64 protein-coding genes and 3 pseudogenes (1 of these 67 only partly in view) are annotated in these 57,009 nt (G+C 40.3%); 38 read left to right on the top strand and 29 right to left on the bottom strand.

What is annotated here, in order from left to right:
* Both SD31_RS01420 and SD31_RS14635 read right to left on the bottom strand, forming a co-directional pair.
* Window positions 1-662 carry the 5' portion of an MbnP family protein gene (locus SD31_RS01420; RefSeq protein WP_039052833.1) on the bottom strand. 142 nt of this gene lie to the left of the window's left edge, so only the first 662 of its 804 coding nucleotides appear in the window; it begins with the start codon at window positions 660-662; its stop codon lies off the left edge, out of view.
* A 110-nt stretch (window positions 663-772) separates the two neighbouring features.
* On the bottom strand, window positions 773-1,144 hold the full coding sequence (locus SD31_RS14635) for a hypothetical protein (protein ID WP_052258524.1): 372 nt from the start codon (window positions 1,142-1,144) through the stop codon (window positions 773-775).
* A 118-nt stretch (window positions 1,145-1,262) separates the two neighbouring features.
* Between SD31_RS14635 and SD31_RS01410 the strand changes: the two genes are divergently transcribed.
* The 10 genes and pseudogenes from SD31_RS01410 (at window position 1,263) to SD31_RS21080 (ending at window position 11,098) form a co-directional block, all read left to right on the top strand.
* Window positions 1,263-1,559, top strand: coding sequence for a DUF6686 family protein (locus tag SD31_RS01410; RefSeq protein ID WP_231561034.1), 297 nt, complete (start codon window positions 1,263-1,265; stop codon window positions 1,557-1,559).
* Window positions 1,560-1,808: 249 nt separating this feature from the next.
* Entirely contained in the window at window positions 1,809-2,336 is a 528-nt protein-coding gene (locus tag SD31_RS01405; protein WP_039052843.1) for a ferritin, read from the top strand.
* 204 nt (window positions 2,337-2,540) lie between these two features.
* On the top strand, window positions 2,541-3,035 hold the full coding sequence (locus tag SD31_RS01400) for a carboxypeptidase-like regulatory domain-containing protein (RefSeq protein WP_039052832.1): 495 nt from the start codon (window positions 2,541-2,543) through the stop codon (window positions 3,033-3,035).
* 54 nt (window positions 3,036-3,089) lie between these two features.
* Entirely contained in the window at window positions 3,090-3,647 is a 558-nt protein-coding gene (locus SD31_RS01395) for a hypothetical protein (RefSeq protein WP_039052831.1), read from the top strand.
* Entirely contained in the window at window positions 3,637-5,220 is a 1,584-nt protein-coding gene (locus tag SD31_RS01390; RefSeq protein ID WP_039052830.1) for an outer membrane beta-barrel protein, read from the top strand. The genes SD31_RS01395 and SD31_RS01390 overlap by 11 nt, the downstream gene beginning before the upstream one ends.
* On the top strand, window positions 5,221-6,192 hold the full coding sequence (locus tag SD31_RS01385) for an NAD(P)H-quinone oxidoreductase (RefSeq protein WP_316929715.1): 972 nt from the start codon (window positions 5,221-5,223) through the stop codon (window positions 6,190-6,192).
* 73 nt (window positions 6,193-6,265) lie between these two features.
* Window positions 6,266-8,557 (top strand): GH92 family glycosyl hydrolase, encoded by a 2,292-nt coding sequence (locus SD31_RS01380; RefSeq protein ID WP_039052829.1) that lies wholly within the window; start codon window positions 6,266-6,268, stop codon window positions 8,555-8,557.
* A 279-nt stretch (window positions 8,558-8,836) separates the two neighbouring features.
* The gene (locus tag SD31_RS16350) at window positions 8,837-10,174 is read left to right on the top strand and encodes a glycosyl hydrolase family 95 catalytic domain-containing protein (protein ID WP_197053464.1); all 1,338 of its coding nucleotides are present in this window, start codon (window positions 8,837-8,839) and stop codon (window positions 10,172-10,174) included.
* Window positions 10,071-10,792 (top strand): annotated as a pseudogene (locus SD31_RS21085) (glycosyl hydrolase family 95 catalytic domain-containing protein); the annotation flags it as partial. The gene SD31_RS16350 and the pseudogene SD31_RS21085, both read left to right, overlap by 104 nt.
* Before the next feature lie 54 nt (window positions 10,793-10,846).
* Window positions 10,847-11,098, top strand: a complete 252-nt coding sequence (locus tag SD31_RS21080) for a glycoside hydrolase family 95-like protein (protein WP_410528222.1) — start codon at window positions 10,847-10,849, stop codon at window positions 11,096-11,098.
* Between the two features lie 60 nt (window positions 11,099-11,158).
* On the opposite strand, the gene SD31_RS16335 is transcribed toward SD31_RS21080, so the two are convergent.
* Window positions 11,159-11,308, bottom strand: coding sequence for a hypothetical protein (locus SD31_RS16335; RefSeq protein WP_156138137.1), 150 nt, complete (start codon window positions 11,306-11,308; stop codon window positions 11,159-11,161).
* Window positions 11,283-12,998 carry a hybrid sensor histidine kinase/response regulator gene (locus SD31_RS01370; RefSeq protein WP_052258523.1) on the bottom strand — a complete coding sequence of 572 codons (1,716 nt, stop codon included), beginning with the start codon at window positions 12,996-12,998 and terminating at the stop codon, window positions 11,283-11,285. Before SD31_RS01370 ends, SD31_RS16335 begins: the two co-directional genes overlap by 26 nt.
* 541 nt (window positions 12,999-13,539) lie before the next feature.
* On the opposite strand from SD31_RS01370, the gene SD31_RS01365 reads away from it, so the two are divergent.
* From SD31_RS01365 to pdeM, 6 genes are read left to right on the top strand one after another with little or no spacing between them, the layout of a single operon-like run.
* Window positions 13,540-14,427 carry a ligase-associated DNA damage response exonuclease gene (locus SD31_RS01365; RefSeq protein ID WP_231561033.1) on the top strand — a complete coding sequence of 296 codons (888 nt, stop codon included), beginning with the start codon at window positions 13,540-13,542 and terminating at the stop codon, window positions 14,425-14,427.
* Window positions 14,424-16,004 (top strand): ATP-dependent DNA ligase, encoded by a 1,581-nt coding sequence (locus SD31_RS01360; RefSeq protein WP_039052828.1) that lies wholly within the window; start codon window positions 14,424-14,426, stop codon window positions 16,002-16,004. Before SD31_RS01365 ends, SD31_RS01360 begins: the two co-directional genes overlap by 4 nt.
* 21 nt (window positions 16,005-16,025) lie before the next feature.
* Window positions 16,026-16,238: a hypothetical protein gene (locus tag SD31_RS17965; RefSeq protein WP_231561032.1), complete on the top strand. Its 213-nt coding sequence runs from the start codon at window positions 16,026-16,028 to the stop codon at window positions 16,236-16,238.
* On the top strand, window positions 16,216-16,905 hold the full coding sequence (locus tag SD31_RS17960) for a DEAD/DEAH box helicase (protein WP_231561031.1): 690 nt from the start codon (window positions 16,216-16,218) through the stop codon (window positions 16,903-16,905). Before SD31_RS17965 ends, SD31_RS17960 begins: the two co-directional genes overlap by 23 nt.
* Entirely contained in the window at window positions 16,862-18,487 is a 1,626-nt protein-coding gene (locus tag SD31_RS01355; RefSeq protein WP_231561030.1) for a helicase-related protein, read from the top strand. The genes SD31_RS17960 and SD31_RS01355 overlap by 44 nt, the downstream gene beginning before the upstream one ends.
* A complete protein-coding gene (gene pdeM / locus SD31_RS01350; RefSeq protein ID WP_039052827.1) occupies window positions 18,484-19,131 on the top strand; it encodes a ligase-associated DNA damage response endonuclease PdeM in 648 nt (215 codons plus the stop codon). The genes SD31_RS01355 and pdeM overlap by 4 nt, the downstream gene beginning before the upstream one ends.
* A gap of 2 nt (window positions 19,132-19,133) precedes the next feature.
* On the opposite strand, the gene SD31_RS01345 is transcribed toward pdeM, so the two are convergent.
* Both SD31_RS01345 and SD31_RS01340 read right to left on the bottom strand, forming a co-directional pair.
* Window positions 19,134-19,982: a GNAT family N-acetyltransferase gene (locus tag SD31_RS01345; RefSeq protein ID WP_052258522.1), complete on the bottom strand. Its 849-nt coding sequence runs from the start codon at window positions 19,980-19,982 to the stop codon at window positions 19,134-19,136.
* A complete protein-coding gene (locus SD31_RS01340) occupies window positions 19,979-20,545 on the bottom strand; it encodes a GNAT family N-acetyltransferase (protein ID WP_039052826.1) in 567 nt (188 codons plus the stop codon). Before SD31_RS01340 ends, SD31_RS01345 begins: the two co-directional genes overlap by 4 nt.
* A gap of 194 nt (window positions 20,546-20,739) precedes the next feature.
* On the opposite strand from SD31_RS01340, the gene SD31_RS01335 reads away from it, so the two are divergent.
* The gene (locus SD31_RS01335) at window positions 20,740-21,276 is read left to right on the top strand and encodes a helix-turn-helix domain-containing protein (RefSeq protein WP_039052825.1); all 537 of its coding nucleotides are present in this window, start codon (window positions 20,740-20,742) and stop codon (window positions 21,274-21,276) included.
* A 6-nt stretch (window positions 21,277-21,282) separates the two neighbouring features.
* Here SD31_RS01335 and SD31_RS01330 read toward each other — a convergent pair whose 3' ends face one another.
* The 6 genes from SD31_RS01330 to SD31_RS01310 are packed head-to-tail and all read right to left on the bottom strand — an operon-like array spanning window position 21,283 to window position 25,318.
* Entirely contained in the window at window positions 21,283-21,462 is a 180-nt protein-coding gene (locus SD31_RS01330; RefSeq protein WP_039052824.1) for a hypothetical protein, read from the bottom strand.
* Between the two features lie 52 nt (window positions 21,463-21,514).
* Window positions 21,515-22,552: a TolC family protein gene (locus SD31_RS01325; RefSeq protein WP_039052823.1), complete on the bottom strand. Its 1,038-nt coding sequence runs from the start codon at window positions 22,550-22,552 to the stop codon at window positions 21,515-21,517.
* Window positions 22,553-22,554: 2 nt separating this feature from the next.
* Complete coding sequence (locus tag SD31_RS16840) at window positions 22,555-22,890, bottom strand: FtsX-like permease family protein (protein ID WP_052258520.1); 336 nt, start codon at window positions 22,888-22,890, stop codon at window positions 22,555-22,557.
* A complete protein-coding gene (locus tag SD31_RS01320) occupies window positions 22,887-23,687 on the bottom strand; it encodes an ABC transporter permease (protein ID WP_052258519.1) in 801 nt (266 codons plus the stop codon). Before SD31_RS01320 ends, SD31_RS16840 begins: the two co-directional genes overlap by 4 nt.
* A 1-nt stretch (window position 23,688) precedes the next feature.
* Window positions 23,689-24,636, bottom strand: coding sequence for an efflux RND transporter periplasmic adaptor subunit (locus SD31_RS01315; protein ID WP_039052822.1), 948 nt, complete (start codon window positions 24,634-24,636; stop codon window positions 23,689-23,691).
* Window positions 24,617-25,318 carry an ABC transporter ATP-binding protein gene (locus SD31_RS01310; protein WP_039052821.1) on the bottom strand — a complete coding sequence of 234 codons (702 nt, stop codon included), beginning with the start codon at window positions 25,316-25,318 and terminating at the stop codon, window positions 24,617-24,619. Before SD31_RS01310 ends, SD31_RS01315 begins: the two co-directional genes overlap by 20 nt.
* A 190-nt stretch (window positions 25,319-25,508) precedes the next feature.
* On the opposite strand from SD31_RS01310, the gene SD31_RS01305 reads away from it, so the two are divergent.
* Complete coding sequence (locus tag SD31_RS01305) at window positions 25,509-25,733, top strand: hypothetical protein (protein ID WP_039052840.1); 225 nt, start codon at window positions 25,509-25,511, stop codon at window positions 25,731-25,733.
* A 24-nt stretch (window positions 25,734-25,757) separates the two neighbouring features.
* Here the strand turns inward: SD31_RS01305 and SD31_RS01300 are convergent.
* The 3 genes and pseudogenes from SD31_RS01300 to SD31_RS19700 all read right to left on the bottom strand — a co-directional run bounded on the left by SD31_RS01300 (window position 25,758) and on the right by SD31_RS19700 (window position 28,506).
* Window positions 25,758-27,879, bottom strand: a pseudogene (locus tag SD31_RS01300) (catalase).
* Window positions 27,880-27,920: 41 nt separating this feature from the next.
* Window positions 27,921-28,274: a lipocalin family protein gene (locus SD31_RS19705; protein ID WP_262506485.1), complete on the bottom strand. Its 354-nt coding sequence runs from the start codon at window positions 28,272-28,274 to the stop codon at window positions 27,921-27,923.
* Complete coding sequence (locus tag SD31_RS19700) at window positions 28,156-28,506, bottom strand: lipocalin family protein (protein WP_262506487.1); 351 nt, start codon at window positions 28,504-28,506, stop codon at window positions 28,156-28,158. The genes SD31_RS19705 and SD31_RS19700 overlap by 119 nt, the downstream gene beginning before the upstream one ends.
* A gap of 178 nt (window positions 28,507-28,684) precedes the next feature.
* On the opposite strand from SD31_RS19700, the gene SD31_RS01290 reads away from it, so the two are divergent.
* The 5 genes from SD31_RS01290 (at window position 28,685) to SD31_RS01275 (ending at window position 33,996) form a co-directional block, all read left to right on the top strand.
* On the top strand, window positions 28,685-29,968 hold the full coding sequence (locus SD31_RS01290) for a Gfo/Idh/MocA family protein (protein WP_039052820.1): 1,284 nt from the start codon (window positions 28,685-28,687) through the stop codon (window positions 29,966-29,968).
* Window positions 29,969-29,996: 28 nt separating this feature from the next.
* Window positions 29,997-31,400, top strand: coding sequence for a DUF1080 domain-containing protein (locus SD31_RS01285; protein WP_039052819.1), 1,404 nt, complete (start codon window positions 29,997-29,999; stop codon window positions 31,398-31,400).
* Window positions 31,401-31,489: 89 nt separating this feature from the next.
* Window positions 31,490-32,386: a Gfo/Idh/MocA family protein gene (locus SD31_RS01280; protein ID WP_231561028.1), complete on the top strand. Its 897-nt coding sequence runs from the start codon at window positions 31,490-31,492 to the stop codon at window positions 32,384-32,386.
* Window positions 32,355-32,846 carry a hypothetical protein gene (locus tag SD31_RS17955; protein WP_231561027.1) on the top strand — a complete coding sequence of 164 codons (492 nt, stop codon included), beginning with the start codon at window positions 32,355-32,357 and terminating at the stop codon, window positions 32,844-32,846. The genes SD31_RS01280 and SD31_RS17955 overlap by 32 nt, the downstream gene beginning before the upstream one ends.
* A gap of 256 nt (window positions 32,847-33,102) precedes the next feature.
* Window positions 33,103-33,996 carry a cation diffusion facilitator family transporter gene (locus SD31_RS01275; protein WP_039052818.1) on the top strand — a complete coding sequence of 298 codons (894 nt, stop codon included), beginning with the start codon at window positions 33,103-33,105 and terminating at the stop codon, window positions 33,994-33,996.
* Here the strand turns inward: SD31_RS01275 and SD31_RS19695 are convergent.
* Complete coding sequence (locus SD31_RS19695) at window positions 33,993-34,484, bottom strand: 1-aminocyclopropane-1-carboxylate deaminase/D-cysteine desulfhydrase (protein WP_052258518.1); 492 nt, start codon at window positions 34,482-34,484, stop codon at window positions 33,993-33,995. The genes SD31_RS01275 and SD31_RS19695 overlap by 4 nt on opposite strands.
* A complete protein-coding gene (locus SD31_RS19690; protein WP_052258517.1) occupies window positions 34,460-34,990 on the bottom strand; it encodes a pyridoxal-phosphate dependent enzyme in 531 nt (176 codons plus the stop codon). Before SD31_RS19690 ends, SD31_RS19695 begins: the two co-directional genes overlap by 25 nt.
* A gap of 193 nt (window positions 34,991-35,183) precedes the next feature.
* Between SD31_RS19690 and gdhA the strand changes: the two genes are divergently transcribed.
* Window positions 35,184-36,515 (top strand): NADP-specific glutamate dehydrogenase, encoded by a 1,332-nt coding sequence (gene gdhA, locus SD31_RS01265; protein ID WP_039052817.1) that lies wholly within the window; start codon window positions 35,184-35,186, stop codon window positions 36,513-36,515.
* Between the two features lie 120 nt (window positions 36,516-36,635).
* The gene (locus SD31_RS01260) at window positions 36,636-36,881 is read left to right on the top strand and encodes a hypothetical protein (RefSeq protein WP_039052816.1); all 246 of its coding nucleotides are present in this window, start codon (window positions 36,636-36,638) and stop codon (window positions 36,879-36,881) included.
* 191 nt (window positions 36,882-37,072) lie between these two features.
* Here SD31_RS01260 and SD31_RS01255 read toward each other — a convergent pair whose 3' ends face one another.
* Both SD31_RS01255 and SD31_RS01250 read right to left on the bottom strand, forming a co-directional pair.
* Window positions 37,073-37,756 (bottom strand): SIR2 family NAD-dependent protein deacylase, encoded by a 684-nt coding sequence (locus SD31_RS01255; RefSeq protein ID WP_039052815.1) that lies wholly within the window; start codon window positions 37,754-37,756, stop codon window positions 37,073-37,075.
* A gap of 68 nt (window positions 37,757-37,824) precedes the next feature.
* On the bottom strand, window positions 37,825-38,127 hold the full coding sequence (locus SD31_RS01250) for a DUF2892 domain-containing protein (RefSeq protein WP_039052814.1): 303 nt from the start codon (window positions 38,125-38,127) through the stop codon (window positions 37,825-37,827).
* A gap of 114 nt (window positions 38,128-38,241) precedes the next feature.
* Between SD31_RS01250 and SD31_RS01245 the strand changes: the two genes are divergently transcribed.
* Window positions 38,242-39,084 (top strand): restriction endonuclease, encoded by an 843-nt coding sequence (locus tag SD31_RS01245; protein WP_039052813.1) that lies wholly within the window; start codon window positions 38,242-38,244, stop codon window positions 39,082-39,084.
* A 37-nt stretch (window positions 39,085-39,121) separates the two neighbouring features.
* Here SD31_RS01245 and SD31_RS01240 read toward each other — a convergent pair whose 3' ends face one another.
* Genes SD31_RS01240 through SD31_RS14615 form a run of 4 tightly spaced genes read right to left on the bottom strand, consistent with a single transcriptional unit; the run spans window position 39,122 to window position 42,665 of the window.
* Entirely contained in the window at window positions 39,122-39,334 is a 213-nt protein-coding gene (locus tag SD31_RS01240; protein WP_039052812.1) for a DUF6965 family protein, read from the bottom strand.
* 19 nt (window positions 39,335-39,353) lie between these two features.
* Window positions 39,354-41,735: an endonuclease MutS2 gene (locus tag SD31_RS01235; RefSeq protein WP_039052811.1), complete on the bottom strand. Its 2,382-nt coding sequence runs from the start codon at window positions 41,733-41,735 to the stop codon at window positions 39,354-39,356.
* 14 nt (window positions 41,736-41,749) lie between these two features.
* On the bottom strand, window positions 41,750-42,103 hold the full coding sequence (locus SD31_RS01230; protein WP_156138135.1) for a hypothetical protein: 354 nt from the start codon (window positions 42,101-42,103) through the stop codon (window positions 41,750-41,752).
* 1 nt (window position 42,104) lies between these two features.
* Entirely contained in the window at window positions 42,105-42,665 is a 561-nt protein-coding gene (locus tag SD31_RS14615) for a DUF4296 domain-containing protein (protein WP_052258516.1), read from the bottom strand.
* 93 nt (window positions 42,666-42,758) lie between these two features.
* Between SD31_RS14615 and SD31_RS01220 the strand changes: the two genes are divergently transcribed.
* The 8 genes from SD31_RS01220 to SD31_RS01195 all read left to right on the top strand — a co-directional run bounded on the left by SD31_RS01220 (window position 42,759) and on the right by SD31_RS01195 (window position 48,554).
* Complete coding sequence (locus SD31_RS01220) at window positions 42,759-43,448, top strand: YggS family pyridoxal phosphate-dependent enzyme (RefSeq protein ID WP_039052809.1); 690 nt, start codon at window positions 42,759-42,761, stop codon at window positions 43,446-43,448.
* A gap of 168 nt (window positions 43,449-43,616) precedes the next feature.
* Entirely contained in the window at window positions 43,617-44,276 is a 660-nt protein-coding gene (locus SD31_RS01215) for a DUF3298 and DUF4163 domain-containing protein (RefSeq protein ID WP_316929716.1), read from the top strand.
* Window positions 44,277-44,300: 24 nt separating this feature from the next.
* On the top strand, window positions 44,301-45,569 hold the full coding sequence (locus SD31_RS01210; RefSeq protein ID WP_039052807.1) for an aspartate kinase: 1,269 nt from the start codon (window positions 44,301-44,303) through the stop codon (window positions 45,567-45,569).
* Window positions 45,562-46,326 carry a hypothetical protein gene (locus SD31_RS17945; RefSeq protein WP_231561026.1) on the top strand — a complete coding sequence of 255 codons (765 nt, stop codon included), beginning with the start codon at window positions 45,562-45,564 and terminating at the stop codon, window positions 46,324-46,326. Before SD31_RS01210 ends, SD31_RS17945 begins: the two co-directional genes overlap by 8 nt.
* 51 nt (window positions 46,327-46,377) lie before the next feature.
* The gene (locus SD31_RS17940) at window positions 46,378-46,749 is read left to right on the top strand and encodes a THUMP-like domain-containing protein (protein ID WP_410528221.1); all 372 of its coding nucleotides are present in this window, start codon (window positions 46,378-46,380) and stop codon (window positions 46,747-46,749) included.
* Between the two features lie 52 nt (window positions 46,750-46,801).
* On the top strand, window positions 46,802-47,635 hold the full coding sequence (locus SD31_RS01200; protein ID WP_231561024.1) for an LLM class flavin-dependent oxidoreductase: 834 nt from the start codon (window positions 46,802-46,804) through the stop codon (window positions 47,633-47,635).
* Window positions 47,629-47,796 carry a hypothetical protein gene (locus SD31_RS17935; RefSeq protein ID WP_231561023.1) on the top strand — a complete coding sequence of 56 codons (168 nt, stop codon included), beginning with the start codon at window positions 47,629-47,631 and terminating at the stop codon, window positions 47,794-47,796. Before SD31_RS01200 ends, SD31_RS17935 begins: the two co-directional genes overlap by 7 nt.
* A 2-nt stretch (window positions 47,797-47,798) precedes the next feature.
* Window positions 47,799-48,554 (top strand): hypothetical protein, encoded by a 756-nt coding sequence (locus SD31_RS01195; RefSeq protein WP_039052806.1) that lies wholly within the window; start codon window positions 47,799-47,801, stop codon window positions 48,552-48,554.
* Window positions 48,555-48,589: 35 nt separating this feature from the next.
* Here the strand turns inward: SD31_RS01195 and pepF are convergent, their stop codons facing one another.
* Window positions 48,590-50,401: an oligoendopeptidase F gene (gene pepF / locus SD31_RS01190; protein WP_039052838.1), complete on the bottom strand. Its 1,812-nt coding sequence runs from the start codon at window positions 50,399-50,401 to the stop codon at window positions 48,590-48,592.
* Between the two features lie 237 nt (window positions 50,402-50,638).
* Between pepF and SD31_RS01185 the strand changes: the two genes are divergently transcribed.
* The 3 genes from SD31_RS01185 to SD31_RS16835 all read left to right on the top strand — a co-directional run bounded on the left by SD31_RS01185 (window position 50,639) and on the right by SD31_RS16835 (window position 52,039).
* The gene (locus SD31_RS01185) at window positions 50,639-51,223 is read left to right on the top strand and encodes a GNAT family N-acetyltransferase (RefSeq protein WP_039052805.1); all 585 of its coding nucleotides are present in this window, start codon (window positions 50,639-50,641) and stop codon (window positions 51,221-51,223) included.
* Window positions 51,224-51,268: 45 nt separating this feature from the next.
* The gene (locus SD31_RS01180; protein WP_039052804.1) at window positions 51,269-51,646 is read left to right on the top strand and encodes a VOC family protein; all 378 of its coding nucleotides are present in this window, start codon (window positions 51,269-51,271) and stop codon (window positions 51,644-51,646) included.
* A gap of 246 nt (window positions 51,647-51,892) precedes the next feature.
* On the top strand, window positions 51,893-52,039 hold the full coding sequence (locus SD31_RS16835; RefSeq protein WP_197053462.1) for a hypothetical protein: 147 nt from the start codon (window positions 51,893-51,895) through the stop codon (window positions 52,037-52,039).
* Between the two features lie 265 nt (window positions 52,040-52,304).
* Here SD31_RS16835 and SD31_RS01170 read toward each other — a convergent pair whose 3' ends face one another.
* From SD31_RS01170 to SD31_RS01150, 5 genes and pseudogenes are all read right to left on the bottom strand, one after another.
* Window positions 52,305-53,372, bottom strand: coding sequence for a YdcF family protein (locus SD31_RS01170; RefSeq protein WP_197053461.1), 1,068 nt, complete (start codon window positions 53,370-53,372; stop codon window positions 52,305-52,307).
* Window positions 53,373-53,499: 127 nt separating this feature from the next.
* Window positions 53,500-54,948 (bottom strand): IPT/TIG domain-containing protein, encoded by a 1,449-nt coding sequence (locus SD31_RS01165; RefSeq protein WP_039052802.1) that lies wholly within the window; start codon window positions 54,946-54,948, stop codon window positions 53,500-53,502.
* A 16-nt stretch (window positions 54,949-54,964) separates the two neighbouring features.
* Window positions 54,965-55,657: a hypothetical protein gene (locus SD31_RS01160; RefSeq protein ID WP_039052801.1), complete on the bottom strand. Its 693-nt coding sequence runs from the start codon at window positions 55,655-55,657 to the stop codon at window positions 54,965-54,967.
* Window positions 55,654-56,229, bottom strand: coding sequence for a DUF5689 domain-containing protein (locus tag SD31_RS01155; protein WP_039052800.1), 576 nt, complete (start codon window positions 56,227-56,229; stop codon window positions 55,654-55,656). The genes SD31_RS01160 and SD31_RS01155 overlap by 4 nt, the downstream gene beginning before the upstream one ends.
* Window positions 56,204-56,533: pseudogene (locus SD31_RS01150) on the bottom strand (SusD/RagB family nutrient-binding outer membrane lipoprotein); the annotation flags it as partial. The gene SD31_RS01155 and the pseudogene SD31_RS01150, both read right to left, overlap by 26 nt.
* A 46-nt stretch (window positions 56,534-56,579) precedes the next feature.
* Here SD31_RS01150 and SD31_RS01145 point away from each other — a divergent pair.
* The coding region (locus SD31_RS01145) for a SusD/RagB family nutrient-binding outer membrane lipoprotein (RefSeq protein WP_156138133.1) at window positions 56,580-57,009 on the top strand (430 nt) is incomplete at its 3' end.

Below are 57,009 nucleotides of genomic sequence, written 5' to 3'. Positions count from 1 at the left end.
CCTATATCTACCATGAGGTGGATATCTGAGGATAGGTTTTCCTGAACCTTGCTGATGCCAGCCTTTGATAGATCGAGCGTTATAATCCTATTGTTATTAGGTGTAGGGCTGCTATATCCTCCGAAGAAACCTATATGGTACTTAAATTGATTGTTTACGGTATTAGCTTGAGGAGAGGCTCCTTCGATTTTGAAGTGTATATAACCGGAATTCCAGGTCCAATACATGTCGTGTTTTGACACATCCAAAACGCCGGTTCTTTGTTCTGCAGGTAAGGTGTTGGTAAGGCTGTCAACACCCAAATTAAACTGCAGATAACTGTATTCCCCTTCCGGGGCACTGATGATAGGATATAGGCTTTTATTATCTTGGGCGTCAATCAGAAAGAAAGACTCCATTTTCGGCACGGTGTAGGTTTCACCATTAGGCTTGCCTAAGACGATATTGCTGACATAGAATTTCAGTAGGGAAATGTTGAAAGATTCTCCATTGCTATTGGTATAGGTATAATCATTGAGAACGAGCTTTTTACCGTTGACTATAAGGTCAAATTTAAGTTTTACCTGACCGTTTTTATTGCTGTCCGTTTCGATAGATTCTGTTTTGCTACAATTAGTAAATAAAAACACTATGGCTACTAAAGCCCCCAATAAATTTTTCATGTTGACTTATCTATTCTTTATTTAATTAAAACCAAATACAATTAATGCTACTCCCATCTGTACGGATGGATGCAACATAGGAGTAGGGATAATACAAGTGTTAGGAATAATTAAATAAAGAGAGGGGGATGATCTATCGAATAGATATAATCTTGCGGATTTAAATTACAAAAGTATAGAGGGTATGTTTTTGCAAGCTCCGTAACGGTTGTACATAAATCGACCTCATTTTGGAAGTGATCCACAGCTAAGCCCTCATGGAAGTTTACCTTGAAATTTTTCTGTTCATTTTCCTGCTGTGCTTTCAGCTTCTTCATTAGGTAACACTTTCCATGACAGGTGTTGTGTTCCATATTGCGCTGTACACAGAGGTATTTTTCGATGTATTTTTGATTATAGTAAAATGACGTACATATCACTAGCGTCATGTTGCATTGGATTAACATGACAGGAATAAGTAGATATGTAAGCCACTTTTTCATGCATCGCAAAGTTACAACATTCTTCTATATTTCAAAATGAGGGTAGTTATTCTTGTTGAATTTTATTTGGATTAATTCTTAATAAGCTATATCTTTGTTTGCGTCAAGATTATTGAAGATGATTTGTCCATTAGCAAACGTAGAGGAAGTATTTAAGACATCGGAGGGAGCTGTATATCAATGCAGCCGCAAAAACTGTTACTGGTTAGAATTTCAAAATACGACAACATCCTTCAGTGTAAGTGATTTTTTCAAATTCAAAAAGCGCATAGACAGTATCGATATAGAGAAGATGATTTGTGATTCATCTCGCAGTGCGGATGTAGAAATTGTGATGCCTTTTCGTACCGATCGCTGTTTTGTACTTACTGTGTCGGATATTCTAAATCTTCGAGAAATCTTGGACGGGGCGTAAATTTGTCATTGAACTGAACGGACAGATTAAGAGCATCCTACGTGAGGGAGCTATGTTGGCTCGCTAATTAAAATTATACTGATTCTAAATAGGTTACAGATTCAAAGTCTAATTTAGACTGAATTTGTATTACATTTTTTTCATTCTTTTTCCCATTCTCTTCTGTATATTTTTGTTAGAGCAAATAAGCGGTATGAGTTTTGCTTATTTATGCTTGTACATAATTGTAAACAAAAAAATATTCATCATATGAAAGACTTATTGAAACTAAAATCATCTTTATCAGAAGAGATCGAAATTATTTTGAACGCACAGATTAAAGTAGAAGCGCATTCTTCGGCACTATACCTTTCTATGTCGGCATGGTGTGAAGATCAAGGGTTGGACAATGCGGCAAAATTCTTTGCGAAGCAGTCGGATGAAGAGCGTCAGCATATGTTGAAGCTTTTTCATTATATCAGCAGCCGCGGAGGTAAACCTATTTCACCGGAGATAACTAATATTCCTTCGGAATTTGAGTCGTTCAGAGGTGTTTTCGAGCAGACATTAGAGCAAGAGATGTTTGTAACTGAACAGTTCAACAAAATTGCTGACACCTGTGTGAAGGCAAAGGACTATGTTACTTTTAACTTCTTACAATGGTTCTTAGAGGAGCAAGTGGAAGAAGAGTATGTTGCAAGACGCATCTTGGAATTGTTTGACGTTATCGGTGAAGAGGGTACCGGCCGTTGGGAAATTGACAGACATTTGGTGAAAGTTTCTTTCGATGGAGAATAAGAAAGAAAGCTAATAATTAATAGCGAAGCGAGATATAAACTTTTATATCTCGCTTTTTTTATACTAATACTTATTATTTTACGTTAAATATAGGGTAAAAGTTGCCGGTGTAATTTTTTGAATCTACAATATTTATTATCTTGATTGCTGTATAAGCTAGTTTGAGTTGTGCGAAGTTTATTAACAAAGACAGGGTGTTTTTTTATGCTGGTTGTATGTATTACAACTCAAATAGTTTTTGGACAGGAACACTTCAGCGGGGTGGTCTTGGATACTGCGGGCAATCCTATTAAAGATGTAAACGTACGTCTTTATACACCTAAAGACACGCTGTTTGCTATCACCAACGGTAGGGGGATTTACAGCTTTACTCTTCCTAGGGAAACCTATACCATTCATTTAGGGTTTTCGATCTTAGGTTATGCCTATGAAGAGTTTTTCTTTACACGTAAAGATTTAATCAACAATAAACTTCCCAATGTAATATTGAGTAGGGCAGCTTTTATCATAGAAGATGTCACAGTGACCAAGGTAATTCCTATTGTGGTCAATGGAGATACGATTCAGTATAATATGGGAGCGTTTAGGTTCGGTAAGCACGCCCTTCTGGAAGATGGTCTTAAGAAACTCCCCGGCTTTCAGGTGTTGCGCGACGGATCTGTATATTTTAATGGTACCATATACGGAGGGTTAGGGTAAATAATAATTGATTTTTTTGGTGGAGACGTACTTACGGCGACAAAAAACCTTCCGGTGGATTATATTAACAATATTCAACTTATAGAAGTCCGCAATGAGAATGATGCCGCCGACAACGGCATTGTGGACAATCAGGCCACCGAGAAAATATTGAACATAAACCTAAAAGAAGACCGTAAAATATTCCATTTTGGACAGCTCACTTTTGGAGCAGGAACCAACCAACGCTACCTAGGAAGCTTCGGCATCAACAGATTTGACGATGGTAACGAGATGTCTATCCTTGGATCTATCAATAATACCAATACGAATTTATTTTCTTTTGGCGATATTATGGGAGGAAGCCGCAATACTAAATCTTTTGATATTGATGAATATATTGATCCTACGGACGGCATCAATACGACTTACTCCATAGGAACTAACTGGGTCAAAAAAATTAATTCGCGGACCAGACTAAGTGGAGCTTATAATTTTATACATAAGAATAGTCAGGTTACAGGTTTTTCAAACATGAAGTCAGCCTATACAGGCAATACCATCACTAAGACAGAAGATTTTGATATCATACAAAACGACTATAATCATAATTCTCAGGTTTTTGCTGGATAAAAAATTTGAGAATGAGGACTTGCTGAAAATCGAAGGTAACTTCACTTTACATAATAAATCCTATATGAATGAGCGAAAAACAGAATTGAGTAACTCATTCTTACAAAATAAAGGTAACAATACAGACTCTACCAAACAGGTTCTTCCTATGGGAAATGTCGAAATGACCTTTGTGAAGAATTTCGAGAACAAGAATCGGAAGTTTGTGGGAAAGATGGGCTTACGTGCCTACAAACTTACCGACAGAGAGTACGTTAACGAGGAATATACGGTAGCTTATCAGATGTCATTAGATACGGTGATGGAGCTAAATCATCAGTTTGTGGATATGAAAAATTATAACGATTCCAAAAATCTGATGATGTCTTATGTAGAACCTTTTCTGAATAATGGATTGTTTGAATTCAAGTATGAATTCGAACACAACAGAATTGACGCTAGCCGATATACATACAACTGGATTAATAATCAACCTCGAGGAATTATTGACTCTTTGACGGTAGATTATGGTTATCAATATTTCACCAATAAGATGGGCATTACTTACCAATATAACCTTCCGAAGAAACTGAAGTTTAACATAGGTTTTGCCGTACAACCTATTAAGATGCTGGGGGAAATTTTGAACGACACCTTAACATACAGCTACGACAACATCAATTTGGTACCTACATCAAACCTTACATATAAGATTTCGAATAATCTGGATTTCCAGTTGAGCTATAAAGGTAAAAATAACGAGCCGAGTTTTTTCCAAATTGCCCCTGTAAGGAATAACACGAACTCGAGGAATATCATCATCGGTAATCCGGAGTTGAAGTCGGAGTTTACTCATAGTTTTCTCAGCACGGTAAGAGCGTTTTTTCCGGTACGCATGCAATATCTAGAAACCAGCTTTATCTTCAACAAGGTAAAAGATAAAATTGTTAATGACAAAAAGCCTTTAGAAAACACTACCATCCAGCAGACTACATTCCGCAATACCAATGGATATTACGACTGGAAGTTAAATTATATTTTCAATACGCCTTTGGGAGGAGACAGCTGGCAACTTAACCTAGATGGAAGTGTAAACTATTTCAATAACCTTTCATTCATCGAAGATCGTAAGAGAACCACCAAACAGTTTTTGTTCCAACAGGCATTGAAATTGAAATATTCTTTGGATGAATATGTTGAATCTTCATTGAATGCCGTCTATTCCCAAAATTATGCCCGCTATGATATTCCTTTCCGAACAAGAATCAATGTGCAATCTTTGTTTTTGGGATTGGGGATAAAAGGTTATGTAAAAGACAATTTCTCTATGGGGGTGGAAATGTCGCAACGTAACAATGATGGGTATTTCAATAATTTCATGAATGTAAACCAGACATTGATGAATGCATTTATAGAATATTCCTTTTTGCAAAATAGGACAGCCATGTTACGTATCCATGCGTACGATCTCTTCGATCAGAATACTAATATGGGAATCTATTCGGAATATATTGGAAATGATCTATATGAGGAGCGTAAAAGCCGCTTGGGCAGATACATTATGTTGGCTTTAAATATCCGACTTCAAAAATAAATGATGAAAGCAGTAGTGATGACAACAGCCGGTGGTCCGGAAGTATTGCAGGTTCAGGAAAGAGATATACCTACCATATCGGCAGATGAGGTGCTTATCAGGGTGCATGCCGCCGGAGTTAATAGACCGGACGTATTGCAACGTTTAGGGAAATATCCTGCCCCGCAAGGGGTAGTACAGGATGTTCTTGGCTTAGAGGTGGCGGGTACCATAGCCGCAATAGGAGAGAACGTAAAAGAGCTGAATTTGGGCGATCGTGTCATGGCTTTGGTAGCCGGAGGCGGTTACGCCGAATTTGTTGCAGCTCACAGCGGCGTTTGTATTCCATTGCCGGAAAGCCTAACATTTGAGGAGGCTGCCGCCATGCCCGAGACAATATATACGGTATGGCATAATGTCTTTCAGAGAGCCAACCTAACTAAGGGTGAAAGGATTTTAATCCATGGCGGTGCAGGAGGTATAGGTAGTACTGCCATATTGCTTTCAAAGCTTTGGGGAGCAGAAGTAGCGACAACCGTTCGTGGTGCTGCCAAAAAAGAATTTGTGAAACAATTGGGAGCCGATATAATCATTGATTATTCGACTTCTGATTTTGAAATGGGACTGAAAGATAAAGGGGTAGATGTCGTACTCGACTTTATAGGAGGAGAGTATTTCGAAAAAAACATCCATGTACTGCGTGAAGAAGGAAGATTAGTGTACATCAATGCCATGCAAGGCGTGAAGGTCACGCTAAATATCCTTAAGCTTATGCAGAAAAGACTAACCATCACCGGTAGTACTTTACGCAATAGAGACAGCGCTTTTAAAGAGGCTCTTACAGCAGATATCAAAGCCCATCTTCTTCCACTCATTAACGAAAGAAAATTGATTCTTCCTATCTATAAGGTAGTGCCGTTTGTGGAAGCTTGGGAAGCTCATCGACTGATGGAAAGTAGCGAGATTTTAGGGAAGATAGTCCTCTCTTTTTAAAGAGCTAAAATTAATTTAGACTTTGGAAGTATGAATAATTATTTACATCTTTAGGTAAATAATTGTAAGCATTATGAAACTTAAATTCCTTGTATTTTCCATACTTCTGTTGTCCGCAAGTGTTGGTCATGCCCAGCGAATAAGTCAGGTTGGAAAGCCGTTGGATTATGTAAGTACTTTAGTAGGAACGCAGTCAACATATTTTTTGTCCAGTGGCAATACATATCCAGCTATTGCTGTGCCTTGGGGGATGAATTTCTGGAGCCCTCAAACCGGAAAGATGGGAGATGGATGGATGTATACCTATACGGCGGAGAAAATCCGAGGTATCAAACAAACTCATCAGCCTTCGCCCTGGATGAACGATTATGGTCAGTTCAGTATTATGGCTATGGTGGGAAATAAAACCTTCGATCAGGAAAAAAGAGCCAGCTATTTCTCCCATAAAGCGGAAGTTGCTAAACCACATTATTATTCGGTATATCTGGCAGATTATGATACGAAGGTAGAAGTGACACCTACATCCAGAGCTGCTTATTTCCGCTTTACCTTTCCGCAAACGGAAGAGGCTTACGTGCTGTTGGATGCTTTCGATAAAGGATCTTATGTGGAAGTTTTGCCTCAAGAAAATAAGATTATTGGTTATTCGACAAAAAATAGTGGAGGAGTTCCAAGCAATTTCAAGAATTATTTTGTTTTGGAATTCAATAAGCCTTTTAAAGATATTTCCACCTTTGCAGACTCTGTGCTGGAGGATGGAAGGTATAGTGTTAAGGCAGAGCATGTAGGAGCTCTGATAGGCTTTTCCGTGAAAGGCAAAGATGATCCTCTTTTGATGAAGGTAGCTTCTTCTTTTATTTCGAACGAACAGGCGGAGCGAAACCTTAAGGAGATTGGTGATAAAACCTTTGAAATGGTAAAAAGTGAGGCAGAATCCATATGGAATAAGGAGTTAGGCAAGATAGAAGTGCGCGGTGGTACAATCGATCAGTTACGAACTTTCTATTCTTGCTTATACCGTTCACTGTTGTTTCCAAGGACATTTTATGAATACAACGAAAACGGGGATATCGTTCACTATTCACCATATAATGGTCAGGTACTACCCGGATATATGTTTACAGACACGGGGTTTTGGGATACATTTCGCTGTTTGTTCCCTTTCCTGAATCTCATGTATCCGGAGATGAGTCTTAAGATGCAAGATGGCTTAGCCAACGCTTATCGTGAGGGAGGATGGCTGCCGGAATGGGCTAGTCCAGGCTATCGTAATGTTATGGTTGGCAACAATTCAGCTTCTGTGGTGGCTGATGCATGGATAAAGGGGGTGCGAAGCAAGGATATCGAAATCCTATATGAAGCTGTAGTAAAGGGCTCCAAAAATGCAGGACCTCTTCCTGCTGTTGGAAGAGCCGGAGCGGAGTATTATAATGAGCTGGGCTATGTTCCTTACGATGTTAATATCAACGAAAATGCTGCTCGTACACTGGAATATGCGTATGATGATTTCGCAATTTATCAGCTGGCCAAAGCTATAGGTAAAGGAAAAGACGATTTACAATTCTACAAGGATAGATCGTTCAATTACAAAAAACTTTTTGATCCCGCGACAGGACTGATGCGAGGAAAGAATAAGGACGGTTCCTTCCAATCTCCATTTAATCCGTTTAAATGGGGAGACGCTTTTACTGAAGGTAACAGCTGGCATTACAGTTGGTCAGTATTCCAAGATTTTGCAGGGCTAGCCAAGCTGATGGGTGGCAATAAAGCGATGGAGAATAAGTTAGATTCTGTGTTCATTTTGCCTCCTATATTTGATGACAGCTATTATGGTTTTCCTATCCATGAAATCCGTGAGATGCAGATTGTCAATATGGGACAATACGCACACGGCAATCAGCCTATACAGCATATGGCATATCTATATAATTATGTCGGGGCACCTTGGAAATCCCAGTTCTGGGTGAGAGAAACCATGGACAGGATGTATTCTCCTAATCCGGATGGCTACTGTGGTGATGAAGACAACGGACAAACTTCCGCCTGGTATGTTTTCTCTGCTTTGGGATTTTATCCAGTAACGCCAGCGGTGGACGAATATGTTATAGGCTCGCCGCTCTTCGATGAAGTCAAGCTGCATCTTAGTAACGGTAAAACAATAGAAATCCGTAGCGTGAACAATAACGCAGAGAATAGATATATCAAAGATTTGACACTCAATGGCAAGAGCTATAGTAAGAATTATTTAAAGCATTCCGAGCTTATAAAAGGAGCAAAGTTGAATTTTACTATGGATAATAAACCGAATACAAAAAGAGGTATCCAGTCATCGGATTTTCCGTATTCGTTAAGTACTCATGATTAATGTTCTAGGAAAAATAAAGCCTTCTACTTTCATGGATGATAAAATAAGATAAGTATTGGGTAATATGGTTTACTTTTATTCGCTGAAATGCCGGTATTTTAGTTATCACAGATACTAACCGGTATTTCTGTTTATTACTCAGTAACCTAACAATACTTAATAGTCTTATTTTATAATTTATAGACAATGAATTTTTTGTGTCATGTCAATTGGAGATATTGTTTAATTTTTCTCCTTTTCTTCAACTTTTATAATCTTCGAGCTCAGAGTGATCTCCTCTTGTGGTATAAACAAGCGGCCAAGAATTGGAATGAAGCACTGCCAATAGGCAATGGACGTTTAGGTGCGATGGTATATGGGGGAGTGCAAAAAGATATTATTCAACTTAACGAAGAAAGCCTAGTCGGAGGTTCCAATTTTGATAATACTAACCCACAGGCAGGTCAGCATATTGATGAGATACGACGATTGTTGTTGGCAGGAGACAACGATAAGGCTCATGAGTTAGCAAAGCAATATCTGTTGGCCACCCCTGCGGACTTTCGTTCATATCAGACTTTAGGAAACATATATTTAGACTTTGCACATGAAGGACCTGTTGCGAGTTATCGTCGCAGCTTGAATTTGGAAGAAGCTATAAGTGAAGTCAGTTATTCCGTTAATGGAGTACGCTATAAAAGAGAATATTTCATTTCTGCTCCACAAAATGTAATGGTCATTCGACTCAGCAGTGATAAGGCGAGAGGACTTAGTTTCAAAGCCACACTGTCAAGGCAATATGATGCCACAGTACAAGCTGAAGGCCAAGGGATGTTACTCATGCAGGGACAGCTTGTCGATCTCCCTTCGGAGAGTATGGGACCTGGTGGACTGCATATGAAGTTTGCTGCCGCCTTACGCATTATCCCGCAAGGAGGAGAAATGCATAGTCTGAACAATACCGTGATAGTTACCGACGCAGATGAGGCTTTATTGATTTTTACGGCAGCGACGGACTACGACCTTTCACAGCTTAACTTTAATCGAGACATTGATCCTTACGACATATCCAAAAAATTAATCCGTCAAGCTGAAAGTTATTCGTTTGAAAGGTTAAAACAAAATCATCTGGCAGATTATCAACCCTATTTTAAGCGCGTATCATTGCATTTGGGAAATGAAGATAACCAAAATCTTCCGACGGATGTACGCCTACAGCGTGTGAAGGAAGGTAAAGCCGATTTGGGGTTGGTAAGCCTTTATTTTCAATATGGGAGATATCTTCTGCTTTCTAGCTCTCGAGCTCCCGGCGTTTTGCCTGCTAATCTGCAGGGCATATGGAATGAGCATTTTGAAGCACCATGGAAGTCGGATTACCATACCAACATAAATGTACAGATGAATTACTGGCCTGCTGATGTGACCAATCTTTCGGAGACGGTACGTCCGTATGTGGAGTTTGTGGATCGCTTGCGGGTGCCGGGACGTATCACTGCGCAGAAGATGTATAAGGCCAAAGGATGGACCATACATCATGCTACGGACGTCTTCGGAAAATCAGGCATTATTTCAGGAATACATTGGGGTACTTCACCACTATCGGGGGTATGGCTTTGTCTCAACCTTTGGGAAAACTAATCTTTTTACTCAAGATAAGCAATATCTTAAAGACAAAATTTATCCTATAATGCGGGAGGCTGCAGAGTATGTAGAGAGCTTTTTGATTGAAGCTCCCAATGGTTATTTGGTTACCGCGCCATCAATGTCACCGGAAAATAGTTTCCGTCTGGCTAACGGCAAAGCAGAACAATTAACATATGCACCAACTATAGATAACCAACTCATCACCGCTTTTTATCAGCCTGTATAGACGCTGGAAATATAGTAGGTGAAGATCCTCAATTTTTGAAACAGCTTAAAGCTACGTTAAAAAGAATACCACCTACAAAGGTGAGCCAAAAGTATGGTATAGTCCAAGAATGGATAGCGGATTATGAGGAAGTAGAGCCGGGTCATAGACATATGTCTCAGCTCGTAGGATTATATCCTGCCAATCTTATTACTCCGGCGACACCGGAGCTTTTTGAGGCGGCCCGTCATACACTGACAAGAAGGCTTACTCATGGTGGAGGACATACGGGATGGAGCAGAGCATGGATTATCAACTTTTATGCCCGTCTGCTCGATGGAGAGGAAGCCTGGAAGAATGTTCAGGACCTGTTGGCAAAATCGACATTAAACAACCTTTTCGATACACATCCTCCTTTTCAGATTGATGGAAATTTCGGAGGAACGGCAGGCATAGCAGAGATGCTATTACAAAGCCATGAGGGCATAATACATGTGCTACCGGCGGTACCTGAAGCATGGAATGAAGGGGCCTATTCGGGACTGGTGGCGCGTGGTGCTTTCGAGGTTAGCGTATCCTGGAAAGCAGGAAAACTGGAAAAACTTCTTTTACATTCCCGAAATGGAGGTGAAGCTGTAGTGCAGTATAAAGGCAAAAAAATTAAGGTTAAAACAAATAAAAATCAGACCTACGATCTAAGTAACCGTTTCTAAAAGAGTTATTTAAGTATGTTGTTAGCTTTTAGTTTAATGAAAAAAGAATAGGCTGTTTGCCTATTCTTTTATTTTTTTGTATGCTTCGGCAAGCTTTTGGACGCTAATAGGTTTAGTGATTATCCCATCAAAAGCATGATTGGATGAAGAGTGATTATTTTCGGCCACCGCTTCATCTGCCGTATTAGCAAATACAAGTATATGTTTCAACTTTGTCAGAAGACTTGATGGCATCTAACAAATCCCATCCCGACATATGAGGCATTATGACATCTGTAACAACAATATCCGTTTTGTATTGCTTTATGAAGTTGAGTGCATTTGCAGCATCCTCAAAGAAAGATACATGCTCAAAGTCTTTAAACATTTGTTTTGCCAGCAAAAGATTGATTTTATTATCGTCAATAAGTACTATAGATAGATCTTTCGACAGGTCTGTCTTTGACGATGGCATTGAATCTTTCTTCTGGTTTTTCTGACCTTGCGCTAGCTTCAAAGGAATTTGAAGAGTGAAGGTCGATCCCTTTCCAAGCTGACTTTTTACTGAAAGTTTTCCGTTTATCTGATTAGCTAGTAACTGCGAAATATGCAATCCTAGTCCGAAGCCTGTCTTCTTGTTTTCTACTATATAGTATTTACGGAAGATTTGCTCCTGCTTACTTTTTTCGATACCTATTCCTGTATCTTCTACATCGACGAAAATCTGATTGTTGCTAATATAAGCACGGATGGTCACCGATCCTTTCTCTGTATATTTGATGGCGTTGGATATCAGATTAGAGATAATTTGACGTAATCTAAATTCATTAGAGATAATTTTGAGATTATGTTTCAGGTTATTTTCTTTATTCAACTTCAAACCTTTGTTGCTTGCCTGAAACGTATGGAGGCTATATGTATCTTCAATGATTTTGGCTATATATACTTCATCCATGACAACCTCCATGTTGCCAGATTCGATTTTGCTGAGACTCAAAATATCATTGATACTGTTGTTGATGACACTGATATCTTGGTCAATATTGTTAATAAGAGTTCTATCCAACTTCTCCGGAGTAAATTCATTGTTTTTCAATAACTGAACAACACCTTGCAGAGAAATCAATGGCGTTCTTATTTCGTGACTTATATTCGCTAAGAGGTTGGTTTTTTCTTCTGCAACGTTGGCTGCATATTCTTTTTCCTTAATGATTTTACTTTCGTAATTTGCAACAAGATATTGATAATAAACAATAAATATCAGCATAAGAAAGATTATTCCCAATGCCATCATGGCATAGATGCCGAACTTATGGGAATTCTTCTGAAGTAGAAAATAATCAGATTTTTCGGATTCCCGAAGAAGTTGAGCTTCTTGCTCCTTGATATCGTCTATAGTCTTTTTCAAGTCGCTGAGTAAAGAGTAATTGGAGGTGATGAGGTTACGCTCCTGTTCCTTAGAAAGAAGATATATGCGTTGCAGTTCTCTGAAATTTCTGTTATAGACTCTTTCATTAGCCTGAACAAGATTTTCAACATTTTTTTCGATGATGTTTAGCTGATTTACATTAAATATCTCTTTTTCAACCTGATTGAAAGTGGTATCGTCTTTGGCGTTGAAAATCCGTTTGAACAGACTTTGCTTTTTACGCACTATAGTGTCCTGCATCACATCCTTGTAAGAGGTGTCACGCATGATATTCTTCATCAAGGAGTCTGTAGTCATCCTTGAACGACTTAATCGTCTGCTGTTCAAGTCCGTAGTGTTGTTTGCCAGCTTTTCGTCTGCAAAGGTAATGAGGTCGTCAATCCTCTTTTTGAGCTGGACATATTGAAGGGCTATATTTTGATCAATAATATTGTTTGTGGCACTTATTTTTAGCTGTTGTATGCTGTCTACTCTCGTGATGATATCATTCAACGTATCCAGTTTATCTTGATAAGTCTTTTAGGTTATCCTTATCAAAGGACACCGCATATAGTCGGAATAAATTGTCTACTTCACTGAAAGTAGTCATCAGCTCATAGATGATAGGAGAAGAGTTTGTCTTAGTCTCGTATGCTTTATTAAGCCTAGCTTCGACTTCCTTATATTCCTTGTATTGAAAAAAAGAAAATTACACATAGGATTAAGCTTGTAACTATTACTGTTCCCGGTAACAGAAGCCTTAAATAGAATGTATTTTTCTCCGCCACGACAAAAAGATGATTAAATGTTAAAGTCCTACACCAAAGTTACTAAATAGTATGTAAAGATAAATTTATCGTAAAACAAATATTTTAGAATCATCTAAATTCTATAAAAACTTTATGAGAGATAAATGGTTATCTCATCATGCAGATTATTCAATTTCGGCACGAAGGAATATATTGTGTGCCCGGCAAATTCTATATAGACCCATGGAAGCCTGTAGAGAGAGCATTAATTACCCATGGACATGGAGATCATGCAACACCGGGGGATGAAAAAATATTTATGTCATCATTTTAGTGTTCCTATCCTTCAAAGTCGATTGGGGCCGGATATAACGGTGGAAGGTATTGGCTTTAATGAAACCATAGTCATCAATGGCGTTCGTGTTTCCTTTCATCCGGCGGGACATGTGGTGGGCTCCGCGCAAATCCGCATGGAATACAAAGGGAAGGTAGTTGTGGTTTCGGGAGATTATAAACTTCAGGACGACGGACTATCTACGCCTTTTGAACCCATACGATGCCATGAATTTGTTAGTGAGAGTACCTTTGGTCTTCCTATATACCAGTGGAACGATATAGATAAGCAGGAGGAGGAGTTACGTCAATGGATAGCACATAATCAATCTTATGGCCGGACGTCGGTATTTGTAGGTTATTCATTAGGTAAGGCGCAACGTATATTGAAGGCTGTAGCAGATGTGGCACCTACATATGTTCATCATTCCATTCATAGGATTAACCAAGCATATGAAAGTATAGGCATAGAACTTCCAAAGTATGAAGTATTAGATTTTCGGGAAGATATAAAGTATGTTGACCAAGGCATTGTGGTGTTGCCACCGGCGATGATAGAAAGCAAGGTTATTAAAAAGATTCCCAACATGTCATACGCCATCTGTTCGGGTTGGATGACAGTGCGCGGTGCCCGTCGTTGGCGTAGTGCCGATGCAGGTTTTGCTCTTAGCGATCATGCGGACTGGAACGACCTTTTAAAGGCAATCAGAAGTACAGAAGCAGAAAAGATATATATCACACATGGACAGACGACTATTTTCAGCAAGTATCTTTGCGAACTAGGGTATGAGGCAGAAGAAGTGATGACAGCTTATGGTGAAGAAGAGAGTAATGCTATCGAACTGGAGGGAAACGTATGAAAGCTTTTGCCCGACTGGTGTATGCGTTAGATAGCACCAATAAGACAAGTCAAAAGATGATGGCTGTTCATGTTTTTTTGAATGAAGCTGACGACAAAGATAAACTTTGGTTATTAGCCTTATTTTCAGGAAAAAGACCTAAACGTACAGTCTCAACAAAACTGATGAGAGAATGGGTACTTGAAACGACAGGCTTACCTGAATGGTTGTTTCAGGAATCTTATAGTTCCGTAGGTGATTTGGGTGAGACATTATCCCTATTACTTCCACCTCCAAAGGGATATTGGGATTACTCGCTGGCAGAGTGGATGCATCGGATTCGTGCCCTTGAGTTCACATCTGAAGAGGATAAAAGAAACTTTGTATTGCAAGCTTGGGATAATTTACCGCATCAAGAACGCTTTTTGTTCAACAAGCTTTTAGGAGGAAGTTTCCGCTTAGGTATATCGGCAAAAGGACTTATCAACGCTATTTCCTCGTATTACGGTCTAGAGCCTAGCGCAGTGTCTCATAGCATTATGGGAGAATGGGAAGTGGAAGAATCTGCTTTCGAAGAGCTCGTTCATGGACATTATGTAGATAACAACCTTTCCAAACCCTATCCTTTCTGCTTAGCCTATCCTATAGAAGATGTGGAAGAAACTTTAAAGGACCTTTCACAATGGCAGATTGAATATAAATGGGATGGCATTCGCGGTCAGCTTATTAAAAGGAAAGATGAAATTTTTATTTGGTCGAGAGGCGAAGAGCTCGTCACCTCGCAGTTTCCCGAAATAGTGGTGGAAGTCGCCCAATGGAAAGGAGATTTTGTATTGGATGGTGAGATATTGGCTATATCTAATGGTGAAATATTAAACTTTACAGCCCTACAAAAACGGCTTAACCGCAAAGTACTATCAAAGAAAATTTTGTCTGAAGTGCCGGTAGGCATGTACGTGTACGATATTTTAGAATATCGAGGGGTTGATTTAAGGGAATGGGCAATGGATAGGCGCAGGGCTTTGCTGGAAAAACTTATCCGGAATAATCCTTCTACCCAAATCCATCTTTCGCCTGTCATTGCGGAAAAGTCATTAGGACAACTAAAAGTAATAAGAGAAGAAGCTCGGCAAATCAATAGTGAAGGTTTGATGCTTAAACATAAAAAATCGGTATATCATGTAGGCCGCAAAAAAGGAGATTGGTGGAAATGGAAGATAGACCCACTGACCATTGATGCCGTGCTTATCTATGCACAGAAGGGTAGTGGCCGTCGTAGCAGCTACTACACGGATTATACATTTGCTGTGCGGGATGGCGATAAGCTGGTCACCATTGCCAAAGCTTATTCAGGATTGACAGATAAAGAAATCCAAGAAGTAAGCCGTTTTGTGAATAAAAATGCAATAGAAAAGTTTGGTCCCGTACGTACAGTGAAGCCCCTATTGGTTTTCGAGATAGCTTTTGAAGGTATAGGATGGAGCAGTAGACATAAGGCGGGGGTGGCACTGCGCTTTCCTCGAATAGTACGTTGGCGTAAAGATAAGACGGTAGAAGAAATCGATGATTTGGCATCCATTAAGAAATTAATTCATTAATTTAATCCTAAAAATAGAACGTTGAATTCTTTTGAACAGTCATACGGTTTTCGGACAGTCTTGACTTGGCTGCAACAGCAGACAAGGGAACCTTTTTCCTTTCAGCTTCAGACGTGGAAAAAGATAGCTCAGGGATATAGCGGTATGGTCGTAGCTCCTACAGGTTTCGGAAAGACATATTCCGTTTTCTATAGGAATATTGATAGACTATATGAATCATCCCGAGCATTATAAAAGCGGTCTGAAAGTGATATGGATAACGCCTCTACGATCTTTAGCCAAGGACTTAGCGCGTGCCATGCAGGAAGCGGTGGATCAGATAGGTCTGGACTGGGTGGTAGAAGTACGCAATGGAGATACCGATGTGAAAGTAAAGCAGCGACAAAGCCGTCAGATGCCTGATGTTTTGCTGCTAACTCCGGAAAGTTGGCATCTTCTACTCGCGCAAAAAGGAAGAGATAAATTTTTCCGTACGTTGAAAGCTGTGGTAATCGACGAATGGCACGAGCTTCTTAGCACGAAAAGAGGGGTGATGGTAGAGCTTGCAGCATCCTATCTAAAGCATAGAAACCCTTCGCTGTTAATATGGGGGATCACGGCAACCATAGGTAATCTCAATGAAGCCTTACAGGTCTTATTACCTCAAAGCAACAAAAGAGCAAAAATCATAGCCAAGGAAAAGAAAGAGATGGAAATCATCTCCGTATTTCCTCCGGATGTGGAGATTCTCCCTTGGGCAGGGCATCTGGGGGCAAAGTTAGTGGAACAGGTGGTTCCCATTATCCTCCAAAGTAAGTCTACAATTATCTTTACTAATACGCGTAGCCAGAGCGAATATTGGTATCAACTTTTGCTAGATGCTTATCCCGTCTTTTGCTGGACAGTTGGCCTTACATCATAGCTCTATAGATGCGGACATCCGCAACTGGATAGAAGAGGCTTTGAGTATGGGAAAGCTGAAGGCTGTAGTGGCAACTTCTTCGTTAGATTTAGGAGTCGACTTTAAGCCAGTAGATACAGTAATACAAGTAGGGTCAAGTAAAGGGGTGGCTCGCTTCATGCAAAGAGCCGGGCGAAGTGGCCATTCACCTTTCGAAGTATCCAAAATTTATTTTGTACCTACCCATTCTTTAGAACTTATAGAAGTTTCAGCTCTCAAAGAGGCGGTAAAGCGCAATGTCATAGAAAATAGAGAGCCTTTAGTTTTATGCTATGATGTCTTAGTTCAATTTATGGTTACCGTAGCCTTAGGTGGAGGCTTCGACTATGAAGAACTCTTCGATATCGTAAAGAACACGTTCTCTTTTCAATGGATGACAAAGGAGGATTGGGAGTGGTGCACAACCTTTATCACTGTGGGAGGAAAAATAGGACGTCGGTATGAAGATTTCCATAAGGTAGTGAAAAATGAAGAAGGAATATATGTTGTAGAGCGGCGCCGTATCGCTATGCTCCATCGGATGAACCTCGGAGTCATAGTTTCAGATGCTATGGTTAAGGTAAAATTTCTCGGTGGGGGATATATAGGAATGGTAGAAGAATACTTTATTTCCAAATTGAAGGAAGGGGACAAATTTATCCTTGCAGGAAGAGTATTGGAGTATTTGCGTATGAAAGAGATGACCGTTTATGTCAAAGCCTCACAAGGCAGGGGCATCACCCCAAGCTGGTTGGGTGGACGGCTTCCTCTAAGTTCTAATTTGGGTTTTCTGCTTCGTAAAAAGCTTGCCGAGTCTAAAGCACCTTCCTCAAAGGATAAGGAACTCAACTTCCTTTTTCCTTTGGTAGAAAGTCAACAGAACAAATCCCATATTCCTTCAGAAGATGAATTCCTTGTAGAGAAGATCACCACTAAAGAGGGATGCCATCTGTTCATGTATCCTTTCGAGGGGCGACTTGTACACGAAGTGATGGCCAGCCTTATGGCTTACCGTATCAGCCAGTTATATCCTATCAGTTTCTCTATGGCCATGAACGACTATGGTTTTGAACTTTTCTCCGACAAGGATATTGTCTTAACGGAAGAGCAGCTGCACTATATTTTGAGAAAAGATGATCTTATGAAGGATGTTTCAGCCAGTATCAATGCTACGGAGATGGCCAAACGTAAGTTTCGTGATATAGCGGTCATTGCGGGATATGTTATTCAAAACCATCATGGACGTCAACAAAGCAACAAGTCTTTACAGGCATCGGCTGGCATCATATTTCAGGTTTTGGAGGAGCATGAACCACACAATCTTCTGCTGAAACAGGCGTATACAGAGGTGTTTAACCAACAGTTGGAAGAGCCGCGACTCACAGCAGCCTTTGAAAGAATCAATGCTTCAACCATAATTTATAAAATAGTAGAAAGTTTTACACCTTTGAGTTTTCCTATAAAGGTAGATAGCCTGCGGCAGTCCTTATCCAGCGAAGATCTGGCTGCCCGTATATTGCGAATGCAAGAAAGGAGCAACCGTTACAAAAGTAAGAGGAAATGATTATTTACGAACAACAAATAATTTGGGCGGACGAGCAGCTTACATTAACAAACCGAAGAGCCCTATATTGGAAGGATAGGGAGGCTTTGATACTCTCCGACCTCCATTTGGGAAAGGCGGCTCATTTCCGTAAAAACGGCATTCCTATCACCTCAGAAATCCATCTTAAAGATCTTACCTTACTCGAAAAGCTTATCGCGCATTATTTTCCTAAAAGAATTATAATTGTAGGAGACCTTATCCATGCCGGAAAAAATACGGAAGTATTAGACTTTAAGGATTTCCTTGAGAAATATACCGCCATAGAATTTATCCTCGTCAGAGGAAACCACGATAGGTTGACAGCTCAAGAGTTCGATGAACTTGGATTGCTGACAGTATTACCACACTATACTTTGGGGAATATTACTTTCGTACATGCACCATTATCCGGAAGCACCTATCAGATTTGTGGTCATGTGCATCCTGGTGTTAGCTTACGTCTTCCTACCCAAAAATTCGTTCGCTTGCCTTGCTTTGTGGTAAGCCCCCAAAAGATTGTGCTTCCTGCTTTCAGCCATTTTACCGGACTGGACACCCAATTCCAACTGGAGGAAACCACTCAATATGCCATACTTGAAAATGGGATAATACCCATAAAGTGATATTATCCCTCGATTCTTAGCACCATCTCTATTTGATTGACGGTATTTTGAAGTCCTAGCCTTGCAAGAAAGTTGTGCGTTTGTGGATGATTATCTTCGACATTCATGATGCTAAGCTCATGCGAATAATTTGTTATCAAGTAATGGATCAATGTCGCTCCGATACCTTTATTTCTGGACGAAGGATTTACAGCAAGCTGTTGAATGCGTTTTGACATTGGATTAAATGCTACGTAACCCACTAATTCATCGGATAAGTATGCACCTATAACTACGACAGTATCTCTCAAATTCTGTACGGATTGTACCGTATTTTGCCAAGTAGGCAGGAAGTCCCAGAATCTTGTTAGCTTTTGCCAATCAGGATTTTCTATAGCCTTAATCTGTATGTCCTGATTGATAGTGTTGATGCTTACCTTTCCCGAATAGCATTTTACCATTCGATTTGCTTTAAAGCCGGCCGTTTCGTAGGATTGTAAAGCTTTCGTATTGTTTTCAAGCACTTCCAACACAATCTCGTGAATGTGATGCGTCTTCAGTACAGGCAATATATGTTTATACATGGAAACGGTAAGTCTGTTGCCTCTGTACTCTGGAATGACTCCGGTACCTCCGTTGTATATTCTCCTTTTGCCGTCTTCCTGACGAAAGCCATGCAAGATAAATCCTACCAGCTGATTATGGGAAAATGCGCCTACGGAATATTGAAGAAATGTATCATCGGCAATAAGTTTGGACTTAAGCTGTTCTTCCGTAAGTTGCAGCGACACAAGGTAGTCCGAAAAAGCTTGGTTAAAAGTGTTTGTGAGGGTAGGAATATCTATTCCTTCTAAAGTTTTGATGGTAATCATAGGTTGTTAGGGCTGATAGATTCCGATTTGAGTAAACTGTAAATCTCTAAATCCTCGAAATGACCGTCAGGAAATAGCTCTCCTTGACGTTCGATACCTTCGAAAGTGAATCCCAGACGTTTGGGAATGTTACTACTAGCTGTGTTACCCACAGCGCATTTTATCATAATTCTGTTCATGTGCAGCTCTTCAAAGGCGAAGCGGCACAAAGCTTTGACACTTCGGGACATGATGCCTTTGTGTTGGCTTTTTTCGGACATCCAATAACCAATTTCTGTCTTCTTATTGTTATAGTCGCTACGGACAAGACCTATCATTCCAACGAATTTTCCATTTTCACGGATAGTAAAAACATATTCATAAGAGCTTTCAGGTGCATTGACGATGGAGTCCACATAGGCTTGCGTATCCGCAATATCTTGGGTAAAAGACACAAAAGGAAGCCATCGTCCCAGAAAAGCTCTTTCGCCGTCGATGGTACTATAGATGTCCTGAGCATCTTCTCTCTGCAGCTGGCACAGCTCTATATCGTCATTAATTTTTATGTGTATCAGTATAGTCATATAGTGTTAAAACGTAATTGGAGGAAGTAAAGCTACTGGAATAAGTATTTATTTTTTTTTCAATATAGGAAGAAAATAATTTGGAGAATAATTCTGATGTATTACCTGGTAGTCATTTATAAGTAAAGTAATTTTGTGCTATACAAGATAAGTAATTAGAAATAAATATCTTTGATTAGTAAAGTTAATCCGTTATGAAAATCACAGTTTCCCATATGGTTTGTAGTCGGTGTGTTATCGTTACCGAAAGCATATTGGAAAAGCTGGGCTTTAGAAACTTTTCGGTTAATATGGGAGAGATAGAGCTGTCGGAACAGCCTTCGGAAGAACGTATGACTTTGCTGAAAGAAGAATTGGAGAGGGTGGGCTTTGAGATTGTGGAGGACAAAACAGAAAAAATAATTCAAGCTATAAAAGCCAGCCTTGTCGAATACTTAGAACAGCTGGCACAGGGCAAGGCTTTAAAGATGTCAGCATATGTCCGTGATAAGCTGCCATATGAATACAGCTACTTAAGCGACCTTTTTTCAAAAACAGAAAATAAGACAATAGAGAAATATTTTATTGAACTGCGGCTGGACAGAGCTAAGGAAATGCTGAAATATAGCGATAAAGATCTAAGTTCCATAGCTTACGCTTTAGGATACAGCAGTCCGCAACATTTTGCCAGCCAGTTTAAACAACACATCGGCATGACACCATCTGCATTCCGCGCAGAACATAAAAATTAGTAAATCTCAATCTAAGATGGTTTTTATTAAGTCGTATTGTGCCTGCCAAACATCCTGCTCTGCTTTTTTATAGTTTATCAAAGACTGATTATACATTGTGATGAGGGCTCTTCCCGCTTTATAGGCTTCCCGTTGTTCGTTCATGTCCTGTAAGGCTAGGGCTTTAATCTTTTCCAGTCTGCGCAACTTTTCTTCTGCCGCAGAAATCTTAAGTTGTTTTTTATTGTGTAAAGATTGATCATCCGCCTGCTTTTCCGTGATTTGTCAGATCTATAAGTTTGCTGTTGAGCTGGATCTTACGGAGTGTAGCTTGGCCAGTAAAATAGGATGAAAGAGGAATTCTTAATGCCAAATTGATAAAGCTGTTGCCAAACCACTCTTCTTTGCGTGTGATTCTTAATTCATTGCTATAATATTGCTCGCCAAGATATCCGTTTAAGGTTAAGGATGGGAGCCATTGTCTTTTTGCCGCTATCCATTGGTTGTCAACTATACGTTTGTCGACCATTAAAGACTGCATGTCATAGTAATTTTTATCACGTGGTGAAATGGCATTTTTTATATCTTCAAATCCTGACGATAAATTCTTGTATTGCTTTATGTCAATATAATTATTAAGCTCTAAATCAGCCTGTTTTAATACATAGAACGCTTCATAAAGTTGGATGAGCTGTCTTTCAAATTGCTGTTGTGCGCTTATATAATTGGATGAACTTTCTCTTCCTACCTTATAGCGGTTTTTCGTTATTTGGAGAATCTCAGCATAGGCAACGGAGTCTTCAAGGGCAGACTGATATTGATAACTTGCCAATACTACCGCAGCATAGGCTAATGTTGCATCCTTTTTCCAATTTTCTTCTGTGCGTTGCAATTCTATTTCTGCCTTTTCTATTTCCAAGGATTTCTGGTCTTCACTGTACTTACGCTGCGGGTCAAACAGTTTCCATTCAACTTGCACTCCCGCTTTTGAAGACCATTTTGTCGCAAACTTCAACGGTATGATAGCTCCTTCTTGTGCGGAGGGATCAAAGGCTATGGCTGGCACAGGTGTGGTGGGAATGATGATATTGTGTTGAAGGTTACCATCAACATAGAATACAGGAATGCGGTCTGTTTGCAGTTCTTTCAACTCCTGTGTTTTAATTTGTGTATTCAGTACTGTTTGTTGGTATTTGCTGTTACCTCTATATTGGTTCCATAAGTCTTGAATGCTAAGACTTTGTGCCCACAGATATTGTGGTGACGCAAGCAGTATAATTATGGCAAATTTTTTCATTATCAGAATACAGATGCAGGCTCTAACTTGGAGATTTTGCGGACGGCAAAGAGAGAACCTCCCACAGAGATCAACAAGGTGATGATAAGTAAAAACAATATGAATGCCGGTGTCAGGTCGATAATAAGTCCTGAGGTGGCCACCCCAAACTTGAAGCCTACAAGTAATATCATCGCAATTACGAAACCTATAAGTGCATATAGAAATGCCTGAGCGATAATAAGGCGATTTACATATCTTTTCTTAGCTCCAATAGCCTTTAGTGTTCCATAGTCTTTTATTCTATCCAACGCAGAAGAATATAGGGTTAGACCAATGATAAAGAAACCACTTATCATGCAAAAAGCACCAATGTACCAAAACTCATCCCCATGTTGGAGGTTATCATAATTTCCATCACCGACGAGTTTTTAAGCTTATTGGCATCCCAAGCCCGTAGGTTGGGAAATAGCTGTTCTATATCACGTCGGACTTTAGCTTTATCTTCAACATTTTTCACTGTAGCGATGATGATACTCACCTTGGAAGGGGAGACATTTCCCAGCATTTGCGCATTTTCTATAGAAGTATACATGATGCTAGCACCAAATGTCTGTGCATTTTTTGTTATCAGAGCTATTTTGGCACTCTTACCATTTATTTCAATAGGTTTATTAAGTTCTAATGTTGTTTTCCAAGTTTTCGCATTATAAAGCTCAGCACTTACCGAAGCTGGTTGTATAAGGTCTATTAACCTACCTTCGTGGATTTTCGACTCTAAGGGCCCCATGATGAAGGAAGGAGAATTGGTGCCAATGAGTGTCACGGGAGCAGTCTTGCCATCCAGAAATGAAGCTTGGGCAGGAGCTACTACGACAGGGTAGGTGCTTTCAACTTCGGGTAGACTTGCTATCTGCTGCACCAGACGTCTGTCGATGACATTTACGGCATTGATATTTGAGCTTTGTGATTCTATAATCCAAAGCTGATTATCTGACACATAAGCGTTTCCTACAAGGTTGCCCATCAGTCCCATAAGGAAAAACATCAGACTTAGTTGTTGACCTATCAAAAATATACTGATGACTATTGCCGTGATGATGCCTATGCTTTTCGCACGATCATATCGGATAAACTTGTAAGCTAGGGCAAGCATATTATTTTATCTGTATTATACAATCCACCTTGGCATTGATAACCAAAATGTTGTTGTCTTCCATGTTAATTTTTATGCGTCTTACGCGACGATCTTCACTTTCATTTGCCGATTCATATAAAATGGATTTATTTGACAATATGGGGTCGGTATAAAAAATGCTTCCTATTGCGAGAGTATCTTTTCTTCCTATAGGTAGAATAAATACCTTCTGACCGGAGCGTATATCATTGGCAAACAGTTCATCGACCTCTGCTTCAATGACAGGATTCGTAGTGTTAATGATTTTTCCTAGAACTTCCGTGGTATTGATATGTTGTCCTGGCATTGCCTTCAGCTCAGTAATTATACCAGCCTTAACCGCTTTGATTAAATAATTTTCCGCAATATTTTTTGATTTTTGAACTTTAACGGCCTGTTCACGTTCTGATTGCTGTTGTGCGAGAAGTTTATGTTTTAACCCTTTGATGGTGGTCAGCTGTTGCTGCCAACTGGAATAGTCGGCATCCATCTTTTCCCGTGTTTCAGCATTTTGAGCAAACAGCATCTTTGAGGTTTCGTATTTTTCCTGTAGCTCTTTAGCAAAAATTTCGGCCTTCTCGATATCGGTCAACAGTGATTTGTTCTGCTCTTTGAGGTTTTGCAACTGCAATTCGGATTCTCGGACATCCAAAGTTATATTGTCTTTCTTGAGAACAACAACAACCTGTCCTTGCCGTACACTATCGCCTTCTTTGACAAGCACCTGATCCACTATTCCGCTGACATCACTAGCAATGATTGCCTCGGTCTCTGCGGGAATCACCTTTCCTATAGCTTTTACCTCTGTAACCTCTTGAAGAATAGCTTTATCACTACGTTCTGAGGTGTTTTTGTCTTCTTTGGAAGAACATGCTGCCACTATGGACAATACCGATATGGCACATATTTTACTTATAAACTTTTTCATCTTTAATCGTATTGGAGACTTTTCCTTCTTCCACATAAATAACCTTATCTGCATATTTACGCAGTCGAAGGTCATGCGTTACAATGATAACGGCTTTATCTTGTTGTGCTAAAGATTTGAGTTCTGTCATGATTGCTTCCGCACTTTTAGCGTCTAAGGACGCCGTAGGTTCATCACATAAAATCATGGTAGGATTAGTTACCAAAGCGCGCGCAATGGCTACACGTTGCTTTTGTCCTCCACTCAATTTTTTGGGAAGATTATACATGCGTTGCGAAAGACCTACATCTTTTAGAGCTTTTTCAGCCATTTGTTTGGCTTGTGCTTTACTTACACGTTGAAGACGTAAGGGCTGCATCACATTTTCCAACGCATTCAAGGGCTCTATAAGATTAAAATGTTGAAATACAAAGCCTATTTCCCTCAGTCGCAGATCTGCCAATTGGGATTCGGAAAGGTTCGTAATATTTTGTCCTTTATAAAATACTTGTCCTTCACTAGGATATATTACACATCCTAAAATGGAGAGTAGCGTAGTCTTTCCGCTACCCGATGGTCCCATGATAAGTGTTAGCTTGCTGGTTTCGAAGCTTATGGTGGTGGTGTCCAACGCTGTTATGGTTGTATCGCCAGTTTTATAAATTTTCTTAACGCTTTCCAGCCGAACGATTTCTTTTTCCATACACAGCATTTATTATAAAGAAATATATCAAAATAAAGTGGCTTTTCCAATATAGATTTTCTGTTCTAAAAAAAGTGTTGGGTCATCATATGCCCTTTGCTATTTTGTTGTGTTACATGACAAAATGTTGTTGTTCTTCATAAACAATTTTCTATGCTCATATGTTCAATCAATAAGAGGAGGAAAAAATATGATCTTGCAGCTTAATCCCACGATTTATGTGGATACGCCTTTAGGCAAGGGACATGCGCTTTTTTTGATCGATTATGGTATGCACCAAAATTCGTGTTGGGTAGTGACTTTGGAACACAATGGAATAGTTAAGCATTTCGATGCCAACGATATTATTATCTGCACCAACTATACCTATCATATCAACAACGAACGAAATGGACATGAAATGGAAGAGGAGTAAACATCTGTTTACTCCTCTTTATTTTTATACAGCTACTTTTCTATCTTTTTCTCTTTCCCAGACTCTATGACCTTTCATGACAAAAATAAAGTCCTTAGTGAGATTACCCTTCGAAGCTAGTATGATACCTTCATCCACTTTTTTGATAAGCGTTTGTTCGATAAGCTTTTCAGCACCTTTATCAAAAGCTATAGCTTTGCAATGACGGTACGCTTCATTTAGAAATTGAAAATAATCCGGTTCCTGCATCAATGTTTTTATTGAATCTCCTTCTGGCGTATATATGGCGTCATAACACACCGAAGCATCGGTAAGAAAAGTGTGCTGCACCTCTTCGGTATCGCCTTCCTTAAATGTCATTTTTCCCACATGGGTGCTTACCAATACAGCTTCGGCCCCTTCAGCTTCTAGGGCTGCTTTCATCTCATCTACACTGGCCTTACTTACGCCGTCGGCTACTAGAAAAGCGACCTTACGGCTCTCTATATTTCCTTCTCCAGGTTGAATATGCATACTTAAAGCTTTGGACACCGTAACTTCAGGTGTAGGCGCCTGAATGGGGTATTCCGGATGATTCTGTTTGGCAAATTGAACGGTCAGCGGATCCAAAGTGCTTGGAGGGGTTATTCCCAAATTTTTACCTACACTTTTAGCTAAATCCTTATCTATCTGATGTAGAATTGCTAATTCACGCTCACGAATCTTAGGGTCATTAACTTTGGAAAGCTCAAAGCTGTAAGCCGAAATGATATGTTCTTGTTCTTCGGGAGATTGAGAATGGAAGAAAAGACGAGCTTGCGTAAAATGATCCGCGAAAGACGTTGACCGTCCTCTAATCTTTCTGCCATCTATTTTTTCAGCATGGGATTCAAAGCCTTTTTCACCTTTTAACATAGCATGGTAAGGGCATCCACCTCCTGTGCTATTAGGAAAATAAGATGTGTTTCCTTTGAGGATATCTTGGCGGCCGAAACCATCTTTCTGGTTGTTGTGTTTTCCGTTGACAGGTCTATTGATTGGTATTTCATGAAAGTTAGGACCTCCCAACCTGTAATTTTGTGTGTCTGCATACGAGAAAACTCTTCCTTGCAATAAAGGGTCGTTAGAGAAGTCTATACCTGGAACTAATCTCCCAGGATCGAAAGCTATCTGTTCGGTCTCTGCAAAGAAGTTATCCGGGTTTTTGTTGAGCGTCATAGTACCTATAATCTGTAGCGGCACCAGCTCTTCGGGAATAATCTTGGTAGGATCCAATAGGTCGAAAGAAAACATTGTCTTCATCTTCTTCCGGAATCAGTTGGACGCCGAGGTCCCATTGAGGAAAATGACCTTTGTCTATAGCTTCCCACAGGTCGCGACGGTGAAAATCAGCATCATATCCTGAAATTTTTTGTGCTTCCTGCCAGGCTACGCTATGAACACCCAGTCGGGGTTTCCAATGGAATTTGACGAAAGTACCTTTACCTTCCTCATTTACAAATTTGAACGTATGGACGCCGAAGCCTTCCATCATCCTAAAGGAACGTGGAATGGCTCTGTCCGACATTACCCACATGATCATATGGGCTGCTTCAGGCATCAAGGAAATAAAATCCCAGAAGGTGTCGTGGGCAGAAGCTGCTTGTGGCATCTCATTGTCGGGTTCGGGCTTCACCGCATGCACTAAGTCAGGAAAGTTCATGGCATCCTGAATAAAAAATACCGGTATGTTGTTACCTACCAAATCATAGTTTCCTTCTTCGGTATAAAACTTTACCGAAAATCCGCGTACATCACGAGCCAGATCTGTCGATCCTTTGAATCCAGCCACAGTGGAAAATCGTACAAAAACAGGCGTGATAGTTCCCTTTTTGAGAAACTTAGCCTTTGTTAATTTCGACATATCGGCTTTAGCTTCAAAGATTCCATGAGCTCCTGATCCTCGGGCATGAACAACACGTTCAGGGATTCTTTCTCTGTCGAAATGCGCCATCTTGTCCTGATAGATGAAATCTTCCAACAGGGAAGGACCTCGCTCTCCGCCTTTTAATGTATTGTTATTGTCATGTATGGGGACACCATCATTGGTAGTCATCCTCTTGTCCGTATTGTCTACGACATACTTATGAATATGCTCAACCTTTTTGTTTGCATTTTTCTCTTTCATAATTTAAAGTTTTAGTGAATAATCCAGCACTCTGTGCTTAATTAGAAGAACAGATGGTTGGAAGGAATGTTTGTCCTTAACGAAAAAATAAGACTTATTTGGAAGTAGGGATTGTTTTTATCATGTTCTACCCATAGCAGGTCGTTTACATTATATCCAAAATCTGAGGCTATTCTCAGATAATGTTGCTTAACATGGTTCGGAATACTTTTCTCACGAGATAAAATCCATAGATAATCATAATTTTTACCACCGATTAGTACATATTTGTATTCTTTATCCAGAGCGTATATATTGTATCCCGAGTAGAAGGGACCAAAGAACGACACTTTGAGTGCTCCTATATTTTTTGCACCTCTGAACTTGGCATTTCCTTCTCGTTGAGTCCATTTCATTTTTAAGGTAATTAAACCCTGAGTTTACAACTTTGATGTCGCCATTGTCCTTTAGACTATATTGTGCTGTCGTGTTGTTGAGATTTCTTTCATGTTTGAAATCGATTCGTGCAATTTCATACCATGTGCCAACATATTTGGAAGCGTCAAAGTCCTTTATTACCGTAGCACTTTTCGGAATAGATAGACAGGATGTCGTTAAAACAAATGAAGCTCCTATTAAAAGAAGCATAAGATTAATGGATAATTTATTTTTCATATTTTCTTTTTTTAGTTTAACAAGCGAATTGATTTCTCGTTGTGTAAGTCGTTAATTTTTTAAGAAAAAATTGTAACTTATTAGTTGTCATAAGCTTTTGTATTGACATAAATGTCATATAATCATTAAATTGCGGTTATAAACTTGAATTATGAAGAGAAAAGACTTTTTGAAAGCCGGTGCTTTACTTGCCGCTACGTCATTTTATAAGCCGGGAAAGGCTTTTTCTTTATCCTCGGAAAAAATAAGAGTTGGCCTTATCGGCGTAAATGGAATGGGATGGACAGACCTACAATCCATCATTAAATTAAAAAATGTAGAATGTACCGCTCTCTGCGACATAGATGCCAATCTATTAGAAAAGAGAAAGGAGGAATTGCAACAACTTAATATCCACGTAAAGACTTATTCGGACCACAAAAAGCTGTTGGAAGATAATGTGGTAGATGCTGTTATCATTGCTACTCCGGATCATTGGCATTGCCTGCAGATGGTAGATGCCGTGCGTGCCGGCAAACATGTATATGTAGAAAAGCCTATTGGCAATTCCATCAAGGAGTGTGAGGTCATGGTAGCCGCTGCCGCCCAGTCCAAGAGTATAGTGCAGGTAGGACAATGGCAACGCAGCCAGCAACACTTCAAGGATGCTATAGCCTTTGTACATTCTGGAAAGCTGGGGCGCATACGTTTGGCAAAAGCTTGGTCATACGTGGGATGGAAAACACCAATAATCAAAAAGCCTGACAGTCCCGTTCCTGTAGGGGTAGATTACGACCGTTGGCTTGGTCCTGCCCAGAAACGTAATTTTAATATAAATCGCTTTCATTTTGAGTTCAGATGGTTCTGGGACTATGCCGGCGGTTTGATGACCGATTGGGGTGTTCACCTGTTGGACTATGCATTGCAAGGTATGAAAGCGGATTTTCCCAAAGCCATAGTGGCATCAGGAGGTATTTATGCCGACCCTAACACAGCCGCAGAAACACCGGACACCCTCACCGCCATGTATGAGTTTGATGACTTCAATATACAGTGGGAACATGTCTTGGGCTTAGGTTCTGGATTATATGGACGTGATCACGGCATTGCTTTCATAGGATATAACGGGACATTAATACTCAACAGGCGAGGCTGGGAGGTAATACCCGAACAAAATCGCATGGAACCTATTCCTTTGCAAAAACCTGTAGATAAAGGTCTGGATAAGCATATGGAAAACTTTGTGCAGGCCATTGTCAATAAAGATAAATCTTTGCTCAACGCTCCAATAGAAGCTGGCAGTCATGTGGCTATCGTTTCGCAGATGGGAAATATAGCTTATCGTACAGGGAAAAAGATATATTGGGATAGGCTGAAGCGTCGTTTTACAGACGATGAAGCAAATCACTATTTAGCAGCTCCATACCATAACGGCTATTCCATTCCTGCGGTATAGCTATTGTTAAATCTAAAAATTTTGGCATATGCAAGTTTCTTTTATCAGCAAAAAATCTTTTTGTGCTTGCCTTCTATCCACGATAGCAATATTGTGCGGCTTACAACATGTGGGAGCACAATCGCAGCATAAGGAGGATTGGCAACCTTTATTTGACGGGAAAACCTTGAACGGATGGAAGTCGTTAGGAGGGAAGGCCCCTTTCACCGTGGAAGAAGGTGTAATTGTAGGGCACATGACTAAAGGCACTCCCAATACCTTTTTGGTTACCGAGAAAGAATACGGTGATTTTATCCTTGAGCTTGAAATTAAGATTGAAGGAGAAGGTAGCAATTCTGGTATCCAGGTGCGTAGCCATCTGGATCCTAATGGTAACAGAGGGCATGGCAGGGTATATGGCCGTCAGGTAGAGGTGGACCCTACCTCTCGTGCATGGACGGGAGGTATTTATGACGAAGCACGACGTGGCTGGCTCTACACATTGGATCTTAACGAGAAAGCAAAAGTAGCCTTTAAACCCAACGAATTCAATCACTTCCGGATTGAACATATAGGCAATGAGCTTAAAACATGGGTGAATGGCATTCCTACCGCTTATCTTATCGATACGTTGGACCCTACGGGTTTTATAGGACTGCAGGTGCATAGTGTACCTAACGAGCTGGATGGCAAAAAAGTGTATTTTCGAAACATACGCATACAAACTAAGAATCTAAAGCCAAAAGGTTTTCCTAAGGACGTCTATGTGGTGAACCTAACGCCGAACAAACTTAGTCGGTTTGAAGAAGATGCCGGATACAGATTGTTGTTTGACGGTGAAAGCTCCACCAACTGGCGTAGCGTACGCCATGAAGGATTTCCTGCAAAAGGATGGGAAATCAAAGATGGAATGATCAAGGTTTTAAAAGCAGATGGAGGAGAATCTACCAATGGCGGCGATATCATCTCCGAACAGCAGTTCAGCAGCTTCGACCTATCGTTTGAGTTCAAACTTACCGAAGGAGCTAATAGTGGTGTTAAATATTTCGTTACGGGTAGTGAGCAAACATCAGGTTCGGCCATAGGATTGGAATACCAATTACTGGATGATGCCAAACACCCCGACGCAAAGATGGGACGTGACAGAAATCGTACATTGGCTTCCCTTTACGATCTTATTCCTTCCAACAAAGATGGTCGGGCCAGAAGACCTATAGGTCAGTGGAATATGGGACGTATAGTGGTAAGCCCTGATAATACGGTAACCCATTATCTGAACGGTTTCAAGATGTTGAGCTATAAGAGAGGTTCAGAAGAGTTTAGGGATTTGGTAGCCATAAGTAAGTATAAAGTATGGAAAAACTTCGGTGAAGCACCCAAAGGACATATCTTATTGCAAGATCATGGTGACGAGGTGTCTTTTCGTAATATCAAAATTCGCGAGTTAAAATAGCGTTTCCATCATCAGCAAATAAATTCTAATGAGACATTATATTTCCAGACGAAGCTTTATTTCAAAAACAAATACAAGCAGGAGGGAGCATGTTGTTTTCTGGCAGTCTACTAGGGCAAATAGCCTTTGCTGCTCCCAACGAAAGAGTGAATCTAGCTTGTATCGGTATCGGTTTTCGGGGAGGAGAAATCATCAAAGAACTGTATAAGACGGGACTGTGTAATGTGGTGGCATTATGTGATGTAGACATAGGTGCCAAACATACACAGGAAATCTTGCATATGTTTCCTCATGCAAAAAGGTATCAGGACTTCCGCAAAATGTTTGACGACATTAGCAGTGAAATTGACGCTGTATCGATAGGAACTCCCGACTTTTCTCATTTTGCCATAGCGATGACGGCATTGGATTTGGGGAAACATGTCTACGTAGAAAAACCTTTGGCCCACACATTTTTGGAAAATGAATTGCTAATGAAAAAAGCAGCAAAATCCCCCAAGCTAGCGACGCAAATGGGCAATCAAGGGCATTCCGAAGCCAATTACTTCCAGTTCAAGGCCTGGAAAGAAGCAGGAATCATCAAAGACGTGACACGTATCGACGCACATATGAACATGCCTAGGCGCTGGCATTCCTGGGATCCTCAAATCAAGAATTTTCCTGAAGCTGAGCCTATTCCTGAAACATTGGATTGGGACTTATGGCAGATGCATACCATGGGGCATACCTACAACAAAGATTTCGTGAATGGACAATGGAGATGTTGGTACGACTTTGGAATGGGAGCTCTGGGTGACTGGGGGGCACACATCTTAGATACGGCACACGAGTTTCTGGAAATGGGCTTACCAACAAGGGTAGAAGCTGTTAAATTAGAAGGCCATAATTCATTTTTTTTTCCCTATGTCCAGCACCATAAAATTCAGCTTTCCACAAAGGAAAAATTATCCAGCCGTGGATGTAACTTGGTACGACGGATTAAATAATCTGCCGCCAATTCCTGAAGGATATGGTGTCTCAGGGTTGGACCCAAACATTCCTGCACCAAGTACAGGTAAATTAGAACCGGTAAAACTTAATCCCGGGAAAATCATTTATAGCAAAGATCTGATCTTCAAAGGCGGATCGCATGCGAGTACCTTACAAATCATTCCTCATGACAAAGCTAAGGATTTGGAAAATCAGTTGCCATCAATTGAAAAATCGCATTCCAACCATTTTAAAAATTTTCTGTTAGCCTGTAAAGATTTGGAGCAAACACGCTCACCATTTGCTATTGCCGGACCTTTAAGTCAGGTGTTTTGCTTGGGTGTTATTGCTCAGCGGTTAAATACGACATTGGAATTCGATCCAGTCAAAAAAGAAATTACCAACAACAAATTTGCCAACGCTTTATTGGTCGGACCTCCGCCAGCTAAAGGTTGGGAACAATATTACAAGCTGTAGTCTTAAAATACCTTCGCTTGATTTTCATGCAGAGTCTCAGGATAAAGACTCTGCATTTTTTATGAAATACAAGCTCAAAATAAACATAATAATTTGTCCTATAATTTATATTATGTTAAATAGAAATTTTTAACTCCACCCCGTAGTATTAATTTCACCTCTTAGAACTCCCCATTTATTAGCGTGGAAATATTGTTAGTTTTTATTATTTTTAATAACGTATAGAATTCTGTTATTTTGCACAAAACTTATCGTAATGTCACAGCAATCCGAAAAAGCAAAAAAAACAGTTTATTTCAGTATCCTCGGTAGTTTTGGGCTTGCTGTGATTAAGTGGCTTGCCGGTTTCTTTGGAAATTCTTTCGCTTTGATAGCTGATGCCATAGAATCTACTTCAGACATCTTTTCTTCCATTCTTGTTCTTTTAGGGATTAAATATTCTGAACGTCCTGCAGACAAAACCCATCCATATGGTCATGGCCGAATCGAACCGTTGATCACGTTTATTGTGGTTATTTTCCTTGTAATTTCAGCTACAGTCATAGCGCATCAAAGTCTTATAAATATCCGTACCCCGCATGAATTGCCTAAGCCTTGGACTTTAATCGTTTTAGGTATAATAATTATTTGGAAAGAAATTAGCTATCAGGTTGTCATGCGTAAAGCTAAAACTTTAAATAGCAGCTCTTTACGAGCTGATGCTTGGCATCATCGCAGTGATGCCATCACTTCTGTTGCTGCTTTTATTGGTATTTCTATAGCTCTGTTATTGGGTGAAGGGTATCAAAGTGCCGATGATTGGGCTGCCCTATTTGCTGCAGCTTTTATCCTATATAACTGTTATCGTATCTTCAGACCTGCTTTAGGAGAAATTATGGATGAGAACCTATATGAAGATATGGTTGAAGATATAAAGTCCAAATCAAAGAATGTCAGCGGGGTTTTGGATACAGAAAAGTGTTTTGTCCGTAAAATCGGTATGAGCTATATCGTGGATATCCATGCTATAGTTGACTCCGAACTTTCGGTCAAAGAAGGTCACGACATAGCACATAATCTGAAAGATTATCTCATGCAGCAAATGCCTCAAATATCTAATGTATTCGTTCATATTGAGCCATTCAACCCTGAGGTTGCAGCAGGACTTTAGAAATACTGCGGATAAGCAAAGATTCCCGGCAGTCCTCCGGTATGCACATATAGCACCTTGCTCCCTGCCTTTATCACGCCATTCTTAATGTCCATTATCAAGGCTGTGAAAGCTTTGGAAGTGTATACCGGATCCAAGAAAATGCCTTCATATTTAGCTAGCCATTTGATGGTATCAATATGTATTGGCGAAGGAATGCCATATGCTTCTCCACTATATTCCTCCGAAAAATAAAAATCTTTCGTCTTCAATAAGGTTTCCTCACCTATCATTTTCAGTGCTTCATTGGCGATGGCAAGTGTATGATCCAGTATATATTGTGCGTTTGGCTCCACACTATATCCTTTCACGGGAATAGCTTCCGGTGATAAAGCCTGCCCTATAGCCAATCCTGCATGTGTACCGCCTGATCCGGTAGCTGTCGCTATCCAATCAAACTTAACGTTAACCTCGTTTTGTTGGTTTAAAATCTCAAAATAAGCATCCATATAGCCAAGGGTTCCCAATGCATTGGACCTCCTACGGGAATTACATAGGGCCTCTCTCCTTGTGCCAACAGTTCCTTTTCCCGTTCTGCAATACGTTCATAGGCGTGCTCGTTATTTTCTACAGGATGAATGGTTACATCAATGATTTTGTTGAGCAACACGTTGCCATTAGTATGGTATTCCGATTGCCTTATAGGAACACTGTTTTTCAAAAACAGTTCCGCTTCAAAGCCATTCATCGTTGCGGCAATAGCGGTCATCCGAGCGTGGTTAGACTGCACAGCTCCTATAGTAAAGATATGAGTAGCTTCCTGTTTCTTTGCCTCTCCCAATAAGTATTCAAGCTTTCGTAACTTATTTCCCCCATATCCCATAGCCAGCAAATCGTCACGTTTGACATATACCTCCACCCCTAAGTGTTTGCTGATGTTCTTTAGGTATTGTATCTGCGAAGGACGTTCAATCAATTTAACTTTCGGAAACTGTTTAAGATTAATCTTTCTCATATCTTTTATTTGACTCGAATATACTAAAATTCAACTAAGGGCTATAACGGATAAATGTAATGCAATAATAAATATGTAGATGTTAAAAAATGAAAATATTTCATTTTTCCATGATTAAAACTTAATAAAAAGCTTTAAAAAATGTATATTTGACAAGTAAAAACTCTTTCTAATAAAAAATCATCAACAAATAATGCTTAATCTTAATGAATTTATTGACTACGTTGAAAAACTAAATCCCAACGAGCCAGAATTTTTACAGGCTGTGACGGAAGTTTCAGAAGATGTAATTCCATATATCAATGAATATCATCCGGAGTATGCTGACTTGAGGATCTTGGAGCGTATCGTGGAACCGGAACGCGTAGTTTCCTTTCGGGTGGCGTGGATGGATGACAATAACAACATTCAGATTAACAGAGGCTATCGTGTACAGATGAACAGCGCTATAGGACCGTATAAAGGCGGATTGCGTTTTTCACCTACGGTCAACCTAAGCATCCTGAAATTTTTAGCTTTCGAACAGGTGTTCAAAAATGCATTAACCAGTCTGCCAATAGGAGGCGGTAAAGGAGGTTCAAATTTTGATCCTAAGGGTAAGTCGGACAACGAAATAATGCGTTTCTGTCAGGCTTTTATGACCGAACTCTATCGCCATATCGGTGCTGAGACGGATGTTCCTGCAGGAGATATCGGTGTGGGTTCCCGTGAGATAGGCTATCTTTTCGGACAATATAAGCGCATTCAAAACAATTTTACAGGGGTATTGACCGGAAAAGGACTTCAATGGGGCGGCTCTTATATCCGACCTGAAGCCACAGGCTACGGCCTGTTGTACTTCGTTGAATGTATCTTCGATAGCATGAATGATGATTTGAAAGGTAAAGTAGTGGCTATATCGGGAGCGGGAAATGTGGCATATTATGCAGCAGAAAAGGCTCTCTCGCTGGGCGCCAAAGTTATCACTCTTTCAAACAGTACGGGGGTGCTATACGACAAGGAAGGCTTTACTCTTGAAAAGCTTGACCATATTGCCACTCTGGGCCGTAATCTGCAAGCTTATACCGAAAAATACCCTTCCGCCACCTTCCATGCTAACGAAAAGCCATGGCAGTTTAAGTGCGATATTGCATTGCCATGTGCCACACAAAACGAACTCGATGCGGATGATGCCAAAACATTGATAAAGAATGGCTGCGTCTGTGTGGCTGAGGGAGCAAATATGCCTTCTACGGCTGGTGCTATCAAGGTGTTCCACAAGGCTAAAATAGCTTATGCCCCTGGAAAAGCTGCAAATGCAGGTGGTGTGGCTGTATCCGGATTGGAAATGTCACAAAATTCAATAGGTCAACAATGGCATGCCTCCAAGGTTGATGACCGTTTGAAAGCCATCATGAACAACATCTTCAAAACCTGTATTCGTTATGGAAAAGAGAAAGATGGTTATATCAATTACCTTAAAGGCGCTAATATAGGAGGCTTTATTAAAGTTGCTGAAGCCATGAAAGCTCAAGGCGTATTGTAGGATAGAATTTTTTGCTCATCTTTGTATTAATTGCATAAAGGGGAATAAGAATATTATTCCCCTGTTTTATTTTTATGCTTATTAAAGTTTATTTTCGCAAACAGTAGTACAAATATTTCCATGAGAGCAATTGCTGAATTACCACACCCAGAATGTAAGATTACCATTTTTGGTATGAATCAAAAGTTTATTATCAAGTTTGAACAAGGGAACCTAGAGCAAACTTATAAAATCGCCGAAGCAGATGTGCTGAACGGAGTGAACGGTGTCTTTGAAATTTTGGACGAAGAATTTATTGCTACGGTGTTAGATTCGTTCCAAAAGATGCGTGAATCTTTTATTAAAACCTACAACAAATATTATTAAACTTATAAATCAAATGAAGAGATGTTAAACACTGATAAATAGATTGTTATATTTTAAAAATGTGATAATCCAAATTTTATTTGGTGTTTTTTGTTCAACTTAAGCAAAGCTTATGCAAAAGTATAAACTTTACCTATAAATAGAATGCATAACTAATTGAAATAAAATTAGTTATGGTTGATAACAAAATATTATTCTGTGAAATTTTCTACCCATTTAGGGACTGCTACTGTAGCTTTTTGGGCGATAAGATGCACTCTATTGCTCACCCTGAAACTTTCGGCCTCTGGATCTATCAGAATGACTTGACAATCCGGTCTGGTATCATGTATCAAACTGGCCGCCGGGTAAACTTGCAAGGATGTTCCTATGATCAAAAATATGTCAGCCTGACTCACGATTTCCATAGCCTTCAAAATATTAGGGACAGGCTCACCAAACCACACGACGTGAGGTCTGAGCTGATATCCCTTTTCACACAGTTGTCCCATGTGTAGTTCGTCACCTTCTATGTCGTACACCAATTCAGGATATTTAGAAGACTGCGCTTTCATAATTTCTCCGTGCAGATGGAGGATCTGACTACTTCCCGCTCTTTCGTGTAGGTCGTCAATATTTTGGGTGATGATATGTACGTTGGCCTTCTTTTCCAACTCTTTCAAGGCGATATGCGCTGCGTTAGGCATAGCCTTACGGCATGCAGCCCTTCGCATATTGTAGAATCGTTGAACCATCTCGGGATTACGTTGCCAAGCTTCGGGAGAGGCTACTTCTTCTACTCGATATCCTTCCCATAGTCCATTGTTGCCGCGGAATGTTTGCAATCCACTTTCCGCAGAAATGCCAGCACCTGTTAATACTACAATATTCTTCATAGTTACAAAAAAGTAATGGTCGAAAATACCAATTTTCGACCATTTGCCTTGTAAGAATGTATTAGAATTTATTTCACCAGATAACGGTGTTCTATTACAGTTATTTCTTTTTTATCGTTAGCCATATCTGCTAATGCGGCCTTAACCTTACACTGCCCGGTGATACCGCGATACACTAAGCCTGCTCCCAAAGCTACTCCCGAAAGAGCAGTTAAAGGATGCTTGAGAATACGCTTTATTCCCAATGTGCAGATAAGTCCTCCGGCAACGACCGACAGAATACGCTCTGATGTTCCTATATTGCCCGTCACACAGTTGTCATCAACCTTTTGTCTCAATTTATCTATTGCTAATTCTAATAGTGCACTCATAAGCTTGTGTTTTTACTAATGAAAGAACATTTGCAATAAGGTTTTGTTTTACTTACAGATATTTTTTAACAAAAAATAATATTACATTTACTTTTGTCACAGTTATAATCATTTATGCAGGTTAAGAAACATTCAGGAGAATTAGTTAACTATAATCCCAAAGCCTTAAGGAACTCTCTTACCAAGTCGGGAGCCTCCGAAAGTGAGGTCGATAATGTCTTTGAAGCCATAAAATCTAAATTATATAACGGTATTTCCACCAAGGAACTGTATGATCTGGCTTTCAATGCATTGAAATGTATACGAAAGACATACGCTGCCCGCTACAGCCTCAAAAGAGCTTTGCGAGATCTTGGACCGGAGGGATTTTATTTCGAAAAGTGGGTAGCACGAATTTTTCAGGAAGACGGCTATAAGGCCATGACGGGACAGACGATACAAGGACATGCTGTATCACATGAAATCGATGTGGTAGCTTCCAAAGGTAATGAGCTGCTGGCCATAGAATGTAAGTTTCGCAATGATGTGGAAGCCAAAATTTCGGTGACAACCCCTATGTATTTCATGTCGCGCGTAAAAGACATCAGCAATAAGCCTTATACTTTTTTTAACAAGACCTTGAAGGTTACAGAAGGTTGGTTAGTGACCAATGCCTATCTTACTTCGGATTCGAAAGCTTTTGCGGAATATTATAATCTCAACATATTGTCATGGGACTATCCGGCACATAAAAACATAAAAACAGTGGTCGACAACAACGGAGAATATCCCATTACCTGCTTAACATCCATTTCCAATGCCGAAAAAGCTCAATTGCTTAAAGCGCAGTGTATCTTGGTCAAAGATATTGTCAGGAATCCTAAATTCCTAGATATCTTGGATATAAACAACAAACAGAAAGAAGAACTATTAAACGAAGCGGAAGAGTTGATTATCAGTCCTGTGAGAAACAAATAAAGGAAATGCGAAGCCACAGACTTCGCATTTCCTTTATTTATTGGTTTTCGAGCTCTTCTATGGCCTTTTTGAATTTCAGCAGACGCAAGTATGCCGGACATTTATGTAGGTCCTTCTGCCATTTTTCCACTTCGATAAACTGCACCTTCAAAAACAAAGGAACATCGACTACGGTCTGATCTTCACTGATTTTAACTTTCTCAGGATAAGTTCTACCCAACAATGTTCTCTTTAACTCTTCAATTTCCATATGCACCTTTCCTTTCTATCTAATCCAAATAAGCATAGGTAATGCCATCGCCACCTCTGTCTGCATGTTCATCCTCTAAGCGAGACACATGATTGTATTTACGTAGATAATCTCTTATAAAACGACGTAGGATGCCGTCGCCTTTGCCGTGAATAATTTTAACACTCGGATAACCTATCATCACGGCTCTATCAAGCACAGTTTCAATCTTTCCTAAAGCCTCCTCAGTACGCATGCCGCGCACATCCACCTCAGGAAAGAAGTCTGACACTATATCTGCAGTCACAGAAGACAATTTCTTTTTAGCCTTAGACTTTTCTTTGCTTTTGAGCTTTGTAACACGGGTGGCTTTTACCACGGTACGCAGTTCTCCAAGAGCTATAATCAGGGAATTATTTTTAGTGATTTCAAGAATTTCTCCCTCCGAGCCTGTGTCTTCGATGCGCACCCAATCTCCTACTTCCAAAGAGCCATTGTTCACAACGGATTTTGCAGGCTGCTTCTGTTCTTTTTCCAGTGCTGCCTGGTGTTGTGCCAGCGCCTTGTCAACCTTTTTCCGTATCTCCTTGGTCTTTTCTTTTTCAGCTTGTACCGCTTTTATTTCTGAAATCGTATTTTCTATAAGTTTGTTAGCGTCTTTAAGGATAAACTTGGCCTCCTCCTTCGCTTTGCGGATGATTTCCCTCTTATTGGTTTCAATTTCCTCTTTGAGCTTTTCGTATTTGCTCTTTAAATCGATAAGTTCTTTTTCTCTTCTGCTGATAGCAGCCTTAGTATCCGCAATTTCTTTTTTGTCGCGCTCCAAATCCACAAGCAGCGTATCCACTTTCTTCTGTTGAACCCCAATCTTCTGTTTGGCGGCATCTAAAATATCCTTTGCCAGTCCTATCTTTTGCGCTATCTCGAAAGCATAGGAACTTCCAGGCTTTCCTATCTGCAAGATATAAAGAGGTTGCATCTTTTCGTTGTCAAACAACATAGATGCATTTTCCAAGCCTTGGGTGTGGCTGGCAAAAACTTTAAGATTCGAATAGTGGGTCGTGATGACACCCCTCACCTGCTTCTTATTGAGATGTTCGAGCACCGCTTCCGCTATGGGCCCACCAAACTGCGGATCCGTTCCTGTACCAAATTCGTCGATAAGCACTAAGGTACGTCCATTGGCAAAGGTCGTAAAATGCTTCATCTTGGATAAATGAGCCGAATAGGTGCTCAGATCGCTTTCTATAGACTGATCATCACCAATGTCGGCGAAAATCTGCTTGAAAACACCCACCTTCGATCGCTCATCGGCAGGGATGAGCAATCCCGACTGCACCATTAACTGCAATAATCCCACTGTCTTCATACAGACCGACTTACCTCCTGCATTAGGTCCCGAGACCAAAATTATACGGTTCGTACTATCTATTTGAATGTTCAACGGGACTACCGCATGAGACTTCTCTTTTATGCTGTTAAGATATAACAAAGGGTGACGAGCCTCAATAAGGCTGATGCTTGCTTCTTTGTCCAAGATAGGCATGTTGGCCTCCAAGTCTATGGCAAACAAAGCTTTAGCACGAACGAAGTCCACCTTGGTCAGCAATCCGTGGTATGATAATAACAAAGGAACGTACGGTCTTAGTTCGTTGGTGATTTCCGTGAGTATACGTACCACCTCCCGTCTTCTATCAAATTCCAAGTCCCTGATCTTATTATTAAGGTGGAAGACTTCTTCCGGCTCAATATAGGCGGTCTGTCCTGTGGCCGACTCATCATGTATAAGGCCTTTCAGTTTACGTTTGTTTTCGGCAAGGATAGGGATACAAAGTCTTCCCTCTCTGATGGTAAGTCCACCGTCAGCAGTCCAGCCGTTGGCTTGCGCTTGACGGAAAACCATATCCAGCCGTTTGCGCGCTTCCTGCTCTGACTTCAGAATTTCATGTGTAATAGCTTCCAACAGACGAGAAGCGTTATTGCGCACCTTTCCATTTTCATCCAACACCTTCTCTATCGAACGGACTATAGACTTTTCTATAGGAAGATGTTCGAAAAGCAGCTCCAGATGTGCATATTGTCCTTCGCGTTCATTAAAATAGCGGATAATATTAAACACAGTTCTTAGAGCCAGCAACATGCGATACAGCTCTTCTTCTAAAAGGAAGGCCCCTTCTAGCTTAACCTTTTCGGCTAAAGGCTTTATAGCGTATATATGATCAACAGGCAGCGGCTCATCATGCAAAAGCAGCTGCTTGAATTCATGGGTCTGTCGTAAAAAGCGATCTATCTGGTCGATCTTGGTCTGCGGTTGGATTTTATCAACCATATTACGCCCAGCCTCACTCAAACACTTCTCCTTGATCAGCTCTCTGATTTCGGAAAAACCTAACTTATCTATGGCGTTTTCAGGATATATCATAAAAGAAAAAGTCTTTATTGTTGTTGGACACGTTGAAGCCCCTTGCCTCCTATTTTTCTGGAGACGGGTTTCGTTGGTACCTGTTTCTCTGCCGGCTGCAGCACTTCTTGAGCCTCAGCTTCAGGTGTTCCTCCTTGTGGTGTTTGTGGTACTGAAGGTGCCGTCAGCTGCACAGTCGGTGTATTGCTTGCGGTATAGCCCAGCTGCAAATAACGTTTTATACTGTTCGGAACAAAAGATTCATAGAAGCTCTCTCCCAACTTTTGAATGTTGCGAAGATTCACCTTAGGTACGACAACGGTAGAATCATTTTTAACGGTGTCCACACTAAGTAGCGGATATAACTCTTTGCTGAATCTTCCCTTCAAACTATCCGGCAACTGATAGTTGATTATCCGGATAGGATTTATATTCATTTGCGAAACAAAATAATCTAAGCCGAAATTTAAGGAAAAACTGCTTCGAATAATCTATATAGTTCTGGATTTTATCATCGCCTTTATAATAGTACCGTAGGTTCTGCAAGTTAGAATAAAGACGTTGCATATAATTGATGCGGTTTATGCTATCCTGTACGAAAGCCGTTCGCACAGAATCCTCCACTCGGGCCACCCTTTCATATTGTGAGAGATTTTCCTGAACCTTTTTATATACTTTTTCCGTCAATTCCGGATTGCCGTAGTAGTAGTCTACGTTACGAATAAACAATGCAGAGTCTAATTTGAATCTTTCAAATACCTTTCCGTACAGTACAGGCATGACCTTACGGGCACTGTCTGTAGGTAGGCTGTTGAGATATCCATCTATCAAAGATACTTCGGTCAGAATCTCCGACATCTTCTTCTCAGAGACTACGCCTTCAGGTCTTTTCTTACCGCAAGAAATAATCAGAAAAAACGAAATAATTATGCTGTATAATAACCTTTGCATTGCTTAAATTTGTACAAATTTACGAAATGATACCTTTGTATCGGTACATCTTGTAAAATAATCATTTTATCTTCTAACAAATAAAAATCGAGAATGAGTATAGCAGCAAACATTGAGGAGTTTCAGAAAGAGTTGTCACCGCTAGGAGTAACATTGGTAGCTGTTTCAAAGACAAAATCCGTAGAAGAAATACAAGAAGCTTATGATGCCGGGCAGCGCATCTTTGGGGAGAATCTGGTACAAGAACTGGTAGAGAAGTACGAAAAGCTTCCTAAAGATATTCAATGGCATCTTATCGGTCACCTGCAGACCAACAAAGTGAAGTATATTGCTCCTTTCATCAACATGATTGAATCGGTAGACTCATTGAAATTGTTGAAAGAGATTAATAAGCATGCTTTGAAGCACGACAGGATAATCGATTGTTTGTTGCAAGTATATATCGCATCGGAAAGTACTAAATTCGGATTGGAGCATGTAGAGCTCATAGAGCTGTTAGAAAGTGAGGAGTTTGCATCCCTTAAAAATGTGCGTATCCGTGGCCTTATGGGTATCGCTACCAATACCGAGAATGAAAAAGAAATCAAAGAAGAATTTTATGAACTGAAAACCTTGTTCGACGGTATCAAAGTGAGCTACTTTAGAAATGAAGAGACGTTCGACACTTTATCTATGGGTATGTCTTCCGACTACAAGATAGCCATCGAACAAGGAAGTAACCTTGTACGCCTAGGCAGTGTCTTGTTTGGAAAACGCATCATAAAACATTATAAAGCACAATAACTAATTTTAAGAAATCGTAGATGCTCAAAGTTGCATACATCTTATTGACTATTTTTTTGACCTCTTGTAATTCTTTAAGTCAAAACAATTATAATGCTGAAAAAGAATATTTTACACCAAAGGACACAATGTCTTATGTTTACAAGAGTTTCAAAGATATAAGTCAGTATCTCGTTTCGAACGAAGATAAAACAAGACACGGCATATTTTGCAATTAGCTACCCAGAATTTGAGGACCCCGGTCTTAACGAAGCTGTACGTCCTTACATTCTGTTAGACGGCGACAGCTCCATACAACAGGCTTCCGAAAATTTTATCATGAGCTACAATGAATTTGTGGAGGAAAACAGTACCAAATATATTTTCTTTCCATGGTACAAGAATGTGGTTGCTACCGTATGGATTAACACTCCTTTAGTATTGACCTTATCCACCTTTGTCGATGAATATACTGGAGGGGCACACGGTTTACATTATAATATATTATCCAATATAGATGTTACCACAAAAAGAAAAATAGAGCTCAAGGATATTATTCAGAAAGAAAAGATGAAAGATTTTACGAAGAAAGCCGAAACTTTATTTCGTAAATTGGAAAATTTATCTCAAAATGAAAGTTTGGAAGATAAATTTTTTTTCGAAAATGGTATTTTTGCGCTCAACGATAATTTTGGATTGACCAAGTCCAATCTTGTCTTTTATTTTAATGAATATGAAATCAAGCCGTACGCTGAAGGGCCTACCACACTCGAAATCCCTTACGAAGAGATTGATGAGTTTTTGAGTCCCCAAGGAAAAACGTATGTGGCAAGCTTAAAAAATCTTTAGACATTCCTATTAGTAACTTAGTACATGCAGGTATTCAAATTTGGAGGTGCTTCTGTTAAGAATGCAGAAAATATAAAAAATGTAGCATCCATCATTGCGAAATATAAGACATCAGAACTATTGGTAGTGGTCTCTGCCATCAACAAAACCACAAATACACTGGAACAAGTCGTAAATGCCTATTATCATCAGACAGAAGATCCGCACCACTATTTGAATGAAATTAAGGCCGAACATTTTGCTATCCTAGACGATTTGTTTGAAGACAGCTCCCATCCTATCTACAATGAGATTTCTAACACCTTCGTAGAAGTAGAATGGATTTTAGAGGAAGAACCGCAGGATGCTTATGACTACCTGTATGACCAAATTGTCTCTTTAGGCGAGATTTTATCTTCTAAAGTCATCGCAGCCTATACGCAGCATATTGGTATGTCTACCAAGTGGGTAGATGCCCGTGACTACATACAGACGGACAACACCTTCAGAGAAGCAAAAGTAAACTGGAGCCTTACCGAAGACCGTATACGAAGAGACCTTCCTTCTATATTGGATGATTTTATAATCATCACACAAGGATTTATAGGATCTACTTCGGAAAACTTCACCACCACCTTAGGACGGGAAGGTTCAGACTATACGGCGGCAATCTTTGCATCGTGTCTAAATGCTGAAGACATCACCATTTGGAAAGATGTGCCGGGAGTGTTGAATGCTGACCCTAAATGGTTTGATCATACCGAACTTATTCCGGAACTGTCGTACACCGATGCTATAGAATTGACCTACTACGGTGCTACCGTAATTCACCCGAAGACAATAAAACCACTACAAAATAAAAAAATAACGCTGAATGTACGATCGTTTCTAACTCCCGAAAATCCAGGGACCGTGATTCGTACGACAAACCAGACGTTGCCTGTCCCTTCCTTTATCTTCAAGGTAGATCAGGTCTTTTTCAACATTCAGCCTCGCGACTTTTCCTTTATCGTGGAGGACAACCTGTCGCACATCTTCAGCCTGTTGCATCAGCATCGCATCAAAATTAATATGATGCACAACAGTGCCATCAGCTTTGCCATAAGTGTGGATAATACAGGAGATAATATAAAAGCCTTTTGTGGAGATTTGGAGAAAAGATATAAGGTAGAAGTACAAAAAGGATTGGAATTAATCACTATCCGTTATTATAATCAGCAAACTATTGATCGAGTATTAGTAAATAAGGAAATTATTCGCGAACTTAAGGATCAATATACTTGTCAAATTTTGGTTAAAGATTTGAATGAATAAGCATATTTTAGATAAGGAGGTTCAGGAATATATTCAGGCTAACAGAATGTTGGACCCCTTCACTATTGCTTTTCAGAAAAGTCCTTTTGAGCACGTGAGCTCTTCTGAGCTGGCCGCGCAAATCGATGGTTGGCAGCGTGCCTGCAAAAAACTGCCTACTTGGGCTTATTCTCCTAACATTTATTATCCTGACCGTATCAACCTTGAACAATGCTCGTCAGAGCATACCGCTTTGGTAAAACAGTCTCTGATCCGTAAGGGCAGCAAAGTTGTGGATGTTACGGGAGGCTTCAGCGTAGACAGCTGCTATATGGCGCAAGAAGCAGAAATCGTAGTACATTGCGAGCTCAACGAAAGTCTATCGCAAATCGTCAAGCATAACGCCGAACAGCTGGGGGTTCGCAACTTGGTGCCTCTCTTTATTGACGGTGTCAAGTTTGTCGAAGCGCAAGAAGATGACTCTCTGGATTACATTTACATAGATCCTTCACGTAGAGTAAACAATACAAGGGTATTTTTGCTGGAAGATTGCGAACCAAATATTGTAGCGCTTCAAGATATGTTTTTGCGTAAAGCGCGATATGTAATCAGCAAGATTTCCCCTCTTATGGATATCAATTTGGCTCTATTGAAGCTTAAACATGTCAAACTACTCTATGTCATCAGCCTTGATGGCGACTGTAAGGAGCTCTTATTTTTGCAGGATAGATATCATGAGGGAGAAACCAGAATAACGGCAATTACGTCTTTTTTCTGATCAGTTGCAAAAGGTAGACCTTCACACAGGAAGCAGAGAAAACCACGACTAATAAAGACCTCACACCCATTACAATATCTATACGATCCTGATGTTGCAGTGACCAAGGCGGGGGCATTCAAAAGTGTTGCTAAAGAGTTTAATTTGTTTAAGCTACATACACACACCCACCTTTATACGTCGGACAGTGTCGTGTCAGACTTTCCGGGAAGGATTTTTAAGATCGAAAATCTGTATTCCTTGTCAGAGTTTAAGAAGCTTTCTCCCTTTGCCAAAGCCAATGTTGCTACTAAAAACTTTCCGATGAAAGTTGAGGACATACGCAAACGCTTCAAAATCAAAGACGGAGGCGAAGACTATCTGTTTTTTGCGACGGACTATGCCGATAACCTCATCGTCATCCACGGCAAAAAACTTTCATAAAAGACACTCACTTTACATTCTTGTTGCCCATTCCTAGTATCTTTATGCTACTATGGGAAAATTGAAAATATCTGCACTGGAGTTAGCGACAATCTGTAAGGATAGCACTCCGGCCGAAGCTATACAGCGCGCCGTGGAAGGAGCTCAACATATAGAAAAGTTAGGGTTCGAGCGCATATGGCTTGCCGAACATCATAACATGCCTCACATAGCGAGTTCTGCAACCTCCGTACTTATCGGTCATATTGCAGGCAAAACCTCTACCATACGGGTAGGTTCTGGAGGTATCATGCTGCCCAACCATACCCCTCTGGTCATTGCGGAACAGTTTGGCACCTTGGAAAGCATCTATCCCGGCCGTATAGACTTGGGACTGGGGCGCGCTCCCGGAACGGATCAGCTTACTGCTATGGCCCTACGTCGAAACAACTTGAATACTTCGTTCTACTTTAAAGACGACATCCTTGAATTGCAGCAATATTTTGATGAGAGCAATGTCACAGCGAAGGTACGTGCTTTTCCAGGAGAAGGTCTAAACATACCTATGTATATTCTAGGTTCCAGCACGGACAGTGCCTATCTTGCTGCAGAGCTAGGACTTCCCTATGCTTTTGCCGCCCATTTTGCTCCAGCCATGCTTAAACAGGCTTCGGAAATCTACCACGAAAGATTCCAGCCGTCCAAATACTGTCAGAAACCTTACTTCATCGTCTGCGTAAATGTTATTGCCGCCGACACGGTGGAAGAAGCGGAATATCTATCGACCAGTCTTTTCAATATGTTTGCGGGTATCATCACCAATCTGCGTCGTCCTCTTTCACCTCCTACCGGTAAGCCTATTTATCATGCATTACCGAAATTGAAAATGCCGTTCAAAGTATGGTAAACTGTACCTTTATAGGAACAGAAAAGGAAATACGTGAGGGAATATTAGATTTTGCCAAGATGCATCAGGCTGATGAAATCATGACCACAAACTATATCTATGACAATAATAAACGGTTAAAGGCTTTTGATATCATCGCAAAAGCTTTAATACAAAAATAAAGATGAGGAGAAATCTACTTACCATTATAATCTTGATAGCGCTATTTTCGGCATGTAACAATCCGAAGACAGAATCAACTGCACAAGATTCTTCTAGCGTGAGAGTAATAGGAGACAAAGAACGCTGGAATCCAATGCTAGAGGTTGAAGACAGCACCATATTACTTTCTGGCACGTACAGATTTACACCGAAAGAACATCTTAAAAGCCTGTTGACGTCGCGAAACTGGAAAGAAATCTATAAACAGGATGACCATTATATGGTAGGTACAGCACAATATACGCTCTCAACTGTTGAGGAAGATCCCTGCTCCGGTCTACCGGCGCAGGAAATAGTCTCCCATCGTAATGCTTTGCTGATGTTTTCCATAGCAAATGTTACCGAAGGAAAACTAGACACGGTGGCCTTTTCCGAATCTATCATCTATCCCGGAAAGCCATGGACATTTACCTTTAACGGTAGCGCATATACATTGGAAGCGGAAGGTATAACCTTTTACAGTGAAGATGGCCGCAATCCTGAAGGACATTACACCTTAAAATTATTTGCAGCAGCCTATACTGAAGGAATTACACTCATTCATCAATCACAATACGATGACACCTGTACAGAAATAGTGATGATAGCGGATCTGGATAGAGATGGATTTCCGGATTTCATTCTGTCAAGTCCTCAGCATTACGAAATAGAACGGTATCTTATTATTCTATCTTCGGAAAACAAAATGTATGAAGGAAGAAGAAATTTCGACTGTTAAAAAAGGGCTACCCATAGTAGCCCTTTTTAATTATCTTATTTACCTAGTCGGGTCAGTATTCTTTCCATTTCATCTATCACCTTATTGATTTTTGCTATAGTAAGATCAAAAGGTTCCGATGTATTCATATCTACTCCAGCATCCTTTAATAGATCTACAGGATACTTTGTGCTGCCGGAAGATAGAAAGTTCAAATATTTTTCCAAATCACTTTTTGAGCCTTTGAGCACCTTTTCGGACAAAGCTGTTGAAGCAGTGAAAGAAGTAGCATATTGATAAACGTAGAAGTTATAGTAGAAATGCGGGATGTAAGACCATTCTGACTTCACATTATCGTCAACGATACACACATTTTTGTCATGTCCATAGTATTTGCGGGTAAGCTCAAGATACATTTTGTCGAAGTCCTCCCCCGTTAGGGCTTCACCTTTTGCTGCTTTATCATGAATCATCAGCTCAAATTCGGCAAACTGTGTCTGACGGAATAAAGTGCCTTTTGCACCTTCTAAATAGTTCCCTAATATTGCCAAGCGTGTTCTGTCGTCCTTAATCTGTTTCAGCATATAGTCGTTCAAGAGCTCCTCATTGAAGGTGGAAGCTACCTCCGCCACGAAAATGGAATAATTGGCATTGGCAAAGTGCTGCTTCTTGTTGGTCAGGTAGCTGTGCATGGTATGTCCTAGCTCGTGTGTAAGCGTAGATACATCATTGTACTTGCCGTTGTAATTCATCAGAATGTAAGGATGCACATCGTAAACCGAACCGTTAGAATAAGCACCAGATCGTTTACCTTCGTTTGGATACATGTCTATCCAACGTTCGTTGAAGGCTCTCTTGGCGACAGCAATATAATCTTCTCCCAGCGGCTTTAAAGATTTCAAGACATGCTCAATAGCTTCTTCCACTGTATATGACAAGTCTACTTGTTCGACCAGTGGAGCGTATAGATCATAATAATGCAGGGTATCTACGCCCAACATACGTCTACGAAGGTTCAGATATCGGTGGAAGGTAGCCAAGTTATCATTTACATTCTTCACAAGATTATGATATACGCCCGTAGGAATATTGTCGGCATCTAGGGCGCGTTCCAATGTGCTGTTGTAATTTCTAGCCTTGGTAGCAAACAATGCCGCATTGATGTTGCCCGACAGCTGAGCGCCAAAGGTGCGATGAAACTCGTGAAGCTTGCCAAAGTAAGTTTCAAAAACTTTTTTACGCACATTGCGATCTTTGCTTTCCCTGTATAATGCAAAGTTTGCTGGATTAAGACGAACAGTCTTACCGTCAATCTCTATTTCCGGATGTGGAAATTCGGCATTGAAGAAAGTGCTATATATGTTTGATGCGTTGCCCGACATCAGGGAAGAATAAGCCATCACCTTCTCTACCTCTTCTGATCCACGGTGTGCCCGCTTGCGCAACAGGTCTTTCAGATAAAATTGATACACCTCTAGCCCTTTCGCCTGCGACACAAACTGTGAAATCTTATTCTCATCCAAAGAGGCTAGTAATTCAGGCTCTATATAAGAAGTCAACGCACTGTACTGGGCAAAGACTTGTTGTAATTCCTGCTTCATACCCGCATATTTGGTAACGCGTGTGTCCTGATCGGACTTCATGGAAGCATAGCTAAACAGTCGCGTCATCTCTTTTGCCAGCGAAGTGTTGAGCTCCAGCGCTTCCAAAAGTGTCGCGGCGGACTGTGTAAGCTTTCCCTTATATTTACCCATCTGCTGCATGGCCTCCTGTATACGTTCCTTCTCCGCCTTCCACACATCATCTGTTTTGTAAATATCTTCCAAATTCCATTTGTATTTATCCGGAACCTCGTCTCTTACTTTCATCTGTGAAAATGCTACGGATGAAGACAATAACATAATAGCTGTAAATAAAGTTGATTTCATCTTCTCTATATTTCGTAATCTGTGCTGAATTTACAAAAAATTTATACGTTTAACGACATGTTACACATAAAAAAAGGCAGGGCAGCAATTCTTTATTTCTATTATTTTGGCATCCTAATTGAAAATTCTTCCTAAACAGCTTTTTATTATCTAAATTGATATGATAAACATCACCCTATGAATTTCGTTTTTGATAAGGACATTATTTTGGAAAACGATGCTGTACAGCTACGTCCCATCCTACTTACCGATTTTGAGTATTTAAAACCTTTAGCTATTGGCGATAAAAAGCTTTTAGAATACTCTCCCAAGCCTATATACACCGAACCTTTGCTTCTTAACTTTATCAAAGAGGCCATCCTCAACCGTGAGAATCAAACACGTTATACATTTATCGCCTATTGTAAGAAAACACAAGCTTATGCAGGCTGTACCAGCTTTATGAATATATCCAACCACGATGATAAGCTGGAAATCGGAGGTACTTGGTTTGGACGTACCTTTCATCGCAGTGGGGTGAACCGTAACTGCAAATATCTGATGCTAGAATATGCTTTCGAGAGGCTGCTGGCTGAACGCATCGAGTTCAAAACCGATGAAAGAAATATTGTATCACGAAAAGCCATAGAAGCTATTGGCGGCAAAATGGAGGGTATTTTTCGGTATCACATGCTGCTTTCGGATGGCCATCGCCGAAATACTGTATATTATAGCATTTTAAGAGAGGAATGGCCTGACTTAAAAGTTAAACTTCTGAAATAAAGAATATTAACAGAAATTAGTGCTTAAAACCTAAATTATTGTATTATGTCAACAACATCATCGCTGATTCAAGGCATAGATACTATCATCATACGGGTAAGTCATGCCGCCAATGCTAAAAAATGGTATACGGAAACATTGGGATTCAATGTCTTGTTTGAAGATGAAAGTATGGGACTTGTGGTCTTAGACACAGGCGGTCCTACAAGTCTGACGCTTTGGAAAACAGATCAGCCCATAAAGGGTGACTCCAAGACAAGTGCCTATCCTATCTTCAAAACAAAAGATGCAGAAGCTTTGCGTAATGAGTTGGAGAAAAAAGATGTTAAGGTTGATGCCATAGAGCAAGATGAATATGGAAAATTTTTCCATTTTTATGACCCTGACGGCAACATGCTCGAAGCGTGTCAATTATTACAATAGCCAAAAGAGAGTTACTCTCTTTTGGCTTTAATGTCGAATAAAAAATGATTACAATGATATGGAACGTCCAATAGGCTTAACCAAAGATGTAGGATGGCAGTTCGGCATACGAAGAACTATTCCTTCCAGCAAAGAAAAAGTTTGGGATTTTATGTTTTCTAATGTTGGAGAACAGATATGGATGCAACATGTAGAAAAAGAGTTTACGACTTTTAAACCTACTCTCACATTCGTACGAAATGGCGATTGCCGGGCTGGGACAATAATGCCACCATACAGCTTCGCATCATGGGTAATGAAAATAAAGCTACTATAGCCTTTCATGTTGAACGTCTATTAAGTCAAGAGCAGCGCGTGCAAACCAGTGAGTATCTGATCAAAAGTCATGGATAATCTTATCCTTAAACTGAAATAAAGAAAAATTTTATTAATGAATTTCAAAGACACATTCATCTTTATCCTCTTTGACATAAAATAATCAAATGTGTTTAATTCTCCTGCTGTTATCGCTACGACGACAAATAAGAACGCTCTGATAGAATGTGAAAAGAGCTGGTCACTAAAGAATCTAGAACCAACTCTTTCTAAAGATCATTTTTTATTAAAGAAGAAAAAGCTTATTTGCTCTTCATCAAATGGAGAGAGCAAAAAAGTTTACTTATTCTATCCACTTCAACTTTATGCGGATGGGTTGCTCTAACACTTCCCGGACGTAATTCATCTTCATAAGTTCCATATTGCGGAATATGAGGATTTCCTTTTTATCATCATTGAAGCAGATATGAGAGACATTGCTTTTACCCCATGAAAAAGGCCATTGAGTAGTAAACAAAGTACCGCTTCCTCGCTCTTGGAAAATATATTTATTGCCTTTTTTCTCTAGTTTTACCACTTCTTCAGGACTAAATAGCCATAACGTTTTATCCAATACTAATCCGGCTTTCACATTGCGGAAAGAGAAATCCTGAGGGAGGTTTTGTAATAAATCTTCTACCTTCCACTTTTTTAAAACATTTTTGTGGGTTTTATCTACCTGCAATATTTCTCCTTCTTTCGTCTTCACCAGCCAATATTTACCATTATCTATAAAAGCAATTTGCTTTTGAGGTAGATAGCTATATATGTCGGTCAATATTTCTTTACTACTTTTGATTGTAAAGCTATCGTTGCTTTCCTCGGTGATATAGACAAGATCACCAAACAGTAAATGTTGCTTCCCGCCTTCATACCAATTTGCATCCGGTGTTGGCCAGGTCCCCTTGAGAACAAACTTACCGTTGTCTTCCTCCCCATTCAGAATACCCACATAGTCAGCCTTGTCGTTGGCTTTCGGTTTGATGTTGCCTTGGATATGGTAATAAGCCACTACATTGTCATACTTTTCAAAACGTGCAGCTACAGACATGGCATGCCAATGGTTTGATACGACGAAAACCGTATCCTTCGGCTGGATGATTTGTTCACCCTTTTCATCACAAAGTATTCTACTGAAGATATAGTTCTGTACCGTCGTTTTCGCATTTTCCTCCTTGAATATTTTTCGTTTATCTACGCCGCGCTTGATAAGAGTTTCCGCCATGATAGAGGCCTCACAGATGGCGGAGTTATGTGCCCCACATCCTCCGCTGACGATAATTCTGTCGACAGGTCTATTTTTCTGGAATTCGTAAGCAATTTCTATTCTTTCCTTCAAGGTTGTCATGTCGGCAGATCCTAGCACAAGCATAACAGTCTTTGGCTGCTGGCCCAAAACACAACCGACAATTGATAAAATGGAGATTAATACACTTACTAAAACTTTCATAATCGTTCTTTGGATAAAAAAGGAGCTTAACCTCTCGGAAAGCTCCTTTCTAAAATATAGAATACTTTTTAATTATTTGTCTTTTTACTTTTACAATTTTACGGATAACATAGTTGTTCATATCTGCAATATAAATATTTCCTTCGTCATCCACTGTGACATCTGTAGGGTTATAAAATCTGGACTCTCCCTGTTTGCCGTTTACGAATCCGTAATCACTGAGGTTAGGAATACCCGCGATGGTAGACACCTGACCGTTCTTTAGCATACGCACACACTGATTTTTGCCGGCAGTACCTTCAAGCTCAGTAATATAGATAACCCCATTTTTATCGATTTCAATGCCCCAAGGGTTGTTGAAACGTGCTTTCAGGCTTCGCCATCCACATGTCCTCCCGAGCCAGCGGCACTTCCTCCGGATCCGGCTATAGTCACTGTCTCTCCTTGTTTTCACATTGGTTTTGCGGATGCGCTGGCCGTAACGGTCGGCGACATACAGAAATCCATCTTTACCCATACACACCGCTGTCGGGCGGTTGTTTGTCACATTAGGCCATACCCCATCACGTATACCGGGACTACCAAAGATTCCGCTCAGCGTAGCCACTCTACCATCTGGTGAGATCTTGCGCACACAGTGGTTGGCCGCATCCGCCACGTATACATTAAAGTCATCATCCACGGCAATACCTGTTACGGTATTAAACAAAGCTGTAGTACCTATACCATCCGTATAGCCGGAAGTGTTGCTTCCTGCTCCTCCTGCAAGGGTAGTCACCACGCCGTTGATTAGGTCTATCTTACGGATTCTATGGTTTCCGTTGTCGGCAACATAAATATTCCCCAACTTATCCACTGCTGTTTTGTAAGGGTTATAGAAGCTTGCCGTTTCAATGGGACCATCTACCCGACCCGAACTTCCTGTTCCAGCGATAAGGATTACCTGTCCTTCTTTGGTGATACGTTTTATACTGTGTGCACTACGGTCCGCTACGATAAGGTCTCCTGTCGTTGGGTCATACGACACCCCGTTAGGGAGCATGAACCGCGCTTGGTCCTTATCGCCCAACACATTGCCCTGCACCCCAGGCGTACCGGCATAGGTGGTGGTTATATAGTCGTATTCTATTTCGTTGCCATCTTTATCCAATTCGGTTTCTGACTTTCCATAAGTAAAAGAAGGACCGTTCGTTGTTCTGTTTTTCACGGTGATGGTTACTATACCAGTACTAGCTCCATACGGTACTTTTACCGTAAGTAGGCTGTCCGTGGCGGTAAGAACTTCCGCTCTTATACCTGCAAAACGAACAATATTTTCAGAAGGTATTGGCGAAAAACGCTTACCCTTCAAGGTTACTATAGTCTCTTCCATCCCTATATTAGGACTGATGGAGGTTATGTAGGGGCTTTGTGGCTCAGGGATACCACTGCTACTTTCTTTGGAGCAGGAAGCCGCAAAGAATAGTATTAAAGCGAAAAGCAAAAAAATCTTTTTCATATCGTCTAATAAATGATTAGTCTACGTTTTGATACACATTAAAATCATCTATGTTAAGCATACCGTTTTGTCCATTCGGATAGTCGTCATAGCCTAACTTGCGGATTCTGAAGCGCACCTTACCATGAATATTCACGTTGAAGTTCACTACCGCAGGGTTCTTGGTGTTTGTCTCCATGACGGTTTCACCTACCTTGGTCCAGGTAGCTCCCTCATCTTGAGAGTATTCAAGATCCCACGCTGAAGCTACCTTAGGATCTGTGGTGTATAGGCCGTAGATAGCATGTACCACTTCCACCTTAGAAGCTCCGTTAGGTAGGTCAAACTTCATTTCCAAGTATGCAGACTGATTGATTTTCTCACGAAGACGTATACATTGTACTCCATTCAACGGATTAAAACGATCATAGCGAGGCTCGTCGCCTATCACTGCTTGATAAAGACGCCAAGGGCCTGTGCTAAATTCCACGACATCATCTATCTCTGGCATGATGTACTGCGATTTAACGGAAGAAGATACCCCTTCGAATGTTTCAGGGAATCCAAAATAAGGAGCTCCTGTTTCGTTAAAAACGTCCTCGCTATTGCGGATTTTCAATAACATCTTAGCCCTATTATAATAATCAGCATCCGGATTGAAATATGTAGGAATGCCGACAAAATCAGCCACCAGAGGGATCGACTTATCCGCGAAGGAAGCTGTATTCATCGTATAGAGATATACCTGCTGGCACTTTCTGTAGCAAACTGAGCTTCTCCTTTATATGGTTGACCGTTGGTGATACCTTCAAAAGACATACCTGACAACTGCACCAACGTGCTTTCATAGGTATAGAAATTTGAATACAAAGAAATCAAGTCCACCTTACGAGGAGTCACGACATTATTCGAAGAAACTTTGGTGACACGGTCAAATTTGAAATCCTTCCCCGTAATTTTCAGCGCTCCGTTTTTGCGGGTCAACACCGTATTATCAATATTAATTTTTACGGAGTCACCTAGCTTGAAGTTCGTACTTTCATCATTAAAAGAAAATATCAAACCTGTTACCGTACCACGGAAGGTATTCTGTACGACAAGTTCATTTTTAGCAAAATTACCATTGTCAACATCGGAAATGACAATTCCTGCCAGCTCAAAAGCTCCTTCGAAATCTTCTTTCTTCAGAGGCACATCGTCTCCTATATGTAGGGCCTTAATATTCGCCATAGGCATGACAATACTAAGCACCCCTCCTGACTCGTATTCGTTTTTTCTACACGAAAACAACGTTACAAGCATCAATGCTAAAAGAAATATAATTTAAAAATCTGTTGTTCATCGTCTTAATTATTTGTTCCACCAAACTTTTGTTTTCATTATCATCTCCTCCCATCTGTTCTACGGCCTTTTGGTAGTTTTCACGGTTTAATGTCTGCACATTCACAGGATATTTCAGGCGCGTAGGCATTACGCCGTCATTATGTAATCCTTGACCTTTAGGCAAGGTTGGGAATCCTGTACGGCGATGCTCTATCCAGCTTTGGAAATCTGTGAAGAACAAGGCATAGTATTTTTGTAGGATGATACGTTCTAGTTTACGATCATCGTTGGTATAGGGATCCCAAGCTGCAGAAGTGGTAACGAAGTAGTTGGCCGGAACAGTTCCTCCCCCTAGTGGATATCCTGTAGGTCAGGTACCTTCTCCACGTTCACAATACTTGGAAGCATTAAAACAAGAGCCGCTCTTGGGTAACATCATGAACTATGGCGAACTAAAGCTTATCCTTGCTGAATGTGCGTTGAAAGGCTACATCGACGGTGATGTGGAGACCTTCTATAAGGATGGGGTGTCGGCAGGTATCACCCTGTGGGGAGGAACTGTTCCGGCCAACTACTTCGTTACCACTTCTGCAGCTTGGGATCCCTATACCAACGATGATCGTAAACTAGAACGTATCATCCTACAAAAATACTATGCCTTGTTCTTCACAGATTTCCAAAGCTGGATAGAGCATCGCCGTACAGGATTCCCAACCTTGCCTAAAGGTCAAGGATTACATAATGACGGCGTAATGCCTA

This window comes from Sphingobacterium sp. T2 (genome assembly GCF_000814685.1).
GTDB lineage: Bacteria > Bacteroidota > Bacteroidia > Sphingobacteriales > Sphingobacteriaceae > Sphingobacterium > Sphingobacterium thermophilum.
The sequence above is the reverse complement of the archived record's forward strand: the minus strand, read 5'-3'. Positions and strand labels throughout refer to the sequence as shown.

Coding starts and splice junctions, on each gene's coding strand:
- SD31_RS14635 (WP_052258524.1), bottom strand. CDS start 1,144: ATGAAAAAGTGGCTTACATATCTACTTATTCCTGTCATGTTAATCCAA.
- SD31_RS01410 (WP_231561034.1), top strand. CDS start 1,263: ATGATTTGTCCATTAGCAAACGTAGAGGAAGTATTTAAGACATCGGAG.
- SD31_RS01405 (WP_039052843.1), top strand. CDS start 1,809: ATGAAAGACTTATTGAAACTAAAATCATCTTTATCAGAAGAGATCGAA.
- SD31_RS01400 (WP_039052832.1), top strand. CDS start 2,541: ATGCTGGTTGTATGTATTACAACTCAAATAGTTTTTGGACAGGAACAC.
- SD31_RS01385 (WP_316929715.1), top strand. CDS start 5,221: ATGATGAAAGCAGTAGTGATGACAACAGCCGGTGGTCCGGAAGTATTG.
- SD31_RS01380 (WP_039052829.1), top strand. CDS start 6,266: ATGAAACTTAAATTCCTTGTATTTTCCATACTTCTGTTGTCCGCAAGT.
- SD31_RS21080 (WP_410528222.1), top strand. CDS start 10,847: ATGCTATTACAAAGCCATGAGGGCATAATACATGTGCTACCGGCGGTA.
- SD31_RS01365 (WP_231561033.1), top strand. CDS start 13,540: ATGAAAAAATATTTATGTCATCATTTTAGTGTTCCTATCCTTCAAAGT.
- SD31_RS01360 (WP_039052828.1), top strand. CDS start 14,424: ATGAAAGCTTTTGCCCGACTGGTGTATGCGTTAGATAGCACCAATAAG.
- SD31_RS17960 (WP_231561031.1), top strand. CDS start 16,216: ATGAATCATCCCGAGCATTATAAAAGCGGTCTGAAAGTGATATGGATA.
- SD31_RS01355 (WP_231561030.1), top strand. CDS start 16,862: ATGCTTATCCCGTCTTTTGCTGGACAGTTGGCCTTACATCATAGCTCT.
- pdeM (WP_039052827.1), top strand. CDS start 18,484: ATGATTATTTACGAACAACAAATAATTTGGGCGGACGAGCAGCTTACA.
- SD31_RS01345 (WP_052258522.1), bottom strand. CDS start 19,982: ATGATTACCATCAAAACTTTAGAAGGAATAGATATTCCTACCCTCACA.
- SD31_RS01340 (WP_039052826.1), bottom strand. CDS start 20,545: ATGACTATACTGATACACATAAAAATTAATGACGATATAGAGCTGTGC.
- SD31_RS01335 (WP_039052825.1), top strand. CDS start 20,740: ATGAAAATCACAGTTTCCCATATGGTTTGTAGTCGGTGTGTTATCGTT.
- SD31_RS01325 (WP_039052823.1), bottom strand. CDS start 22,552: ATGAAAAAATTTGCCATAATTATACTGCTTGCGTCACCACAATATCTG.
- SD31_RS16840 (WP_052258520.1), bottom strand. CDS start 22,890: ATGATAAGTGGTTTCTTTATCATTGGTCTAACCCTATATTCTTCTGCG.
- SD31_RS01320 (WP_052258519.1), bottom strand. CDS start 23,687: ATGCTTGCCCTAGCTTACAAGTTTATCCGATATGATCGTGCGAAAAGC.
- SD31_RS01315 (WP_039052822.1), bottom strand. CDS start 24,636: ATGAAAAAGTTTATAAGTAAAATATGTGCCATATCGGTATTGTCCATA.
- SD31_RS01310 (WP_039052821.1), bottom strand. CDS start 25,318: ATGGAAAAAGAAATCGTTCGGCTGGAAAGCGTTAAGAAAATTTATAAA.
- SD31_RS01305 (WP_039052840.1), top strand. CDS start 25,509: ATGATCTTGCAGCTTAATCCCACGATTTATGTGGATACGCCTTTAGGC.
- SD31_RS19705 (WP_262506485.1), bottom strand. CDS start 28,274: ATGAAATGGACTCAACGAGAAGGAAATGCCAAGTTCAGAGGTGCAAAA.
- SD31_RS19700 (WP_262506487.1), bottom strand. CDS start 28,506: ATGCTTCTTTTAATAGGAGCTTCATTTGTTTTAACGACATCCTGTCTA.
- SD31_RS01290 (WP_039052820.1), top strand. CDS start 28,685: ATGAAGAGAAAAGACTTTTTGAAAGCCGGTGCTTTACTTGCCGCTACG.
- SD31_RS01285 (WP_039052819.1), top strand. CDS start 29,997: ATGCAAGTTTCTTTTATCAGCAAAAAATCTTTTTGTGCTTGCCTTCTA.
- SD31_RS01280 (WP_231561028.1), top strand. CDS start 31,490: ATGTTGTTTTCTGGCAGTCTACTAGGGCAAATAGCCTTTGCTGCTCCC.
- SD31_RS01275 (WP_039052818.1), top strand. CDS start 33,103: ATGTCACAGCAATCCGAAAAAGCAAAAAAAACAGTTTATTTCAGTATC.
- SD31_RS19695 (WP_052258518.1), bottom strand. CDS start 34,484: ATGGATGCTTATTTTGAGATTTTAAACCAACAAAACGAGGTTAACGTT.
- SD31_RS19690 (WP_052258517.1), bottom strand. CDS start 34,990: ATGAGAAAGATTAATCTTAAACAGTTTCCGAAAGTTAAATTGATTGAA.
- gdhA (WP_039052817.1), top strand. CDS start 35,184: ATGCTTAATCTTAATGAATTTATTGACTACGTTGAAAAACTAAATCCC.
- SD31_RS01260 (WP_039052816.1), top strand. CDS start 36,636: ATGAGAGCAATTGCTGAATTACCACACCCAGAATGTAAGATTACCATT.
- SD31_RS01255 (WP_039052815.1), bottom strand. CDS start 37,756: ATGAAGAATATTGTAGTATTAACAGGTGCTGGCATTTCTGCGGAAAGT.
- SD31_RS01250 (WP_039052814.1), bottom strand. CDS start 38,127: ATGAGTGCACTATTAGAATTAGCAATAGATAAATTGAGACAAAAGGTT.
- SD31_RS01245 (WP_039052813.1), top strand. CDS start 38,242: ATGCAGGTTAAGAAACATTCAGGAGAATTAGTTAACTATAATCCCAAA.
- SD31_RS01240 (WP_039052812.1), bottom strand. CDS start 39,334: ATGGAAATTGAAGAGTTAAAGAGAACATTGTTGGGTAGAACTTATCCT.
- SD31_RS01235 (WP_039052811.1), bottom strand. CDS start 41,735: ATGATATATCCTGAAAACGCCATAGATAAGTTAGGTTTTTCCGAAATC.
- SD31_RS14615 (WP_052258516.1), bottom strand. CDS start 42,665: ATGCAAAGGTTATTATACAGCATAATTATTTCGTTTTTTCTGATTATT.
- SD31_RS01220 (WP_039052809.1), top strand. CDS start 42,759: ATGAGTATAGCAGCAAACATTGAGGAGTTTCAGAAAGAGTTGTCACCG.
- SD31_RS01210 (WP_039052807.1), top strand. CDS start 44,301: ATGCAGGTATTCAAATTTGGAGGTGCTTCTGTTAAGAATGCAGAAAAT.
- SD31_RS17945 (WP_231561026.1), top strand. CDS start 45,562: ATGAATAAGCATATTTTAGATAAGGAGGTTCAGGAATATATTCAGGCT.
- SD31_RS01200 (WP_231561024.1), top strand. CDS start 46,802: ATGGGAAAATTGAAAATATCTGCACTGGAGTTAGCGACAATCTGTAAG.
- SD31_RS17935 (WP_231561023.1), top strand. CDS start 47,629: ATGGTAAACTGTACCTTTATAGGAACAGAAAAGGAAATACGTGAGGGA.
- SD31_RS01195 (WP_039052806.1), top strand. CDS start 47,799: ATGAGGAGAAATCTACTTACCATTATAATCTTGATAGCGCTATTTTCG.
- pepF (WP_039052838.1), bottom strand. CDS start 50,401: ATGAAAGTAAGAGACGAGGTTCCGGATAAATACAAATGGAATTTGGAA.
- SD31_RS01185 (WP_039052805.1), top strand. CDS start 50,639: ATGAATTTCGTTTTTGATAAGGACATTATTTTGGAAAACGATGCTGTA.
- SD31_RS01180 (WP_039052804.1), top strand. CDS start 51,269: ATGTCAACAACATCATCGCTGATTCAAGGCATAGATACTATCATCATA.
- SD31_RS01170 (WP_197053461.1), bottom strand. CDS start 53,372: ATGCTTGTGCTAGGATCTGCCGACATGACAACCTTGAAGGAAAGAATA.
- SD31_RS01165 (WP_039052802.1), bottom strand. CDS start 54,948: ATGAAAAAGATTTTTTTGCTTTTCGCTTTAATACTATTCTTTGCGGCT.
- SD31_RS01160 (WP_039052801.1), bottom strand. CDS start 55,657: ATGAATACAGCTTCCTTCGCGGATAAGTCGATCCCTCTGGTGGCTGAT.
- SD31_RS01155 (WP_039052800.1), bottom strand. CDS start 56,229: ATGCTTGTAACGTTGTTTTCGTGTAGAAAAAACGAATACGAGTCAGGA.